The organism is Bacillus sp. AFS040349 (assembly GCF_002577655.1).
Taxonomy (GTDB): Bacteria; Bacillota; Bacilli; order Bacillales; family Bacillaceae; genus Metabacillus.
In genome coordinates this window covers 1-57671 of the sequence record NZ_NUMC01000010.1, presented here as the reverse complement: position 1 = coordinate 57671, position 57671 = coordinate 1, and the positions used below count along the sequence as shown (strand labels likewise).

Here is a 57671-nt window from a genome sequence, read left to right as displayed (position 1 = left end):
GATGAGGCAGGTCGTGGAAAATGACTATAATGCTGCGATACCACTTGCAGCAAAGGCCTTTATGATTTCTGGTGCAATTGCAATAGGATTGGTTTTATCAGAGGTGATGAATCAGATCATTCGAAAGGCAAAGCAGAAACGAAATCATGAATTTATGAAATCATAGAGTAAAAAAGTGATTTAAACCTTAATAATTTTGACGGACTAATGTATAATGTTTTAATCACTAATAGAGAGGTATATACAATGAATGCATTTATAAAAAATCAAATTGAACATTTTCAGGACAAAAACCAAAATCGTGGTCGTTTATTAGTTAGCTGTCCGGACCAACCTGGTATTGTTTCAGCTATTTCAAAATTTTTATTTGAACACAATGCTAATATTATTGAGTCAAGTCAGTATTCTACAAATCCAGAGGGCGGAACTTTTTTCATTCGCATTGAATTTGAATGTCCAAACTTAAAAGATAAAGCACAAAGGATGGAAGTAGAGTTCAATCAAATTGCAGAACAATTTTCAATGGACTGGAACTTCACACATGTATACAATTTGAAAAAAGTGGCGATTTTCGTCTCAAAAGAATTGCACTGCTTACTTGAACTTCTTTGGGAATGGCAAAGCGGCGACTTAATGGCAGATATCTCGCTTGTCGTTAGTAACCATGAAGAAGCAAGAGAAGTCGTTGAATCACTAAATATCCCGTTCTACTACATCCCTGCAAACAAAGATATTCGTGAGCAAGTAGAAGATCAACAGCTTCAGCTTTTAAAAGAACATGATATTGACTTAATTATTTTGGCGCGCTATATGCAAATTTTAACGCCGAAGTTTGTATCAGCAAATCCGAACAAAATTATTAACATCCACCATTCCTTCTTACCAGCTTTCGTTGGTGCAAGACCATATGAAAGAGCATACGGACGTGGTGTGAAGTTAATCGGAGCAACGTCTCATTATGTAACAAATGACCTTGATGAAGGCCCAATTATTGAACAAGATATTAGCCGTGTTGATCATCGTGATAATGTGGACAGCTTGAAAAAAATCGGTCGTAACGTTGAACGAAGTGTGTTAGCAAGAGCAGTAAAATGGCATCTTGAAGATCGTATTCTTGTGCATGAAAACAAAACAATTGTCTTTTAATAAATTCTAAAAGTGGCTCAAGGAAAATATCTTCCCTGAGTCACTTTTTTATTGTGCATTCAACTGCTGATGATACAATAATAGCAACTTATCTTTTTAGCGGAGGGATACGATGAAACGATTAACTGGCAAAACAATTGCTCTTGCAGGTCAGCGTAAATCAGAGGAGCTTAGTAAGCTAGTAGAGAACCTTGGTGGCGTTGCACTAAGTAGACCAGCACAGGGAACAGTTTTTTTAGATGATACAAATGTTGAAAAAGAAATAAAGGCCTTAATAGACGGGAATTTCAACTGGTTGATTTTTACAACGGGAATTGGAACGGATAAACTCTACCAAACTGCTGTAAACATGGGGTTAGGTGATCGATTTATTGAGGCACTTAATAGTGCGAAAATTGCGGCAAGAGGCTATAAAACAGTGAATGTTCTTAAAAAGCTTGGAATACAACCAGATGTAAGGGATGATGATGGAAGTACAGCTGGATTAGTGAGAGAGTTAAGAGCACATTCATTTTCAGGTTTAAGTGTTGCTCTTCAGCTACATGGTGATCCGGCACCGATATTAATTGACTTTCTAAAGGAACAAGGTGCAGAATATCGTGAAATTTTACCTTATCAGCATATCCCGCCAAAGCCTGAAGTGATGGAGCAGCTTGTAAGTGAAATACTTGATGGAAAAATAGATGCTGTTAACTTTACAAGTACTCCTCAAGCTAGGTTTTTAATGGCTCATGCAAAGGAAAAAGGTGTAGAAAAGGAAGTTTTACAAGCATTTTCTACGACTGTTATGGCAGTATCTGTTGGAAAAGTAACAGCTCAAGCATTACGTGAGGTTGGCATTACAAGAATGGTTGTTCCTGAGGAAGAAAGAATGGGAAGTGCAATCATTGCTCTTGTAAACTATTATAAGCAAGAGGAAGAGAATAAGTAAGAAAGAGCGAATCGGTTGATTCGCTCTTTTTCCGCCCTGGATTATGAGCGATTAATAAAGAATGGTAGCTCCTCTACTCCTACTAATCGAGCATATGTGAACAATTGACCTTTGTGATGAATTTCATGGTCTTTTCCACTTTCAAGCAAAGCGATTCCAGGCATTTGCATCCCAGCAAATTCAACGATCTGAGCAAGTTGATCATCTGTAAGAGACTCTAACTGAGACTTTGTTTCCTCAGTTTCCTTTAGAAGGGTCTCTTTTAATTCGCTAATCGTGTTAACCTCTGGTTGTGCAACTGGTGGTGTAAAAGTACCGTTCTTTACCGTTTGTGCAAACATGCCCATTGCACTTGTAATATGTAAAACAAGTTCAGAAAGTGACATAGCCCCTTCCCATGGTTTATAAGATACATGTTGATCTTCTAGTTTTTCCACGATTTCAAGCAGGACTTTTCGGTGACTCATCCAGCCGGTGATTAATGCACTTTTTTGTGTCATTTGACTCGCTCCTTTTTATGTTAAAATCGTCAATCCGTTGTTTATTATAAAGGATCCTAGGTGAAATGAGGAGTAATTAGATTGCAAGCCATATTCCTTTTGTTAGCGCTTTATCTATACTATAATAAAAATTGTGAAAAATTTTAACTAAACGATAACTCGCATAGGATGGTGGAAGGAATGAAATATCGTCAACTCGGAGATACAGATCTTAAAATTAGTGAACTAAGCTTTGGAACTTGGGCTATTGGTGGATCGTGGGGTAAATCAGATGATCAGGAAGCATTAAGAGGTCTAGAGCGTGCGATGGATGCCGGTGTTAACTTCTTTGACACAGCTGATGTATATGGTGATGGACATAGTGAGGAATTACTTGCAAAAGCAACAAAAGGAAAAGAAGATAAAATACATATTGCGACAAAGTTCTGCCGTGCGGGTGATATTTTTGATCCTGAAACATATTCAGAAAAAGCTGTTACTGAATACTGTGAGGCGAGCTTAAAGCGTCTTCAACGTGACACGATTGATCTTTACCAAATTCATTGTGCTCCTTTTGAAATCTTAAAAAGTGGACTGGTTTTTGAAGTATTAGATAAGCTTCAACAACAAGGGAAAATCCGTCACTACGGTGTGAGTGTTGAGACTGTAGAAGAAGGATTATTTTGTTTAGATCAAGCAAATGTGAAGGCACTACAAGTTATTTTTAATATTTTCCGTCAAAAAGCCATCCCTGAACTGCTTCCACAAGCAAAGGAAAAAGGTGTAGGCTTATTAGCTCGTGTACCTTTAGCAAGTGGCTTATTAACGGGTAAATTCACAAATGGAGCTAAATTTGAAGAAGATGATCACCGCAATTTCAATAAAGACGGCGAACACTTCAATGTTGGTGAAACGTTTGCCGGTGTAGAATTCTCTAAAGGTGTTGAGCTAAGTCAACAGCTGGAATGGATTTCAGAAGGCCGTGGCAATATGGCAAGAGCAGCACTTCGCTGGATTCTTGATCATGAAGAAATCACAACCGTTATCCCTGGTTTTAAAACAGTGAAGCAAGTTGAAGATAATTTACAAGCAACAGAAGTGCCTTCATTTAGTGAGGCTGAGCTGAAGAAGCTTTCTGAGTTTTATCAAAATAGCATTCATCCGAATGTTCGTGGGGTTTATTAATAGATAACTTTACGATGCTACAACTTTATTAGCAGAAGTTGCAAAATAACAACGATGAGTTGCAAAAATATAAGGGAAATCTGCAAGAACCTCACAATTTTAAATAGAAAAAAGCTGTTCACCTCAAAAAGTGAACAGCTGAAACCACAATTATAAGCTCGATTCCTTCCACTCTAGAGCAGTGGAAATGGCTTTCTTTCTACTTTGAACCAACTTATACATGAAAATAACGAGTATTAAAAACAAGCCAGTTAAAAGATACAATGTTTCATAGCCTAATTGAGCAACCACGATTCCTAAAACGAAAGAACCTGTTGCAATTCCGGTATCGAAAAGAGTGAAAAATGTTGCTGTTGCGTGACTGCTGCGGTGGTGATCCGTTGCTTGAACAGCCAGCGTTTGAAAGCAAGGAACAACAGTGCCGTAACCTAAGCCAACAAATGCCCCTGCAAAAAGCAACATAAAGGCATTATGTGCAATGCTTAATAATAATAAACCGATCATAAATAAAACTAAAGCAGGGTATATAACAACATTTGGCCCCTTCGTATCATACAAACGACCGCTGAATGGTCTTGCGATAATCATCGCTACGGCAAATACAAGGAAAAAGTAACTTGCGGCTTCTATCAAATCCAAATCTTTAGCATACATCGATATAAACGAAAGAACACTTGAATACGTAAATGCAACTAAGCTTCCTACAAGTGCAATTGGAAGGGCCTTTTGATCAATTAAATCGCTGAATTGTAGGCGTTTCTTTTCAACTGGTGATGATTTCTTCACTTCTGTCATTTTACTAAATGCCGTAAATAACACACCGATGGTAATTAATGAAGCTAGTACAAGAAAAAGAATTGAAAAAGATACATATTGTAATAGAGTAAGTGAAATGAACGGACCACAAACAACGGCAAGGTTCATTGACATGGCAAAATATCCAAGTCCTTCACCACGTCTTTTTAGGGGTACAATATCTGCAGCAATTGCACCAGTTGCTGTAGAAGCAATGCTGAACCAGATGCCATGAACGAATCGTAATACTAATAAAAGGGCATAATTTTCAACCCATAGATACATGAAAGAAAAAACTGTAAATAGAATCATGCTGATCATCAATGTTTTTTTCTTCCCGAAATCTTGAATCAGCTTCCCTGAAAAAGGCCGTACAATAATCGCAGATAACATAAATATTGTAATAATTAAACCGGCGTCAACGCTTGAGCGTCCGAGTTCATCAACCACATAGATTGGCAAAGATGTAAGCAGACCATAAAATGCAACAAATATGAAAAAATTACTTAAAAAGATACTAATAAAGCCTTGTGTCCAAATCGGCTGTTTTTCTTGATGATTCATAGGCTTATTCCTCCTTACTTTATTCTGTTTTTCCGAGTTTCTTTAATAAGATAAATAACTGATCTTGTTCATGGTCTGTAAGACTTAAGGTCATTTCTCCTTCAAACCTTTTTACATCTTCTTCAACAGCAGGAAATGATTCAAGCGCTTTTTCTGTAAGAGAAACAAGTCGTTCACGTTTGTCATTTCCAGAAGTACGATTTATCCAGCCGCCTTCTTCAAGCTTAACAAGTGTTCTTGTTACAGTAGGTGCTTCAACGTTTAAATAACGCCATATATCACTTTGGGTCATAGGACCGTTTGTTTTTAGGCAATAAAGAATAGACCATTGTGAGCTGTAAAGGTCATGCTTTTGTAAGTATTCATTAATCTCTTTTGTCATATGTCTTGTTTTTTGATACAACAAATGAAAAAGTTTATTTGTGTTATCCACTTCTTTCACCTCAAATTATTTACTTAGGTAAGTATTGTTGAATCTGAAAGATATTTACCTAGGTAAATATCCACTTATACTAAGATAACAGAAAAACAAATTTTGTAAAGTGACAGGGTTTCAGGTATGCGTTTACAACTATCTGCTTTTTTTAATTACATAATTACACCAATAGTTTCATAATCTATCAATCTCCTCTCAAGCTAACTAAAATATGGGCATACAAGAATTTAGACTTAAGGATTTTCTGTTTAAAATGCAAACGCTTCCTATATTTAAGAAAAAACTTACAAGGTTAAAAAGGAGAGCATATAATGTCAACTTTACGTGAAGAAGCAATAAAGATGCATAAGGATAATAAAGGTAAGCTAGGTGTGCACTCTAAGGTTCCTGTTCGAAATGCTAAAGATTTAAGCTTAGCTTATTCTCCAGGTGTTGCAGAGCCATGCTTGGACATTCATGAAGACGAAAGCAAGGCATATGAGTATACAATGAAGGGTAATTTAGTTGCGGTTGTTTCTAATGGTACAGCTGTACTTGGCCTTGGTAATATTGGACCAAAAGCAGCAATGCCTGTTATGGAAGGAAAAGCACTATTATTTAAATCATTTGCGGATGTGGATGCCTTTCCAATTTGTTTAAACACAACAGATTCAGATAAGATCGTTGAAACAGTTAAGCTATTAGAACCAACCTTTGGTGGAGTAAACCTAGAGGATATTGCCGCTCCACATTGCTTTGAGATTGAAGAAAGATTAAAGAAAGCATGCGATATTCCAATCTTCCATGATGATCAACATGGTACGGCGATTGTGACTGCTGCTGGACTTATTAATGCTCTAAAGCTAGCAGATAAAAAAATAGAAAACATCTCAGTGGTTGTAAATGGTGCAGGTGCTGCAGGTGTTGCGATTGTAAAGCTGCTGCTTCATATGGGTGTGAAAGATGTTGTTTTATGTGATACAAAAGGAATTATTTATGAAGGTCGTTCTGCAGGAATGAATTCATTTAAAGAAGAATTGGCAGCTATGACAAATAAAGACCAAAAGCAAGGGAACTTAGCCGATGCTCTTGAAGGAGCAGATGTGTTTGTTGGTGTATCTGTAGCAGGAGCTGTTACAAAGGAAATGGTTGCATCAATGAATCAAGATTCAATCATTTTTGCAATGGCGAACCCTGTACCTGAGATTATGCCGAATGAAGCGAAAGAAGCAGGAGCACTTGTTGTAGGAACAGGAAGATCTGATTTTCCTAACCAAGTAAATAATGTTCTTGCCTTCCCTGGAATTTTCCGTGGTGCACTAGATGTTCAAGCAAAAGAAATTAATGAAGAAATGAAGCTTGCAGCTGTTCATGCAATTGCTGAGTTAATTTCAGAACAAGATTTAACGAGTGATTACGTAATACCAGATCCATTTGATCAAAGAGTTGTTGCTCACGTGGCATCAGCTGTTGCAAAGGCAGCAATGGATTCAGGTGTTGCCCGAAAAGCAATTGATGTAGCAGAAATGAAGAAGCATTTATTATCAAAAGTAGCTGAACCACAATTAACATATTAATAACGAATGGACTGTTAAGGAGGCTCTCCAAACAGTCTTTTTTGAAATTAAATCTTTTTCATTTTCTTCTTCACTAACAATGTAAGAAACAATACAATCGGAATAATAAATTGAAATGGAAGATGTAAATATAAAGGCACAACCTTTAGGCCGATAAATAAATGCTCAGGAAGATTACGATCCATGATAACGGTTAGAAGAAAGGTAACAATCCCTACGATATAGACAATCAAATTTGCTTTTATTTTCTTAGGAAGGAGCAAGTGGAACCCCTTTGTTCCTGCTATGGAAAAAACAGCAACCTTTACAAAGCCTACAATAAAAAAGCTAATAACTGAAATGATCTCAATATGCTGTATAACATCAATAAATTCAATCATTTCAATTGCTTTCAATAGAGGGAAAGTAAAGATAGCCGCTACTTTTGCACCTAAGATGGCAATGATCGTTTCTGAGACGACTAATAAAATAAACCCTGCTAAAAGAACAGCTAACCAACCTCTTTTCATTAGTGTCTTTTTATCTTTAATATGATAAAAGATAAAAATAAAGACGATCATTTCACCATAAGGAAATGTAATCCGTGGAGGAATTGCTGATAATTTAAAGTCATCCTTATCAAAAAATGGACGAATATTTTCCCAAGAAATCACTTTAGAAATATCTGAAATAATCAATAACACGACAACAAGAACCATCGTGATAAAAAAGAGAATTTCTGAAGCTCTCGCAATAGCTTCCAATCCTTGATGACATGCGTAGCAAACTAACATAACAAACACAATGGATATAACCCAGTTTTTTATTTGATAAAACAATGTTTGACTGATGAAATAAGAAAAGTCTGTAATGACTCTGCTGGCAATATAAATAAAGTAAAGTGAGTAGAGAAGTAACACGAACTTACCTAGATACTTTCCAAAGCCCTTTTCAAGTAGAACGTGAAAATCAGTCCAATTGTTTTTCTTTAAGATATTGAGGTAAAGAAAAATAATACCGATCCCAACTGAAGTGGAGAAAATGTTGAGAATCCAGGCATTTTCCTCTACTTCAAGACCTAGTCCAACCACAATAGTACTTCCTAAAAGGAACAATGTAATCATGGAGAAAACTTGGAATGTGCTTATTTTCACCGTATTCATAAAATCATCCTATCAAACATATTTAATCAGGAATTTGTGTTGATTCTCCAGTGTCGGTAACCGTCACTTTTACGTTTACATCCACCTTCATAGTAGGATAGATAGAATCCCAATCATTTTCGAGCTCATGCCATTGTGAAGGCTTGGAAAGGTAAATATTCTTAGCAAAACCAATAAAATCAGTATTATATTTTTGACTTTTTGCTACTAGGTCATCGATGCTTTGCTTAATATCTTGTTCAAATTGCTTTTCATATTTCTCTTTATTAGGATGCTCAAAGTTCATATCACAGTTTGATTCGTATATTTCGCCATCTACTTTAACATCAATTGTAAATGCAGGAATGTTATTTTCTTGTTTAAAGTGAAATTTAGTTTTTGTATCTAATATATTCATCGCTGCGAATTTGTTTTTTTTATCTTTAGGACAACTAGCTTCCCAGATGGATCTTTGTAAAAGGCTTCCATCTAACATTAACAGTGTTTTTCCTTCTTCATCACCTAAAAAATCAACTAATTGATCACCTTTAAAGAATGCCATTCCACCGATCATTAAGTATGTTGGTGACAAATATGTGCTTATGTTCTCTTTTGTTATTCCTTTTGAAGGGTCACCCTTAACGACTAAATAGGGAATACTTGTATTAACAACGGTTTTATTCATTAAATAGTTTTTTATCTTATTAGGATAGAGAATCTTGGCTGAACCATAATTTGCTTCTACATTTTCAATTGTTTCTCTAATTCGAGAAGCTGAAAATTTATGAACAGGAGAAAATAACTGTAAAACAGTGGATGGTTTTACTTCTTTTGTTACAAAAAACTTAAGGTTTGCTGAAATATTTGGTTCAAGAATGAGAAAATTCAATACATCTGTAATCCCTTTTTTTGCAAGCTCTTCACTTACAACAATAATCTCAGTATTGTCTAAAAAAATAGTTCTTGAAATTCGTTTAGATAGTTTTCGGATGGCATCTGAAATAGTTCGTCCATGTTCTTCATACACAACAGCACCTAGCTGATCTCCTGATGCATTTCGTTGGAGAGCAGGAGGGTTTAAAAGCTGAATAGTAAGGTGATAGACATTCTCCTCGTCTATATCAATTCCTACAGCAGAAACCATGGAAAAATTATTTAGAGATGTATTTTGTACATTTCTTCCTATAAAAAAACTAATAATAATAAGAAATGTGTAAAAAAGCAGGATGTGCCAGTTTAATTTCTTCATACATACCTACCTAATCTCGTTTTTTCATTGGCTCTTCTTTTGTAAATAATTTTTTATTCGATGTTATATCTTGAATCGGTTTTCGGACAATGGCATCCTTTTGATCTTGGATGTTAAAAGGTGCCATTGGTGATAAATAGGGAACTCCGAATGACCGCAATGAACATAAATGAATTAACAATGCAATAAGGCCAACCATAATTCCGAACAATCCCAGAAATGCAGACAGAAAAATAAATCGGAAAGTAAGCATTCTAGAAACAGCATTTAGAGTGTAAATTGGTACAACACTTGACATAACATAAGTTGCACCTAAAACAACCAATGTTGTAGGTTGTACTAACTGTGCTTCTACAGCTTGTTGCCCAAGTGCAATGGATGCAAAGATCGTGACTGTTAACACCACACTCTGAGGAAGTCTTAACGAGCTCTCGGTGATAATTAAAATGAGCCAATAAAAAATTAATACCTCAATAACTGTAGGAAAAGGGACAAATTCCCTTTGAGCCAATATCCCAACTAATAACTGTGTTGGTACAAGTCCTGGATGATAAATTGTAAAGGCAATATAAAATGCTGGTAGTAAAGTTGAAAGAAAGAAAAAGAAAATTCTTGCTATTCTTCTCGTTTGCAATCCTTTATGCATAACAAAATAATCATCAGGTGATTGAAATAGTTGCACAAAAACAGTTGGAAGAGCGACAGCAAAAGCTGTTCCATCCACTAAGATGACGATTTTTCCCCCCATAAGTTCTGCTGCAATCACATCAGGTCGATCAGTTGCAAATGTTAAAGGAAATTGAGACTTTGATTCTGATGTAATGATTTCAACAATGTAATTCGTGTCCAAAATAAGATCAAGCTTCACCTCATTTAATCTTTCGTATATATAACTTAAAAGGTCTTTATCAACTTTTCCTTCGATGTATAGTAGTGATACTCTAGTTTTGGTTTGTCCTTCAAGTGGATTATTATCCACTCTTAACTCAGGATTTCTTAAATAGTACCGAATCAAAGAGATGTTGGATGTAAGCGACTCATTAAAGCTTATGTTTGGTCCTGATTGTGTTCTTTGATTACTAGGGGGTGTTAGACTTCTCCCGGGCATTTTTGTTGTATTGGCATAAAGGACTTCTCCAAGATCGTCAAATAAGATAATAGTGTTTCCGCCAACAAGGTTTGAAGCTAAGGTTTGAAAATCCTTGGTTTTATTGACTTGGTTTGTTTTGATAATCCTATTCAAAAATAACTCAATAAGCTGGGAAGAGGTATGATCGTAAGAAGGTAAAAATGTCGAAATAGGAGTCACAATCTGTTCGTCAACTCTCTCGTCATCAACAATTCCATCAATATATATAATGGCAACCCTCTTATAAAATTCTCTGATCATTAAATCAGAACTATTGCCAAATAGCTCTTTAATTGTAGAAATATTATCTTGTAAAGAAGCGTGAACACTTTTATTAATAAGATCCATATAAAACCCTCTTTTAATAGAATGGTTATATAGGATAGTTTGATCAAAGAATCTCTTTTTATCCAAAAAAAGGAGAGAATAAAAAACCCTGGTCGAATAACCAGGGTTTACGTTGTTGTTATATTAAATTTTTACTGCACTACCTTTCACATTCCACGTTTTCTTCCAAGAATAACTCGCGAATAATAAAACGGAAAATGCAACTAAGGCAATAATCGAGAAAGTGATAAACCCAGAAGCATAAGAACCTGTTACTTCCTTCAATGTTCCTAAAATATTAGGTAGGAAAAAGCCTCCAATTCCTCCGGCAGCTCCAACAATTCCTGTGATCATGCCAATTTCTTTTTGAAAGCGTTGTGGAACTAGTTGAAATACAGCGCCATTTCCCATTCCTAAGCACATCATTCCTACAAAAAGTAAGGCTGTGATGGCAAATAAAGGAGGTAATTGACTAACGCCCAGCATACAAACCGCAACACCGATGAAAAGGATGGATAGCACCTTTACTCCGCCGATTTTATCTGAAATAAATCCACCAACAGGACGGAAAAAGCTACCTGCAGCAACACATAAAGTAACGAAATCACCAGCTTGAACGGACGTTAATTTGTATTCATCAACGAAAAACATACTGAGAAAACTAGATAATCCTACAAACCCACCGAATGTGACGCTGTACAAAATGCAGAAAAACCATGTGTCTTTATGAGCAAATACTTTAAAGTAATTAGCCAAAGGCTGAGGAGCTGGTTGTGAAGGAGCATCCTTCGCTAAAATCATAAAAATGATGAAAGTAATAAAAAGCGGAATGAGTGCAAACCCCATCGTCACATGCCAACCAAAATTTTCTGCTAAACGAGGACCAAATAAAGTAGCGAATAATGTACCACTGTTACCGGCACCTGCAATTCCCATTGCCAACCCTTGCAGATGTGGTGGATACCATCTACTTGCCATTGGTAAGGCAACAGCAAAGCTGGCCCCTGCTACCCCCAACAATATCCCAATCATAAATAATTCTGGCAATGTATTTCCGGCAAGTAACCCCCAAAGCAATGGAATAGCTGTGATTGACATTCCTAAAGTGGCGGTCTTCTTTGGACCAAACCGATCTGTTAAAATTCCTAAAACAATTCGGAAAAATGAACCTGCAAGAATTGGAATTGCCACAATCAATCCTTTTTGAGATGGAGAAAGACCGAAATCTTGTGTAATAAACACCCCAAGTGCCCCAAGCATAACCCAAATCATAAAGCTAACATCAAAATACAAAAATGAGGAAAAAAGTGTTTTCGGGTGACCACTAGTTTTTAAATCCGATAATTTCATGTTAAATCTCCTTTCAAATTTCCTTGGTTTTTTGTGCTTGTTAAAATTTTCTGACTTATTGCATGGTGCTATTATATTTGGCAAAAAAGAAGTAGGAAAGATACTTGTAAACAAATGTGACATGAAAATATTTATTTAACATATTTCTTTTAACACCAAAAGTCCATATAGTAGAAACACAGAATTTATGTGAGGATATCTAACGTAAATAGTTAGATTTTAACTAATATATGAAATAATGATTTTATGTTAAAAGTCAGAGAATAAATGCTGGAGGGTGAACATGAAGCGGAATTTGGTGGTAATCGGTAACGGAATGGCGGGAGTTCGCTGTGTTGAAGAAATTTTAAAGCATAATCCAGAGCTATATAACATCTCCATTATTGGCAGTGAACCCCACCATAACTATAATCGAATTTTATTATCTTCTGTTCTACAGGGAGAAGTAGGATTTCAAGATATCACGATTAATGATGCTAAATGGTATGAAGAAAATGATATTACCTTGTTTTCCGGAGAAACAGCAACAGAAATTAATACGGAAAAAAAGGTAGTTGTTACGGATAAAAATCATGCCTTATCTTATGACAAATTAATAGTAGCCACCGGATCGTCACCTTTTGTACTTCCGATACCAGGGGTTGAAAAAGAGGGAGTCGTGACATTTCGTACGATTGAGGACTGCAAAAATATTCTAGAGACCGCAAGACACTATAAAAATGCAGTCGTAATTGGTGGAGGAGTATTAGGTCTAGAGGCGGCAAGAGGCTTGGTGAATCTAGGGCTTAATGTAAAGGTTGTTCACAATACAGAGTACCTCATGCAGCGTCAGCTTGATTCGGTTTCTTCAAAAATGCTTCAGCATCAGCTAGAGCGACAAGGAATTGAGTTTCTTTTAGGAAAAGTAACCGAACAAATAATAGGAGATAAACGAGTGAACGAATTAACATTTACCGATGGTACTTCTGTAGATGCTGATTTAGTTGTGATGTCTGTAGGTATTATCCCTAATACTGTTTTAGCGAAGAAAAGTGGGATCAGAACAAACCGGGGAATTGTTGTGAATGATTTGATGGAAACAAGTGTTAGTGATATTTACGCAGTTGGTGAATGTGTTGAGCATAAGGGGATTGTCTATGGTTTAGTAAAACCGCTTTATGAACAGGGGCAAGTTTTAGCAAAACACCTTTGTCAGTTAAATCCTCAAGGATATGAGGGATCTGTTTTATCAACAAGCTTAAAGGTGCCCGGGGTGGAGCTTTTTTCTGTGGGGGATTTTACGGAAGATTCCTCAACTAGATCGTTAACTATGTTAAATCAAATAGATTCTGTTTATAAAAAAATTATCCTTCGCGGTGATATTATCGTTGGAGCTGTATTATTTGGAGAAACAAAAAACCAGTCAAAGCTTCTCGATCTGATTGTAAAACGAAAGCATGTAAGTGATGAAGAGAAGAAACAGCTCCTGCAAGCAGCAGATAAAGATTCTTCTAGCATAAAATCCATGAAACAAAGTGAAATGATCTGTAACTGCAATGGAGTAACAAAAGGAACAATTATTGAAGCTGTTCAGCAAAATCAATTAACAACCGTTCAGGAAGTAAAACAATGTACAAAAGCATCCAGTTCATGTGGTGGCTGTAAACTACTCTTGTCTGATTTGCTAGATTACATTCAAAGTGACGAATGTGATGAACTGTTTGAAAGAAAATCGTTATGTACTTGTACAAAACTTACAGAAGATGAACTGGTTTTACAAATTCAACAAAAAAATCTCTCTTCATTACAAGATGTTTTTACCCAGCTAAATTGGCTGTCTTTAGAAGGGTGTGCGGGCTGTGTGCCGGCTATACAATATTATTTAGCGATGATTTACCCAGATCGTGCAGAAAAAAATCAATTCTTCTATTTAAATGATAACGTAAAAGCTCAGCATATGAGTGATGGAACTTATTCCATTATCCCACAAACGTATGGAGGAAAAGTATCAGCGAAGCAATTACGAAACATTGCAGCTGTTATGGAGAAATATCAAATAACAGACGTTGGTCTAACAACTGAACAACGATTCCAACTAAAAGGAATTATGCAAGAAGATATCGGAGCTGTATGTACAGACTTGGGAATACGTTTACGTCCAGTGAACATTCATACAATCCATCATGTGAACACCTACTACAGTGGGGGAAATTGTAAGTGCCATACAGAAGCATCTTTACAACTCTCCATTCAACTAGAAAAGGAAATGGAATTTATCTTAACACCACATGAGATTAAGTTAAGTGTGTCTCCATGCAAGCATCATGATTTGGAAATGAGAACAAATGATATTCACTTAGTTGGAGTTGAAAGAGGCTGGGAAATGTATGTTGGAGGAAGCTGTTCTCCACAACTACAGCAAGGTGAGTTATTTAGCATCGCAAGTGATCATGATGAAGCTAAAAGATTAATCTGTGGGTTTGTCCAATATTATCGGGAAACAGCCAATTATTTAGAAAACATAAGCGAGTGGATCAATCGTGTTGGAATCATTCATATAAGAGAAGTGTTATTTGAAGAAACTCTTTGTAATCAGCTAGTAGAGAGGCTTCAAGCTGAAATGATGATAAATGTAGAAAGAATTAACTAGTTTTAAAGATTAATTGAAAAAAGGATGGATGTGCCTTGACCGATTTATTATTAAAGTATTTCAGGACAAAGCAACAAGAGGTCCAAACGGAAAAAGTGTATGATACTCAATGTCCATTTTGCAGTATGCAATGTAAAATGCAGTTGATTGAGCAGTCGATCGTCTCAAGAAAAACGTATAAAACAATAGGGAAAGATAACCCAACCTCACAAGGAAGATTATGTATTAAAGGAATGAATGCCCACCAGCACCCGTTCCATCAAGATCGAATTTTGCATCCATTACTAAAAGTAGATGGAGAATTTGTTAGAATCACATGGGATGAAGCCCTTCAACATATAAAAAAACAGTTTGAGGAAATACAGGCTGTAGATGGACATGAGGCTTTATCAATCTATGGCAGTGCATCGATCACAAATGAAGAAGCCTATCTACTCGGGAAATTTGCAAGGGTAGCACTAAAAACTCCATATATTGATTACAATGGACGTCTTTGTATGTCAGCAGCAGCTACTGCAGCCAATCAAACATTTGGCTTAGATCGCGGTCTTACCAACTCATTAAAAGAAGTGCCGTTTACTCGAGTGATTATATTAGCGGGTACAAATATTGCAGAATGTCAGCCAACAATTATGCCTTATTTTGAAAAAGCAAAAGAAAATGGGGCTTATATTATTGCGATAGACCCAAGAGAAACACCAACAACACAACTTGCTGATTTGCATCTTAAGGTCAAACCGGGAATGGATGCGGCACTAGCTAATGGATTATTAAAGGTTATCATTGATGAAGGTCTGATCGATGAAGCATTTGTCAAAGAACGAGCAACAGGGTTTGAGGAAGTGCGAAGCTATGTGGATTCATTATCTCTAGACGAAATTGCTGAGATAACAGGAGTTCCGGTAGATCAAATAAAAACAGCTGCGATAAAGTTTGCTGAAGAAGAGTCTGGGATGCTTTTTACAGCTAGAGGAGTTGAACAGCAAATCGATGGAACAGCGGCCGTCCGCAATATATTGAATTTTTTACTTGCAACAGGAAAAATCGGAAAGCCATTCTCTGGATATGGAGCGATTACGGGTCAGGGAAATGGACAGGGTGCGCGTGAGCATGGACAAAAAGCAGATCAGCTTCCTGGTTATCGTTTAATTGAAAATGATGAGCATAGGGAACATGTAGCCAAAGTATGGGGAATCAATAAGGATGAACTGCCTGGCAAGGGAGTATCAGCATATGAAATGTTTCAAAAAATAGATCATGGTGATATCACAGGTATGCTACTCGTCTGTTCTAACCCTGTTGTTTCTAATCCAAATGCAAACTTTGTAAAAGCAGCATTAAAGAAGTTAAAGTTCTTAGTAGCTGTTGATATGTTTATATCAGAAACTGCCCAACTTGCGGATTTAATTCTCCCTGCCTCATCTTATCTAGAAGATGAGGGCACAATGACAAATCTTGAAGGACGTGTAACGTTAAGAGAAGCAAGCCGTCCATGTCCAGGTGAGGCAAAGAATGATTGGCAAATTATCTGCGAGATTGCAAAGGTGCTAGGAAAAGAGAAATATTTTCCGTTTCAAAAAGCAGAGGATATCTTTAATGAATTAAGAGAAGCAAGCCGAGGAGGAGCAGCCGACTATTACGGAATTACCTATGATAGAATTCGGAAAGAACAAGGCATCCTCTGGCCATGTCCGGATTTAGAGCACAGCGGAACTGACAGGCTATTTGAAGAAACATTTGCACATGCTGATGGTAAAGCAAGGATGGTTCCTGTGTCTAATATTTCAGCATTACCAAAAGAAAAGCCTTGTGAGGAATTTCCTCTCTACTTAACAACTGGCCGTATCATGTCACACTATTTAACAGGAGTCCAAACGAGGAAAAGTGCTGCACTTGCAGCAAGAAACTTTGAATCATACTTGGAGATCCATCCTGAAACAGCGAAGAAATACAACATTGAACAAAACACCCTTGTTTCCGTCTCATCTAGAAGGGGGACTATTAAAGTCAGAAGTAAAATCTCTGATACCATCCGACCAGACACCGTATTTGTCCCGTTTCACTGGGCAGAAGACCAAAACGTCAACATGCTAGTCGGGGAAGACCTTGACCCAACCTGTAAAATGCCTGGGTTCAAGGTTAGTGCAGTGAATATTAAGCCGATTAACTAATTGCCAAGAAACCGACAACAGTCGGTTTTTTTTATGATTAATACAAAATTATATTTACTGTTTTAAATTAAAAAAGTTCAAAATGTATATACCCTGAATCAATTTCATAATGTATCATTTGTTACCAAAAAACGTATGAGTTTTACCTTTATTAGTATTTTTATCCGTGTATTGTTTATTAACAAGTTCAGGATGAAGAAAAATGTTCGTTTTTTGATTTAAGAGTTATTATTATGAAATTAACTCACCCTATGAAAATAAATAAAGATAATTTTTGATTTAGGCTTAATAGTAACTTTATTCATGATACAGTAGTACAATGAGGTTTATACATAATCCTCTGCACAGTGATATCGTAGGGGGTGTAACATAGAGATGAGTGAAGATATTTCAAAAATAAATTATCAAGAAGTTTTAGAATATTTACATGATCCAATCATCATTCACTGCAATCATAAAATAATTTATATTAATCAGGCCGCTGCCACTTTTTTTAAATGTAGTCAGGAAGATGTGATAGGGGCCGATCCATTAGATATTTTTCAGGAATCTTCTAAACAAGCAATTAAAAAAAGAATCAGCTCTGCTTATGACAGGCCCGCAGAAGTAATTGAAGAGCTTGTCTATAGAATGGATGGCACAATAGTAGAAGTAGAATTGTATTGTCATCCTTTAAAAATCGGAGAAACAAAAGCGATTCAAAGCGTAATAAAAGATATTACTGAAAAAAGAGAAGTTGAGAAGAGAAATATAGAGACAATAAGAGAAATAAACGCATTAGCAACTACCCTTGTTCCTCTATTCAAAGGTGTTGTAGTTCTCCCTTTGGTTGGGTCATTTGATGAAAGTAGAGCAACCTATTTAATTGATCATGTCCCAATTAAAGTAAAGGAGAGCAATGTAGAGTGTATCATTATTGATTTCTCAGGAATCTATAAGTTAGATCATCTTGTTGCTGATATACTCTTTAAAATTACCAATGTGATGTCCATGTTAGGGGTGAAATGTATCATTTCAGGTATGCGTCCTGACTTAGCGGTCATTGCGATTGAATTAGATATCAATATAGCAGGAATAAGCTCATTTTCGACTGTTCAGGAAGCTATATGTTCACTAAATTAAATCCTCTAGGTCTTGTTACTAAAATGTTCGAACAATAAATATCGGCTAAAACATTTTCACTAATGTTGTTGAAGTTCACACGTTTTCTTTGATTGGGAAGCCATAGTGCTTAATGGTCTTAATCAATTGGAAAAGGTGTGTTTTTTTATTCTGGAGGTATGTTTCCTTGTTCTATGATTTTGTGAAATTATGAAGTCCTAATTTGAAACGATTGATTTTCTTTTCTTAATAATGGCTTTGTGCCTATTCTTAACAAAACAACGTTAGAAAACCTAACATGTATGTTAAATGTATCATTTAGCCGTGATATAGTTGAGGAAACTTTCCAAGGGGAGGAAAATCGAGTGAACAAAAAGAAGCTTGTACTAATAGGAAATGGAATGGCCGGAGTAAGAGCAATCGAGGAAATTCTAAAATTATCCCAAGATTCATTTGACATCACAATTTTTGGAACAGAACCACACCCAAACTATAATAGAATTCTATTATCAAAGGTTTTACAAGGAGATACAGAAGTAAAAGATATCACGCTAAATGACTGGGAATGGTATGAAGAAAACAATATCACTCTCTATACAGGTGAATCTGTTACAAAAATTGACTCAGAAATGAAAGTCGTCTACTCAGATAAAGAACGAGTTGTCCCATACGACGAACTTATTATTGCAACAGGATCTGTTCCGTTTATTCTACCTCTACCTGGAGCTGACAAAGAAGGTGTGACCGCCTTCCGTGATATTAAAGATACAGACATTATGCTTGAAGCATCTGAAAAATATAAAAAAGCAGCCGTTATCGGTGGAGGATTATTAGGTTTAGAAGCAGCTCGTGGTTTATTAAATCTTGGAATGGATGTAACTGTCATTCATATTTCTCCAACATTAATGGAGCGCCAACTAGATCAAACTGCCGGTAAGATGCTTCAGCAAGAATTAGAAAAACAAGGGATGAAATTTTTACTAGAAGCATCAACAGCTGAAATCTATGGAGATGAACGAGTAGAAGGCTTAAGGTTTAAAGATGGAAGTGAATTAGAAGCAGATTTAGTTGTTATGGCTGTTGGAATCAAACCAAATATTGCCCTCGCTGGTGAAAGTGGACTTGAAGTCAATCGAGGAATCGTTGTAAATGACTTTTTACAAACGAATCTTCCTAACGTATACGCCGTTGGTGAATGTGCTGAACATAATGGCATTCCATACGGTCTTGTCGCTCCTTTATATGAGCAAGGAAAAGTACTGGCAAAACATATTTGTGGTGAACAAACAGATGGATATAAAGGATCTGTTCTATCAACACAATTAAAGGTTTCTGGAGTCGAAGTGTTCTCGGCTGGTGACTTTATGGAAGGTGATGACAAAAAGTCATTAAAAGTTTTTGATGAACAAGATGGGATCTACAAAAAAATCGTGTTAAGAGGCAATAAAATCGTTGGTGCTGTACTATTTGGAGATAGTAAAGAAGGCAGTCGCCTGTTCTCGATGATTAAAAAAGGAGCAGACATTTCCGACACAGAAAAAATCAGTATTTTACAACCAATTGGTGAAGAAGCTGGAGAAAGCTTAGTTGCTTCTATGCCGGATGATGAAATCATTTGTGGTTGTAATGGAGTTTCAAAGGGTGCGATTGTTCAAGCAATCCAGGAAAAGGGTTGTACATCCGTTGATGCGATTAAAGGCTGTACGAGTGCATCTCGTTCATGTGGAGGCTGTAAACCATTGGTAGCGGATGTTTTACAATATACACTTGGCTCTGATTTTGATGCAGCTGCCCAAAAAGAAGCAATCTGTGGCTGTACAACATTATCAAGAGATGAAGTGGTAGAGGAAATTAAGGCAAAAGGCTTAACACATATTAAAGAAGTAATGAATGTTCTTGAATGGGAATCTGAAGGCTGTTCAAAATGCCGCCCAGCTCTTAACTACTATTTAGCAATGGTTAACCCAACCGGCTATGAGGATGAAAGAGAATCACGCTTTGTTAATGAACGGATGCATGCAAATATTCAAAAAGACGGCACATACTCTGTTGTTCCAAGAATGTACGGTGGTGTCACAAATGCAGGTGAGTTACGTCGTATAGCCGATGTTGTTGAAAAATATGAGATTCCATTAGTAAAAGTAACAGGTGGTCAACGTATTGACTTATTTGGAGTTAAAAAGGATGATCTTCCGAAAGTATGGCAAGACCTTGATATGAACTCTGGTTATGCTTACGGAAAATCACTACGTACCGTAAAAACATGTGTTGGAGAAACATTCTGCCGCTTTGGAACACAAGACTCGATGGGATTAGGCATTCGTTTAGAAAAGAAGTTTGAAGGTTTGCAAACACCTCATAAAGTGAAAATGGCTGTGTCTGCTTGCCCAAGGAGCTGTGCAGAATCAGGCTTTAAAGATATCGGCTTTATCGGAATTGATGGGGGCTGGGAAATTTATGTTGGTGGTAACGGTGGTACTCACGTACGAGGTGGAGATTTGCTTTATAAAGTAAAAACAGATGATGAAGCAATGGAGATTACAGGTGCTTATCTACAATATTACCGTGAAACAGCAAACTATTTAGAACGTACTTCTGCTTGGATCGAACGCGTTGGCTTAGATCATGTCCAATCTGTTTTAGATGATAAAAAGAAGCGTGCTGAGTTAAATGCTCGCATGGATGAAACTTTATCTGTTTATAAAGATCCTTGGAAAGAAATTATTGAAGATCAGAAAACAAAGAAAGAGTTATTTGAAACAGTCTCTTTATAAGGTGAAAATACAGAATATTTTGTCATGGAGGGCATGGACATGAAAGAACTAACCAAAACGAAGGTGTATGTAGGAGCATTTCTGGAACTACCAGAGCGAGTTGGTAAAACGGTCAAATTGGAGGAAGATAAAGAGGTTGCTGTTTTTAAGCTATCGAATGGAAAAATAAAGGCAATAGAAAATAAATGCCCACACAAAGGCGGCGTGTTAAGTGAAGGAATTGTCAGCGGAGAGCACGTATTTTGTCCAATGCATGACTGGAAAATTTGTCTTGAAGATGGTGTTGTGCAAGAACCAGATTTTGGTTGTGTGAAAACTTATGAAACAATCATTGATGATGGAGAAGTTTTTCTGTTAGTTTAATAAAGACGCTCTAGCTTATTGTGAAAATCTAAAGTATAGTAGTTGGATAAATTAACAATGGATTTTTCGTGAAACAAGTAAGGTTAAATGTGATAGAACCCTTACTTTAAAATTATAGAAAAGGTAGGGGGAGTAACGGTGGGGATGAGCATTGGAAAGGTGTATCTAGTCGGAGCGGGTCCTGGAGATCAGGAATTAATCACTGTAAAAGGAATGGAAGCGATCAAGAAGGCAGATGTTATTCTTTATGATCGACTTGTAAATCCAAGGCTGCTTGAATATGCACCACCTACCTGTGAACTAATCTATTGTGGGAAACTGCCTACTCGTCATTTTATGAGACAACACGAAATCAATGCAACTTTAGTGGAAAAAGCATTAGCTGGCTTTACTGTTGTTCGATTAAAAGGTGGAGACCCGAGTGTTTTTGGCAGAGTAGGTGAGGAGGCTCAAGCTTTGGCAGAGCAAAATGTGCCATATGAAATCGTTCCCGGCATTACTTCTGGTATTGCTGCTCCTCTATATGCTGGTATTCCGGTAACACATCGAGATTATGCAGGATCATTCGCTGTCGTTACTGCCCATGATAAATCAAAAGAAGGTAAACCAAATATTGACTGGGAAGGCTTAGCAAGAGGTGTTCAAACAATTGCCTTTTATATGGGTATTTCAAACCTGGAGCATATTTGCGAAAACCTTGTGCTTCACGGTAAATCACCTGATACACCAGTTATCATTATTAGGTGGGGAACATGGAGCAGACAGCAAAGTGTAGTAGGCACTCTTTCTACTATTGTTGAAAAAGTTAGAGAAGAAAACATTCAAAACCCAGCCATTACATTAGTTGGCGATATTGTAGAAACAAGAGATAAAGTTAAATGGTTTGAAAATCAGCCTTTATTTGGTCAACAAATTTTATATGTTCGAGGAAGTGCCGGAGAAGAAAGTAATGCTCAGCACTTAAGAAATCAGGGTGCAGATGTAATTGAATGTCCTAAATGGACGGTAAAGGAAAACGAAGTAGAGATTGAATTATTGGAGAAACTATCCTCATATAAGGCGATATTATTTTTATCTTCCCAAGCGGTTACTGCCTTTTTCAATCAGTTGAAAAGGCATAGAGTTGATATCCGCCAGATTTCAGCAGAACTTTGTTGTCAAAATGAAACAGCTTTAAAAGAGTTAGAATTAATGGGATTATACCCTAGCTTGGAGATGGCTGATCAAGAAAATCTTCTGATTGTTGGCCCTGAAATAACTGCTAAGAGAAAGCTGAATTTAGATTTAACCTATAAAAAATATGACTATCTAAGTATTTATCAATCCTATATTGATCGAAGATACGATTCAATTATAAAACGATCTGTTGAAGATGCTGACCTTACATCGATTGTGTTTACTTCAGGAGATGCGGTTGAAACATGGATAAATGGAGAATTTCATGAAAACATGTTCTCTCAAGAAGATGAACAATCCTTAGAAATTATTTGTGAAAATGATGAAGCATTAGACGCAGTCTTGTCTCATGAACTTCCAGCAAAATTAAATATGGAGTTTCTCTAATCTAAAACAAGGCTGAATGCATAAAGGAGAACGTTATGCATTCAGCCTTGTTAGTTTTTAATATTCAATTTCTTCATAATCCTTAGGTTGAGGAAGGGGTTGTTCAGGGAGGTTAATATTATACTCTGAAAAAGCTTCTGATTTTCTTTTGTATACTTTTCCCTTGTATGAATTTTCATTGTTTCTTTCATTATTTCTTTGATCCATGCTAATCATCTCCTTCATCATATTGTTATTTTTATCTTAACCATTATGAAAATTAACATGTTGAATGAAGGGTATTTTTTAATTGTTAAAAATATACACATTCATATAGAGAAAATTTCCAAATTTCACTCCTAAATCATCAAAAATTGTACAAACTATTAGTAGATATTACTGATTCTGGAGGGAGTAGGAAAATGGATAAGCTACATTCTTTTGCATGGTATGCAGCACGTATTGCACCAAAATTACCGAAAAAGGCCTTTAAGCCTGTGCCTGGACGCCTTTGGGGAGGTCTAGCATATTTATTAATTGTTATAGCGGGCTTTCTCACAATTGGCTTATTTCAATTACACCCGTTTCTCTATTTGGGGATTGCCCTTGTGCTTGGAGCAAGCTTTGCCGCAATGGGGTTTCTTGGACATGAAATTCTCCATGGAACTGTAGTAAGAAAGCCTTGGCTTCGTGACTTACTGGGGGCAATTGCCTTTTGGCCGCTAAGCACTGGACCAAAACTGTGGAGAAAGTGGCATAACCTAACACACCATGTTCATACCCAACATGAAGAACATGACCCTGATTCTTGGCCAACACTAGAGCGTTTATCAAAAACAAAATTTTTACGTTGGATATACCGCCTGCCACATGGTGTACGGGCTTTTGCCAGTTTTGCATCTTTAACGGTTATGTTTTCCCTTCATTCTGCAAAAATGTTTGTTGCCTACATAAAGGAATTTAAACCAAAGCAAAAGCGCTCCGTATGGATGCAGCTTATATTGCCATGGGTTTTCTGGTTTTCATTACTTTTTATTATGGGACCAGTTAAGTGGTTTTTTGCGTTTTTGTTGCCGTTACTAATTGCAAATGCCATTGTTATGGGCTATATCTCAACAAATCACCGTTTAAATCCAATAACAGAGGTAAACGATCCATTAGCAAATAGCTTAACAGTAACTGTCCCTAAATGGGTCGATGTGCTACATTTTAATTTTTCTTACCATACAGAGCATCATCTTTTTCCAGGCATGAGCTCTAAATATTATCCATTAGTAAAGGAACATATCAAAACTATGTGGCCTGACCGCTATCATGAAATGCCTTTTGGAAAAGCTTTAGTAGCTCTGTGGAAAACGCCACGAGTTTACTTTGAAGGCAATCAACTAATCGACCCAAAACAAGGTCATGTTTATGCAACACTGGGACATGGACTAGACATCTCAAACATCACCTATCGAAAGCTAAGTGCAAAGGATCCAGTTGTGAGGATTATGAAGAAAAAGAAAGTGGAATTGGGTAGAGTGATGAAGGGGGATAAGAGGGTTTGACTGATTCTGGCTGTAATGCAGGACAAAAGTGATCGTGTTAAATGGAGGAATGTCTTTCATAAGGCGTATGAACGACAAAAGCGGGCGGTTCGCCGAGAGGAATGTCTTTCATAAGGTGGATAAACGACAAAACAGACCGGTTCACCCGGAGAACTGTCCTTCATCGCTATGTCTATTTCCAAAGCAGTCAAATTCAACATCACTTAAAGTTGCCAATTTTATAAGATCTTAAATATCTTTGCAACTCATTCAAATGATTCTGCAAGTTCTGCGGTTATTCTTGCAACTCAAGCCAACAAACTTGCAACCATCACCAGATTTTTTGCAAGTTGGTCAATTGTTGCAGGGAAACCTCTGGCTGATTAACCAAAATGACAAACACATAACAAAAGGGCTGCCCACAGCAGCCCTTTTCAACGTTATTTTTAAAAACCCTCTACATATCAACCTTCTTCAACGGCTTCTTCGCTGGTCCCTCAACAACATCACCAGTAACCGAAAATCTCGAACCATGACAAGGGCAGTCCCAAGTACGGTCACCGCTGTTCCATTCTACTTCACAGCCCATATGCGTACAGGTTGTATCAACAAGATTCACATTTCCTTCGTTATCTTTATAGCAGCCAGCTCGTTTGCCGTTCACAACAACAACAGAGCCTTCATCGTTTCCGATATCTTGAATGCTTTTGTCGGCAATATCGATTTTTCCTTCAATTAAATGACCTGCAACATCAAGGTTTTGCTTAAGAAACTTTTTAATACTAGGATCAGCATAAAAACGAGAGGGACTATATAAATCTTGATATGGATTTTCTTTTTCTAAAACAAGGTCCGTAAGAATTTTTGATGCGGCAATTCCGTTTGTCATTCCCCATTTTCGGTAGCCAGTTGCCACTAAGATATTGGGTTTGCTTGATGTAATTGAACCAACATAAGGAACTTTATCTAAAGTATATAAATCTTGTGCAGACCAGCGATATTTAATCTCTTCAATTCCGAGTACTTCTTCCCCAAACTCCTCAAGCGCTTTATAGTGTTTGTAGGTGGACATGCCTTGCCCAGTTTTATGGCCATGCCCACTAACTAATATAAGTTTTTCTCCATTCATCGGTGTGTAGCGCAATGATCTTGTTGGAGAATCGGCGCTGTAGTACATTCCGCCAGGGAAATCCATTTTCGCACGAACCCCAAGAATATAAGAACGCTCTGCATGCAGACGTGAAAAGTAAAATCCTTTTCCATCAAAAAATGGAAAGTGTGAGCAGGCAATAGCATATTTACAGGCAACACGGCGACCTTCCCTTGTAATAATCGTTGGTTTAGGTGTTGTTTCGTCAATATCGATCGCAGTTGTTTGCTCGTAGATTTCTCCACCTGATTTCACGATTTCATCAACAAGTACTGTTAAAAATTTCAAAGGATGATATTGTCCCTGAGATTTCATCACAATAGAGCCTTTGATATCGATTGGAAAAGGAATGTTTTTAACATACTCACTATGTATACCAAGTCTTTGATAGGCTTCAAGTTCTTTGTTTATTTTCTTTTCATAATGGTCACTTATCGCATAGATATAGGCATCTTCTTCAGTTAAATCACAATCAATCCCAAGTTCATTTGTTGTTTGTCGAACAAATTCAAGGGCATCTATATTGGCTTGGTAATACAGCTTAGCATTTTCTTCACCCATATGCTGAATCAGTTCATCATATATGAGGCCGTGCTGAGCTGTTACTTTTGCCGTAGTATGACCGGTTGTTCCATTTAGAATTTCACTAGCTTCTAAAATAGCTACTTTCAATCCTTGCTTTGATAATAAGTAAGCAGTTGTAATCCCGGTAATCCCGCCTCCAACGATTGCTACATCAACTTCTGTATCAATTTTTAAAGGAGGAAACGATTTTAGTTGAGCTGATTCTCTCCAAAATGGCTCAGGTTCATAAGGCATCTTTCCTTGTGGGAATTCTTCTGTCATTCAAATACCTCCTATAGGCTAAACATCATTCTTATTAATTTTTTCCAATTAAGGTTAAAACATGTATTCACTTATGAAAAATCTATGAGACGTACCCTTACTAAGCCTCTAGCCGTAGATGAAAATAAAGCTGAGGCTCGTTTTGAGAACTCTGGAATGTAGGTAAGATAAAGACATAGAAACGAACACAAGTTAAACACAACATAACGAAGCCAAACAACTTGTGTTGGTTGGTAAAGAGAAAAGTCAACGAGCTTTTCTACTAAAAAAGGAGGAAACAAAAGATGAAAAAGTTTGGGCTTTTATTTTTAGGTGGGGTGGCTGTGGCAATACTGCTATCAAATTTAGCACCTATGATTGCTTTAGGGTTAAGTCTGCTAATTCTGTACTACTCGTACAAAGGCTTTATCAAGACGGAATCTAAATTTAACAAAGTGGTGTTAGCGATTGTTGGTGTGATTGCGTTATTCGCTTCAGCATCAAACCTGCCAGCGATTTTAGGATTTGTTGCTGCATATGTGATTTACGTTGTTTATAAAAACTGGAACAAATCATCTGAAAAATCCATTAAAGAAGATTCAGATCCATTTACAAATTTTGAAAAAGAATGGAACGATTTAAAAGGTAACTATTAATAAACGTTTTTCCCACCTTGACTGAGGAGGCTAGAGTAAAAACTCCTCACAAGTTTAATAAAAAAATGTAAAACATTAAAGGAGAGATTTATAATGGCAAATATTTTCACAAGATTAGCGGATACAATTTCAGCAGATTTACATGAGGCATTAGATCAAAAGGAACAAAAAAATCCAATCTCAATTTTAAACCACTACTTAAGACAATGTGAGCAGGAAACAGAAAAGGTTCGTAAGTTAGTTGAACGTCAGTATTTGTTAAAAGAAGAGTTTAACCGCGAGTACAATGAAGCAACACATCTAGCAGAAAAACGTAAGCATCAAGCTGAAATTGCCTCAAAGGCTGGAGAGGCTGAACTTTATGAATTTGCTTTAAAAGAGTATGCTCATTATGAAGAAAGAAGAGAGCGTTTAGATGCATCTCGTAAGCAAACAGCACAGCAGCTTGAAGAGCTTGAGCAAAAGTATGAGGAAATGAAACATAAATTAAAAGATATGCAGATTAAACGTATGGAGTTAATGGGAAGAGAAAATGTTGCCCGTGCTCACCACCGTATTAGCAAAGTATCTGATTCTGGCAGTTTTTCAACAAAAGCATTTGCAAGATTTGAAGAAATGGAAAGCTATCTAGATCGCCTCGAGCAGCAGGTAACAAAAGCTTATCACCGCAATACAATTGATGCTCGTATTGCACAATTAGAAAAACAATTAAAAACTGAACAAACAAATACAATCTCGTAAATCTTCATGGTATTCTTAAAAGGCGTAGGTCAAACTTGCGCCTTCTTTCATATGAAACGCGGCTGACATAAAAGTTTGTTACTATATTAATAGGGAGGAGGAAACCGCGTGTTAAGAAATATGAATTCTGATTATGTAAATTGGATTATTCTAATAGGAATTCTCCTCCTTCTTTTAGAAATATTATTTTTTAATGGTGGTTTAATCGTTACATTTTTGTTATCAATTGGATGCATTTTTTTAGGGCGTCGATGGCGACCGCGGTTTATAGGCAAGAGCCTCTATTGGATTGGTTGGATTTGGCTTGTTATTACCGTGCTGAATATGATGACATTTCGTTATTTTATTTGTGTGCTGCTCATTTATGTTGTTGTTCAATTTTTCCAAACACAGAAGGAGCCTAAACGAATAAAACCAAGTGTGAAGGAGCCTTCGGGCGAATCAGAAAAAAATGAACCGGCAAACGAACCAGTGACCCATCAGAAAAAAATCTTTGAAAATAAGTTCTTTACGAATCAAAAATCACCGGATATTGCATATGAATGGAATGATATCAATATTCAGGTGGGTGTTGGGAACACAGTCATTGATTTAAGTGATACGGTCTTACCAAATGAGGAAGCGATTATTTCGATACGCAGTTTAGTAGGAAATGTTCAAATTCTTGTTCCATATGAAGTGGAGGTTCATATTAACCATTCTGTTATGATTGGTGATGTGAGTGTTTTTCAAGATTTTAAGCAAAAGGTTGTGAATGAAACTCTTGTTTATGAAACACCGCAGTACAGACAAGGTGAACAAAGGGTGAAATTGATCACTTCAGCTATTTCAGGAAAGCTTGAGGTGAAAAGAATATGAATATGATACAGCGGCAAGTTTTGTTAGGTGCATTTTTTTCACTTATTCTATTCATTCTTCTTTCCCTCATGTTTTTTATGGCATTTCCCCTTCATAAATGGAGTGAACTATGGAATCAAAAAATCATGGATTTACCTTTTATTTATATTGTGCCAAGCATAAGTATAGTAGCAGGTGTACTCTTTGGTTTGTTTTCCGGTCTTTATTGGAAAAAACAGCTCAGTACAATTGAACAAACAATTCAGGAGCTTGATAAGGGACGGACGATCTCTACTGAACAACCTTGTTTGCCAGAAGTACAAGATATTCAAAAGAAGGTTGAAAAGATTCAGAAGCAAATTCAGGAACAAACAAAGCTCTCGCAAAAGCTAGCAACAGAAAAAGCAGAAGACCAAGAAAAGAGAATACAAGAATTAGTTTCACAGGAAAGAAATCGATTGGCTCGTGAGCTTCATGATTCTGTCAGTCAACAGCTTTTTGCAGCATCAATGATGATGTCAGCTATTACCGAGAGTAGAGAAGAATGGGATGATGGTGAGTCGAAACAGTTAAGGCTAATTGAGGCAACGATTCACCAATCACAGCTTGAAATGAGAGCGTTGCTATTACATTTACGACCAGCGGCATTAAAAGGTAAATCCCTTCAAGAAGGAATTCAAGAGCTTTTGGTAGAACTAATGCAAAAGGTGACAATGAATATAAAATGGAAAGTAGAACCGATCCCATTAGACAAAGGTGTAGAGGACCATTTATTTCGTATTCTTCAAGAGTCTGTTTCCAATACACTTCGTCATGCAAAGGCAACAAGTTTGGACGTGTTGTTGATAGAACGCGATTCCTTTGTGATCATGCGTGTGACAGATGATGGCATTGGGTTTGAGCTTGAAGAAGGTAAAACAGGTTCATACGGTTTACAAAACATGCATGAGCGTGCTGTTGAAATAGGTGGTTCAATGAAAATTGTCAGCCTGAAAAATAAAGGGACACGGTTAGAGGTTAAGGTTCCTGTCCTAGCAGGAGAGAGTGAAAACAATGATTAAAGTAGTATTTGTTGATGATCATGAAATGGTACGAATCGGTGTTTCATCCTATTTATCTGCCCAGCCTGACATTGAGGTAATTGGTGAAGCAGATAACGGAAAAAAAGGTGTAGAGCTATGTCTTGACCTTCGCCCGGATGTCATTTTAATGGATTTGGTTATGAAGGAAATGGACGGAATTGAGGCAACAAAGAGAATCGTCGATGCCTGGCCTGAGGCTAAAATTATCATTGTGACAAGCTTCCTAGATGATGAGAAGGTATATCCGGCACTGGAAGCGGGGGCAACAAGCTATTTGCTAAAAACGTCAAAAGCAAGTGAGATCGCCAATGCTGTCCGCGCCACGTTTCACGGTCAATCGATTTTAGAGCCTGAGGTCACAGGTAAAATGATGATGAAGATGAGACAACGAGAAACAACACACCTCCATGATCAACTCACTTCAAGGGAAATGGAAATTTTATTGCTGATGGCACAAGGAAAAACCAATCAAGAAATTGCAGATGAATTGTTTATTGCCTTAAAAACAGCCAAAACCCATGTTAGCAACATCTTAAGTAAGCTGGATGTTCAAGATCGAACACAGGCTGTTATTTATGCCTTTAAGCATTCACTTGTAAAATAAATCAGACAACAGATTAGGGAGAGACATAAGAAGATGCATAGAAATGAAGAATTATATCACTACCTAGTTAAGAACTCATGGCAAATGTCAGAAGACTGGTATAATATGGTTGACGACAATGACCCAAACTCAGTCTATTCAACGGAAGATCAAGCAATCATTCAAACATTAAAAGAACAAAATCAGGATTACCTTATCCACCTACATAGACTTTTCATAGAAGAAGAAGGAAAGTTTGTAAGTGAATTTAGAGCATGGTCAGAGGAACTAGCCCAGGATCAAAAGCATTTAGACACACCTGTTCATTATGTTGTAAGGGAATTTTTAAGAACACAGGATGTTTATCTTAAATATATCAAAAGCTTTTATAAAGAGAATATTGATACAGTTTCTGTTGATCAATTATTTTCATGGTTAGATGTAGTTAAAAAAGTCATCAATCTATCCGTTTATATTTACATTGATGCAGCCCATAAGAACACAATGAAACAAATTGCGGCACAAAAGGAAATGATTAATGAATTAAGTTCACCAGTCATTCTTCTGCAAAATAAAACAGCCCTTCTTCCACTTATTGGTGATATTGATACAGCCAGAGCAAAATTAATTTTAGAAAACACATTAACACAATGTGCAAATCTTGAAGTAGAACATTTATGTATTGACCTGTCTGGTGTTGCCATCATTGATACAATGGTTGCTCATGAAATTTTCCACTTAATCAAGGCATTAAAGCTTTTAGGTGTTAGATCAACATTATCAGGTATTCGCCCTGAAATTGCTCAAACAGCCATACAACTTGGCCTTGATTTTGAAGAAATTAACACAACCGCCTCATTAGCAAATGCATTAGGACAAATTTAAGATAAGTGTTTAAAAGCCCTATCTGTTTTGAGATAGGGCTTTTAAACTTACTATATGTTGTTATGAAGCTGTTCGGTGTCCGCCTCGCATTTTTCTCATTACAAAGCTTACAACGAACACAAGAATAATCGAACCAATTAAAGCTGGGACAATATAGAATCCACCCATTTCTGGCCCCCACTGACCAAATAGAAGAGAGCCTAACCAAGCTCCAATAAATCCTGCGATAATGTTACCAAAGATTCCTCCTGGAAGATCACGTCCTGCAATTAATCCAGCTAACCAGCCGATAACTCCGCCTATAATTAAAGCCCAAATAAAACCCATTCTTCTCTCCTCCTTTAGTTTTGTATCCCCCGTCTTGGAATTTATATTCCCCCTTGTCCATTATTATAAACGCATTAATTTCTTCCAGGAGGGACAGGCACCTCGTCCCAGTCTGGGACAAGGTGCCTGTCCCTCCGCCTCAGCAAACAAATTAGATTTACGAAACAATAACATCTATAATAGAAGCAGAATGTAAGTTGTGAAAGGATGTTTCTATGAGTAAAACAGTCGTTCTAGCTGAAAAGCCTTCTGTTGGAAGAGATTTAGCTAGAGTGTTAAATTGTCATAAAAAAGGTAATGGTTTTCTTGAGGGAGATCAATATATCGTTACTTGGGCATTGGGTCATCTTGTTACATTAGCTGATCCAGAAAGCTATGGTGATCAATATAAATCATGGCGCTTGGAAGATTTACCAATGCTTCCGGCTCCATTAAAGCTAGTTGTGATTAAAAAAACAGGCAAGCAATTTCAGTCTGTAAAAACCCAATTATTACGTAAAGATGTTCGTGACATCATCATTGCAACTGATGCTGGACGTGAGGGTGAGCTTGTTGCCCGCTGGATTTTAGAAAAAGCCCGCGTTAATAAGCCGATTAAAAGACTTTGGATTTCATCTGTGACTGATAAAGCAATAAAAGAAGGCTTTCGTAAGCTAAAGAATGGGAAAGAATATGAAAACTTATATGCTTCTGCCGTTGCTAGAGCAGAGGCAGACTGGATTGTTGGCTTAAACGCAACACGTGCTTTAACAACAAAATACAATGCTCAGCTATCTTCAGGGCGTGTGCAAACACCAACATTAGCGATGATTGCCGGGCGCGAGGAAGAAATTCGCAGCTTCAAGCCTAAAAAATACTACGGAATCAAAGCTGTAGCAGAAAATAGCTTAAGATTTGCTTGGCAGGACGAAAAAACAAAAGATACAAAAACGTTTAACGAAGCAGCAATTGATGGAAAGCTCGCTGGGTTAAAAGGAAAAGACGCGAAGGTAGTAAACGTCAAAACAACACCGAAAAAATCATACTCACCAGCTCTTTACGACTTAACTGAACTTCAACGTGATGCAAATAAACGCTTTGGCTACTCAGCAAAAGAAACTCTTTCGATTATGCAAAAGCTTTATGAGCAGCATAAAGTGCTAACATATCCACGAACAGATTCTCGCTATATAACTAGTGATATCGTTCCAACTTTAAAGGATCGACTAGAAGCTTGCAGAATGAAGCCATATGCTTCTATCATCGGCAAAATTTTAAGTAAACCAATCAAAGCGAATAAATCTTTTGTTGATGACCAAAAGGTATCAGATCACCATGCGATTATCCCAACAGAAGAATCAGTACCACTAAGTGCTTTATCCGATAAAGAACGCAAAATCTATGATTTAGTTATTCAACGATTTTTAGCCGTTTTACTTCCTGCTTATCAATATGAACAAACAGTTGTAACTGCCAAAATAGGTGAAGAGCTTTTTACTGCAAAAGGTAAACGTGTAGTATCTGCAGGCTGGAAGGAAGTTTATACAGATTTTGTTGATGAAGACAGTGAAGATGACCAAACATTACCGGCACTATCTGAAGGGGCCACACTAAAGATTCAGTCAGTATCAAAAACTACTGGCGAAACAAAGCCACCTGCTCGATTTAATGAGGCGACACTTCTTTCAGCTATGGAAAACCCTACGAAATATATGGCAGGAGAAAGCAAGGATCTTATTCAAACAATCGGTGAAACAGGTGGACTCGGTACAGTTGCAACGAGAGCGGATATTATTGAAAAACTATATAGCAGCTTTTTAATAGAGAAAAAAGGCAAAGATCTTTTCATAACGTCAAAAGGAAAGCAATTGCTGAACCTTGTTCCTGAAGATCTAAAATCACCTGTGTTAACAGCTGAATGGGAACAAAAGCTGACTAAAATTTCAAAAGGAAGCTTACCAAAACAGGCTTTCTTAGATGAGATGAAGAAATACGCAAAAGAGGTTGTAACTGAAATTAAAAACAGCAAACAAACCTTTAAGCATGATAACTTAACAGGAAGCAAATGTCCGGACTGTGGCAAGCTCATGCTAGAAGTGAACGGTAAAAAAGGTAAAATGCTTGTTTGTCAGGACCGCGAATGTGGCCACAAAAAAGGCATATCAAAAGTAACGAATGCACGCTGCCCAAACTGTCACAAAAAGCTTGAGCTACGTGGACAGGGAGAGGGACAAATGTTCACTTGCAAATGCGGTCATCGCGAAAAAATGTCCACATTCCAGGAAAGACGGAAAAAGAACCAAAACAGCAAAGTATCAAAACGCGAAGTGGCAAGCTATATGAAAAAGCAAGATGATAACTTTTCAAATAATGCTTTAGCAGATGCATTAGCAAAGCTTAATTTAAAGGAGTAGCCAGAATGAGCCGTAAAATTGGACATATCACAATCCTTGTCTCAGATTATGATGAAGCCATTGATTATTATGAATAAGCTCGGGTTTGTTTTGCTTACTGACAACTCATTTGGAGAAGGCATGCGCTGGGTAACAGTTGCTCCTTCTCGAGAATGCGGAACGGCAATTGTATTTGTAGAAGCCGATAATGATGAGAAAAAGGCACGTGTAGGTTCACAAGCTGCGGATCATGTATTTTTGGTGATTGAAACAGATGACTGTTTGCGTGAATATCATATAATGAAAGAAAAAGGGGTGCGCTTTTTAGGTGAACCCCAAGAAATGCCATGGGGAACAGAGGTTGTGTTTGAAGATCTCTATGGAAACCGTTTTGACCTGCTGCAGGTGAAAAGTTACTAAGATTTTAAGATAAGGAAGATATAACGTGCCAATCATAAAGACAGATATGTTTATTTATGCCCCTCGTGACATTTGCTTTGATGTTGCGCGAGATATTGATATTCATACCCAATCCACAAGTCAAACAAATGAACGTGCGATTGGTGGTGTAACAAGTGGCTTAATCGAGTTAAACGAAACGGTCACATGGGAAGCCGTCCACTTTGGAATCAAACAAAACCTAACTGTTCGGATTACGGAATTTGATTTCCCAAACCGATTCGTCGACGAAATGGAAAAAGGAGCCTTCAAACGCTTCTACCACGTCCACGAATTCATCGAAAAACCAAACGGCACACTCATGCTCGACACATTCGACTACACCTCTCCATTTGGATTCATAGGAAAAATCGCGGACCGACTGTTTTTGGAGCAGTACATGAGGGAGTTTTTGATAACGAGGAATCGGTATATAAAAAAAGTTGCTGAAGAGAGAGTTGGATGAGGTGCCTGTCACTTCCCGAAGTTTGTCGGAATTTGTAATAGGAATCCCAAAAAGAAGGGCCGCTGTTTGCGGCCTTTTTCTATGTTAGGAAGAGTCCTGTTGGGCGGGGCAAAAATTTGATGTGTCATCTACTGGATCAACCAGAGACAGAATCTATAACCAGGATATTAAAAACAATTCATTTCCCATCCCCCACCATTACAAGCACACCATCCCATGTAAGTAGAAATTTTTCCATAAAAGTGAACAATTTATGATCAATATATTACGAAAAAGTGACTAATAGTTGAACGATATATGACACATGAATTTACCAATAAACTTATCAGTGAACGTCTGATATGATGTGATTAACGATCTTGTGTGATCTTTCACACTGATCTTGTGCATGTTTTCACAAAGTGTTGTCGGGGTATCTAACCCTGATGATGTAGGTATAGAAAGAAGAAGCTTATGTGAAGGAAAGAAAGGAGTACTTATATGAAATTAAAATGGACTTTGTTCACAGTTATGGTTTCCATTGCCGCATTGTTATCAGGATGTGAGCCGTTACTGGTTTTAGATCCTAAAGGGCCACAGGCAGAAAGACTAGCAAGTGACATCTTATTATCTATGGGAATTATGTTGTTTATCGTTCTTGTTGTTCTTGGACTATTAGCTTATATGTTAGTGAAATATCGTGCTTCTAACATGCCTGATGATTATGAGCCGCCACACATTCATGGAAATGTATGGGTTGAAGCAATTTGTGTAGGGGTACCAATTATTATTGTTGCTTATCTTTCTTTTGTGTCAGTGCAAAGTAACTATATTGTTGAAGCACAGCCTGAAGGATATGAAGATAAAGAGCCTTTAGTTGTTTATGCGTCATCTTCTAACTGGAAATGGCATTTTAGTTATCCAGAAGAAAATATTGAAACGGTGAACTATTTATATGTACCAACAGATCGTCCGCTTGAATTTAAATTATATTCACATGGACCAATTACAAGTTTCTGGATTCCACAGCTTGGTGGACAAAAGTATGCAATGAATGATCACATTACAACACTTCATCTTGCAGCAGATCATGCTGGTGAATTTTTAGGAAGAAACTCAAACTTTAGTGGTGAAGGATTTGCTGATAACACGTTTAACGTAACAGCTATGTCTCAAACTGAATTTGATGAGTGGGTGGACGAAGTAAAAGAAACAGCTGAACCACTTACTGAAACAGAATTTGAAGAGTTATTAGAGCCAGGTCATCTTGGTCAATTAACATATACGGGAACTCATTTAGAGTTTGCTCCACCAAATCACGGTCATCACAGTGAAGAAGGTTCAGAGTCTGAACATGAAGGACATGAAGCAGAAACAACTAAAACTGACTCACACGAAGAGGACCATTCAGAACACAGTAATCATTAATCTTTAAAAGATATCGGATCTTTAAAATAAATTCACTTCCGAAAGGAGTCACAAACGTATGGATTTCTTTGATCGTTTTGCCGTACCTCATCCAAGCTTTGCAATCTATGCTTCGATGGTAGCCATTGGTTTAACTACGATTGCTATCATTGCTGGATTAACGTACTTTAAAAAATGGGGTTATTTATGGCGTGAATGGATAACAACAGTTGACCATAAACGTATCGGTATTATGTATTTAATTTCCGCGTTAGTTATGTTATTCCGTGGTGGTGTGGACGGAATTATGCTTCGTGCACAGCTAGCGGTTCCTGATAATACGTTACTCGATTCACAGCATTATAATGAGATCTTCACAACACACGGGGTTGTTATGATTCTATTCATGGCGATGCCATTTATCATGTTCTTCATGAACTTGGTTGTTCCACTGCAAATTGGAGCACGTGATGTTGCATTCCCACGTCTTAATGCTTTAAGCTTCTGGTTATTCTTTATGGGAGCTATGTTATTTAATATTTCATTCGTTGTTGGTGGATCACCTGACGCAGGGTGGACTTCATATTTCCCACTAGCAAGTGAAGAGTTTAGTAAATCTGTAGGTACGAACTATTATATGATCGCGATACAGATTGCAGGGATAGGAACCCTGATGACGGGTATTAACTTTATCACGACGATTATGAAAATGAGAGCACCTGGTATGACATTAATGAAAATGCCAATGTTCACATGGTCAGCTCTTATTGCAAACTTAATCATTGTTTTCGCATTCCCCGTGTTAACTGTAGCACTTGCAATGGGTACAATGGATCGTTTATTTGGAACACATTTCTTTACACTTGATAACGGTGGTATGGATATGCTTTGGGCCAACTTGTTCTGGGTTTGGGGACATCCTGAAGTGTATATCTTGATTTTACCGGCATTTGGTCTTTACAGTGAGATTATCTCTACATTCTCAGGACGTAACCTATATGGCTATAAATCAATGGTTTGGTCTATGGTATTAATTTCACTATTATCTTTCTTAGTATGGGCGCATCACTTCTTTACAATGGGTCAAGGTGCCTTTACAAACAGCATTTTCTCTATTACAACGATGATCATTGCTGTGCCAACTGGTGTTAAAATCTTTAACTGGCTGCTTACGCTCAGAAAAGGTAAAATTCGTATGACAACACCAATGCTTTATTCAATGCTTTTCATTCCACTATTCACATTAGGTGGAGTAACTGGGGTTATGCTTGCGATGTCTGCAGCTGACTATCAGTATCATAATACAATGTTCTTAGTTGCTCACTTCCACAATGTTATTATTCCAGGTGTAGTTTTTGCTATGCTTGCAGGATTAACTTACTATTGGCCAAAAATGTTTGGTTTTATGTTGAACGAAAGACTGGGGAAATGGACAGCATGGTTGCTTTCAATCGGATTTGTTCTAGCATTTATCCCAATGTATATTACAGGTTTAGATGGTCAAGTACGTCGTAGCTTCACGTATTCAGAATCTACTGGATTTGGACCACTTAACATGGTTTCATTTGTGGGTGCCGGGATTATGGCAATTGGTTTTGTGTTAATCGTTTATAACATTTACTACAGCATTCGTTATGCATCTAGAGATATTAGTGCAGATCCATGGGATGCACGCACACTAGAGTGGGCTACACACACTCCAGTTCCAGAATACAACTTCGCAATTGTTCCAGAAGTTACATCTAGCGAACCATTCTGGGATGCGAAAAAACATGATCACAAGCTATTTAAAGGTGAAATTGAAAAAATTCATATGCCGAATAACAGTGGAATGCCATTCCTAATGAGCTGTGTGTTCTTTGTATGGGGCTTCTCACTAATCTTTAGCCTATGGATTCCAGCAATTATTACTACAATCGGAATCTTTATCTTTATGACACTACGTTCTTTCGAAAAAGATCATGGTCGTTATATTCCTGTTAAAGAAATTGAAGAAACTGAATCAGAATTGCGAGGTGCTTAATGATGAAAATTGATAACTCGCTACCACTTGAATATGCTACAGAAGAAAATCGTTTAAAGATCTTTGGATTTTGGATTTTCCTAGGTGCGGAAATCATGCTTTTCGCAACACTTTTCGCTACCTATTTCACATTATATAATCGCACAGGAACAGGTCCTGATGGAGCCGAAATCTTCGTTATTACACCTGTTATCCTTGAAACATTCTTACTTTTAACAAGTAGTTTCACAATTGGTTTAGGTATTCATGCGATGCGTCTTGGTAGACAAAAAGCAATGATAAATTTCTTTGCTATTACACTTCTTCTTGGATTAGGATTCTTAGGTATCGAGATCTATGAATTTATCCACTATGCACATGAAGGAGCAGGCATTGGGGCAAGTGCCTTTACGTCGATCTTATTAACGACTTTAGGTACTCACGGAGCCCACGTAACGGTAGGTTTATTCTGGGGACTATTTATCATCATGCAAGTGAAAAAGCGTGGATTAACTCCAGAAACAGCTAACAAGTCATTTATTTTCAGTTTATACTGGCACTTCCTAGATGTTGTTTGGATCTTTATCTTCAGCTTCATCTATTTGAAAGGAATGATGTAAACAATGAGTGAATTATTCCCGATGAAACAAGTGATGGGTTTTGTCTTTTCACTAGTCCTTACTTTAGTAGCACTGGGTGTTTACTTCTTCGATATGTCATTTACAGTAGGGATGACAGTCCTGTTAGTAACAGCATTTATACAGGCTGGCCTTCAGTTAGTGGTATTTATGCACGCAGGTGAAACTGAGGACAAAGCAGCGATCTATACAAATGTATACTATGGAGTAATTATTGCATTAGTAACAATCTTTGGTACTTTGTTAGCAATGGTTTGGGATATGCATTAAAACGAAAAAGGTATGACTCATATTTGAGTCATACCTTTTTTGCGTATTAATGTGTATAGCCTTCGTCTGTTCTGCTTTGTAAAAACTCAGGCAGTTTAGAAGTATAAAGAACATAAAGAACTGTTAAGTGAGCAGCGATAATATTAATCACAAAAATCGATCCAAATATTAGATGTCCTGCTCCAAAATCAGCATACATATATAGAATTAACGTAGTCCACATTAAAACAATCAGTGGGATTTGTAAAAGAGCAATTTTTCTATTTTCAAGCCATAAAAAGATTGGTGTAGCTGTTCCAATTAATAAATAAGCGAAAAATACATCCATGTTCATACGCTCCTTTAGTGGTATCGCTTTCATATGTCGGTACCTTTTTAATTTTGTCTAAAACTAGGCTATTTTGTGTCAAAACTAAAACCAATTTGTGAATTTTTTGTTACATTTAATATAACATATCTTTAACTGTTTGACAAAGATAAAAATGTATGAGAATAAATTAATTTTGGTATGTTAAGCAATATAGATTGACGAGCTGTTTTTATTTAGAGTATAAGTGTTAGTGGAGAGCTGAGGAAAAAGTTGGTACATTTATACTGATACCACTTATGGTTAAAAATGAAAGGTGGTTTACATGGATACAACACAGAATATCTCAAGGAGAAAATTACTTGGTATTGCAGGCTTAGGCTGGATGTTTGATGCAATGGATGTTGGAATTCTTTCATTCATTATTGCAGCATTACAAAAGGATTGGGATTTAACATCAGAGCAAATGGGTTGGATTGGTAGTGTGAATTCAATCGGTATGGCTGTAGGGGCATTAGTTTTTGGTTTAATGGCAGACAAAGTTGGGCGTAAGCAAGTGTTTATTATTACACTTCTTTTATTTTCAATCGGAAGTGGAATATCTGCATTTGTGACGTCACTAACATTATTCCTTATTTTAAGATTTTTTATTGGAGCTGGTTTAGGAGGAGAACTTCCTGTTGCTTCAACTTTAGTATCAGAAAGTGTCCCGGCAAATGAGCGAGGCAGGGTTGTTGTTTTGTTGGAAAGCTTCTGGGCAGGTGGTTGGTTAATCGCTGCACTTATTTCATATTTTGTTATTCCTTCTTACGGTTGGCAGGCTGCGCTATTATTAAGTGCATTGCCAGCATTTTATGCCTTATATTTAAGGTTGAAACTTCCGGACTCTCCAAGGTTTCAAGCTATTACAGTCTCAAAGCAAAAGGAATCGTCTTTTACAAAGATTGCAAAAGTATGGGCAAGACCATATACAAAGCAAACAACCATGCTATGGATTCTATGGTTTTGTGTTGTTTTTTCATATTATGGAATGTTCCTATGGTTACCAAGTGTAATGGTCATGAAAGGTTTCAGTTTAATTAAAAGCTTTCAATATGTACTAATTATGACACTTGCTCAGCTGCCAGGTTATTTCTTAGCGGCGTATCTGATCGAGAAGGCAGGAAGAAAGTTTGTTCTTGTTACATTCTTAATTGGAACGGCTCTTAGTGCCTATTTCTTCGGAAATGCAGATACACTTCCATTGCTGCTAACTTCAGGTATATTTCTTTCTTTCTTTAACCTGGGTGCATGGGGTGGGCTTTATGCTTATACACCAGAGCACTACCCAACAGAGGTTCGTGGAACAGGTGCTGGCTTAGCTGCTTCATTTGGAAGAATTGGTGGTATTTTAGGACCATTAACAGTTGGTTATTTAGTTGCTGCGGAATATTCGATTAACTCGATTTTCCTTATCTTTGCCGTTGCAATAGTTGTCGGTGCACTAGCTGTACTTGTACTAGGTGAGGAAACAAAGCAAAAGGAATTAGCATAGAAGGTGTAGAGATTAGTCTTTCGGGGCTAATCTTTTTTTTACTGAGCATCCTAAATGCATAAAGAAACAAAACAAGGTATCCTTTCAGGTAAGAAGGTTATAGGAGGGAAAAACATGAACGAAATAATTAACACAATCCAAAACCATCGATCCATTCGTAAATTTGAAGATAAGCTATTATCAGATGAGCAAATTAAAACAATTGTCGAGAGTGCTCAAGCAGCTTCAACTTCTAGTTATGTACAGGCCTATTCAATTATTGGGGTTAAGGATCCTGACAAAAAGAAAAAGTTAGCTGAACTTGCAGGTGGGCAAGATTATGTTGTAGAAAACGGACATTTCTTCGTGTTTTGTGCAGATTTATACAGACATCAATTACTATCCGAAAAGCATGAACAAGATACAAGTCAAGTGTTAGAAAGTACAGAGAAATTCATGGTGGCGGTCATTGACGCAACTCTTGCTGCGCAAAATGCTGTGCTAGCAGCGGAATCAATGGGACTTGGTGCTGTTTATATTGGTGGACTTAGAAATAACTTAGAAGAAGTTTGTAAGCTTTTAAAAACCCCACCACTAGTCTTACCTCTTTTCGGTGTTGCTGTAGGTTACCCAGCTCAAATGCCCGATCAAAAGCAGAGGCTACCATTCCAGCATATTTACCATGAAGATGAATATGAGCAAAATAAAGACAATTACATGGACCAGCTGAAAAAATATGATGAGGAAATATCTCAATATTACGAGCAACGAACCAATGGCAAAAGAAAAGATACATGGACAGGACAAATGGCAGGCTTACTAGCTAGACCTTCAAGGATGTATATGAAAGAATTTGTAGAAGGTAAGGGATTTAATAAAAGATAACGAGCTGAATACTGAATTATGTTTTTGTGGTGGTCCAGCTATATAAGCTGGACTATTTTTGTGTTTAGGAAAGTTAATTCTGCAACTTAATTAAGGGGAAAAATATAGAAAGCATACGGAAACCAGAAATATGAATGCTTTTTCAAAGAGAAGCGGTAAAAACGCATACATAAAATCTATAAAATGGTAAAAATGCTATAAAAAGCAGCAGGGAATGTATATATTATCCATTTCCGTATCGTTTATTATCAAAAAAGGAAAGAAAGCATACGCAAATTAGGTATGTGAATGCTTTTCAAAGAGAAGCGGTAAAAATGCATACGTAAAATCCATAAAAAGGAAAAAAAGATAAGGAAAGCGGTAATAATTGCAAAAATTACCCATTTTCGCATCTTATTTTATCAAAAAAGGAAAGAAAGCATACGCAAACCAGGATGTGAATGCTTTTCCAAAGCTAGGCAGTATAAAATCGTACGTTAAACCCAATAAAAGGAAAAAATGAACATCCGATAGTGTGTCATTTGAAGGTTATTTAAAATTACATGATTAATAGTTGCGATAGGTAGCAGGAACTCGTTAGCAGAAACCAGGTCCTATTTCTATGTAACATATTTTCCTTATATAACGTCTAATAATTACCATTTATAGTATAATTGTGGGAAAAGTAGCTAAAAGGAGTGGGAGGGTGAAGAAGCTAGGAGGAATTAGTTTGCAGTTTATTGCTGCATGTGTGGGGATTATTATTTTTGGAGCACTGCCTTCATTGTTTATAGCTCAGGGTACAGGGGGAAGTCATATTGGGCTGTTTATAGACACACTTACTAGTATTATCAACAGCCTCATTCATTTTAACGAGATAACCTTTGAGATTAAAGGGGTGGAGTATCAGGTTTACAAATACATATTTGAGGGGGCTTTTTATTCGTTAACGCTCATTATATGTGCGCTCTTATTGGCTTATATCGTCGCTATTCTACTAACATTTTTAACGATGCAGTTTCCAAAATGGCTTCGAGAAAAAATAAAGCTTGCTATTTTCATTTTTGAATCATTACCAGATATATTAGTAATTTTGGTGCTGCAGCTTTTGATTATTACATTCTATAAAAAAACGGATCTCTTACTAATGAAGGTTGTCACAGTTGGAGACAGTCAAGCTTATTTACTCCCAATCATTTGCTTGGCAATTCTTCCAACCATTCAGTTATATCGAATGACCATCCATCTTTATGAAGAAGAATTATTAAAGGATTATGTTCTTTTAACTAGGGCAAAGGGAATTCGTCATACAATCATTTTGTGGAAGCACATTTTACGAAATACAGTTGTTTCTCTTTTCTTTCATTTGAAGCAAACAATATGGTTTATGCTTTCAACATTAGTTGTTGTTGAGCTCCTATTTAATGTGTTTGGAATTACCTATTATTTAAGAACGTATATGATACCGGAAGTGTTTACGTTTATTCTTCTCTTTTTATTTGTCCCAATCTTCATCTTTTATCATCTAGTGAAAATCATCATTGAAAAAACGGTAAAGGGAGGGGAAGCTTTGACATGATGCTTTTTAAAAATCCTCTCTTTTTAATTGGATTTATCTTTGTTGCAGGATTGTTACTTACTAGCTTTATTTATACAGCAGCTGTAGATAACGAGGTTTATCAAATCTATCACATCTATGATGAAAATAAGGAGTTGATTGACTCTGCTCCTATTGCACCTCGTAAGGAATCGTGGCTGGGGACGGACAAGCTTGGTTATGACATGTTAAGTAAAGGTATTAATTGGGGCAAAGTTTACGGTTATAGCGGCTCTTCTTATTGCCTTGTTACGAATGGCTTTATCGATTCCACTAGGATTGATGCTTGGAGCCTATTTTTCAAGAGGGCAAAAATATATAAATAGTGTAGTAGATGCTTTTCACTTTATTCCACTAACGATTATTGCTCTCTATTTATTAACTCCTGTACTTAGACAGCAGCCTGAAGGCTTTGTTTATTCATTTATGGAAAGAATGACAATTGAAGTAGTAGTCCTAACTATTCTAACTGTCCCGATTTTAGCTGTTTTAATAGGAAATGAAACAAGGGAGTTATTTAAAGCAGAATACGTGATAAGCTCCAAAACATTGGGGGGATCAAGACGGCATATTCTAATAAAGCATATTATTCCAAGCTTGAAGGATCGTTTTTTTATCCTGTTTGGACAGCAATTGGTACAAACGCTAATTGTGATGGCTCATTTAGGTATCTTTAATCTCTATTTTGGTGGAACAATTCTTTCTAACGATCAGCTTGCAAGTGACCCTCCCCGATCATTTACAAATGAATGGTCTGGTTTAATCGGGGGGTCGAAACAATTTATTCAATGGGCACCATGGATTCCTCTAACACCGATTATGTGCTTTGCTTTAACGATCTTAGCAGTCACATTTATGGTCGAAGGCTTTTCTAGAGTGACTACTGGTCGCCCTGTTTATTTTAAAAAGAAAAAGAAGAAAACAATGCCTACTATAAAAAAACAGCATCCAATTGAAAAAAGCCAATTTGATTTTTTGGATAAGTTCATGTAGTAAACGTGAAATTTCGCATATGATAATAGTAGAAGTTTAGAACGTAAAAAGAAGGAGCGGATGAAAATGAGAGAAAAATGGATTTTAATCGTTTTCACTATTATAAGTTTGCTTCTTTTAGTTGGCTCTATCTTGTTTCAATTTTTAAACGAAGAAGATCCTTATCAATTTTATACCGGGCTAGGAAAAGATATTGACATTTCACCAGATGACGGGACTGTTGCATTTTCTTATTATTTAGATGGAGATGAAGCCATTTATACAGCAAAGCTTGATGGTTCGGAGCTTACGAAAGTTAGTAGCAAAGAAGAAGGGAGATTCCGGAACCCCAAGTTTTCTCAAGGTACAGAACAGCTTTTATTTCTTTCTGAGGGAATAGATGGCGTGCAAAGCTTAATGGTGATGAATAAGGATGGAAGTCATCAAAAACGGGTAACGGACGATTCTTTACATGTAAAAGATGCTGTATTTTCTCCTTCAGGTGAGACCTTGTATTTTACGGCTAAGCTTTCATCTGAAATCAATAAGATGGAAGGTGAAACAAAGGAAGGATATGATCTTTACAAAATTAATCGTGATGAAACAGATTTAGAACAATTAACAGATCAAGATCATTTTACGATGAATGAACTTTCAATCTCTGTCGATGGAGAAGAATTGTATTATAGCTTATATGAAGTAAATGAACAGCTCACTGCTTTTTCACTAAAAGATCAAACAGAAACACGTGTTGCTGATGTGAACAAAGATATGTATTCTTCAATCCTATCAAAGGATAAGAAATTACTAGCTTACACGGCAGTGACGAAAGCATCATTGAATAGCAGTTTATTTAAATATGAACTATATCTTCAAGATCTAGATACAACTGAAACAAAACGATTAACAAATTTAAACAAAAATATACAATCGCCTGTCTTTTTCCATCATGAAAACAAGTTAGCATTTCTTGAGTATACAAATTGGCCTAGTGATCCAGAGAACTATCGACTTATGACTGTCTCATTTGAAGGTGGAGATGAACAAGAAATTAACGTAAACCTACCTTCATCAACCAATCGCCATCTAGCAATGAAAACCGTGTACTTTTTATTATCAAACGAAGTAGCAACAGCGATTTATTATGTCCTGTTTTTCGTAGGGTTGATTTTATTGACTCAAAGAAGGTCAGGTAAAGTATTTCAACCCTCATTTATTAGTCTTGGTCTTTCTTTACTCTTTTTTATTGGAAGCTTTGCAATTGGTGCTATAACAAACCCATGGTATGGCATCTGGTTGGCAATGGTGGCTGTTGCTATGTTTATATGTTCACTGGTGCTCGTTTTATTCTCTTATATTGTGAGTAAGATGAGAAAAAAATAATAAAAACAGGACTTGGGAGTATCCCTAAGTCCTGTTTTTTTTTGTCATCTATCCAAGCTGTAGAAGAATAGGCTTTATCATAGCCAAGATAACTACAGGGAGGACTAACTCATGAAACCGTATCCTGTCTATCCATATTATTCTAAAAAGCAAAAGGTGAAGGAGCAGCCGATTGCTTTTCCGCCTCAGCACCAAGACCGTCATCCTGGTTTTGAATATGAAATGAGCCCAAATCCTATCTCTGAATGGGAGGGGTATAAGGGAAGCGGAAAGCTAAAAAATAAGGTTGCCATCATTACAGGTGGAGATAGTGGCATAGGAAGAGCTGTTGCCTATGCATTTGTAAAAGAAGGGGCAGCCGTTGTAATTCCGTACTTAAATGAACACCGTGATGCTCAAATAACAAAACAAAGAATTGAGCAACTTGGTGGAAGATGTCTGCTTTATGCTGGAGATTTAGGTCAGGAACGAACAGCATATGAAGTTGTAAGGCAAACAATCCAGACATTTGGAAGACTAGACATTGTAGTAAATAACCATGGTATTCAAATTGTTCAGGACAGCATTTTAAATATTTCGGCTCAACAGCTAGAAGCAACGTTCCGAACGAATATATTTGCTTTCTTCTATATGGTGAAAGCGAGCTTACCATACTTAAACAATGGAAGTTCGATTATTAATACTACGTCAATTACAGCTTATCAAGGACATAAAACATTAATTGATTACTCAGCAACTAAGGGGGCCATAACAACATTTACTAGATCACTTTCATTATCACTTGTGGATAAAGGAATACGGGTAAATGGCGTAGCACCAGGACCAATCTGGACTCCACTTATTCCTTCGAGCTTTTCTGCTGAAAATGTCGCAACGTTTGGAACAGATACAAAAATGAAGCGAGCAGGTCAACCGTTTGAGCTTGCTCCAACTTATGTGTATCTGGCTTCTGACGATTCAAGATATGTGACAGGGCAAGTTCTACATGTTAATGGTGGAGATTTTAGAACATCATAAGTCAGATCAAAAGAACTAGAAATGTCCTGTGTATAACTTTTAAACAATGGAAAAAAGTCCTGTATATATTGTGGCGAACGCACGTACCCACACAAAATGTGGATAGATAATGTGGATATGTTGATAACTTTTGTGGATAACTTGTTGTTAACAGTATAATAACTTGTTAATATCTAAATTTTTGACGAATTATTGTGTATATATTGTAAATACATGTCGTTTAATTCTTTTTATCCACAATTTGAGGAAAAACCTGTGGGAACTGGACAAAATGTTCAGTTCCTTTGTTTAGGAAAAATTATAAACTGCATCAATTGTGGATCACACTTCGACATCCAGCTCCAGCAGTCTGACTTTTTGCTAAAAAAGTCAGATGCCTAGCCCCTCGAGGCGCTTGCTCTTTTGTTCTATGTGGATAATCTTTTTCTTTTTAACAAATTCTAATTTATACGAAATGAAAAAGGGCGTGTGGATATGAAAGCAACCTCATATGAATGTATTATTGTTGGCGGTGGAATCGCAGGGCTACAAGCAGCTCTTCAGCTTGGACGATACATGCACAATGTGCTTGTTTTAGATAATCAAGATGGCCGGTCCAATTTGTGCCGTGCTTATCATAATATACTTGGCTGGCCTGATGGGGTTAGTGGGGAAACGCTGAGAAGCTTAGGAAGAAAGCAAGCGAAAAGCTATGGAGTAGAGTTTGAAAAAGCCTTTGTTCATAAAACTGAGAAAAATAAAGAAAACATCCTCCTATACACAGAAGATGGAACAGTGTTTGAAGCAAAAACTTTATTATTATCCACAGGAATTAAGGATCGAATTCCAAATATTAAAAACATCGAGCCGTGCTTAGGAATCTCTATCTATGTTTGTCCAGATTGTGATGGGTATGAAGTGCGAGATCAACATGTATTGCTATTAGGTTCAGGAAAAACAGGAGGAAATTTAGCTCTAACGCTAACTTATTGGACAGACAAAATAACGTTTATCAATCATGATGAGGAACAACTTGAATCAGCACTTCTTACTAAGCTTAACCAAAAAAACATTCGTGTGATAGACGAACATATCGAGGAAATTATCACCGAAAATGAATTTGAATTTAAAGGAGTAAAGCTAAAAAGTGGACAAATAGTAGCAGGAGATAAAGGATTTATAGGCTTCGGTGGTAACTCAGTTCACTCAGATCTTGCTGAGCAGCTTGGTGTGGAAAGGCTAGAAAATAAGCATGTTCTAGTAGATCCGCGAACAAAGGAAACAAATATCACAAACGTTTGGGCAGCTGGAGATGTTGTCGCGCATTCTGAGCAAGTCACAATTGCAATGGCTGATGGATGTCAGGCAGCTATTTGGATTCATAAGCGTTTATTGAAAAATCAATCGTAAATCCCTGTTTACTTAAGCTCCCAGTTTTGTATGATAGAAGAAGGAGTTAAAAAGGGAGGAGCTGGACATGAAGAAAGAAATCGAAGAACTATATGATGAAGTTTATGAAAAACTAGCCCAATTTCATCAAACATCATTGACCTATACACAAAAAATGTCAGACATTCCACTCAACCAGCGGGAGGAAGAATCAGAAAAGCTAGAACGAATCGAATTTGCCCTACAAGCAGCCAAAGACATCCTAGAAAACATCATGGCCCCAGGCACAAAAATGACCATCATGCACCAAAAAGGAACTATACAAATTGATTTGGATGAATGATTTTAAAAAAGCAATTATAGTTAATAGGCATTAATTACTTTGTAATATAGGAAGTTTTTCGGCAAAGATTGTTGCAATATAAAATTTTCATAACCACAGTGGAATGGAGCGGAAGACACTTGACTCCTGCGGGAGGTAGAGGAAAGGCTGAGACCCCGCAGGCAAAGCCGAGGAGGCTCAGCTTCCTCCCCGCGGAAAGCAAGTGTCTGCAGCGCAATGAAACAGCCTATTTTTTAGCTGAATTTGTATTTATAAATACAAAGTATCTATATTACTACTCCCCCTGCCTAATCTGCCCAGGAGATTTTCCCGTTAACTTACGAGTAATCTTATTCAAATAATTCGCATTCTTATATCCTACTAACTGAGCAATTTCGTCAACAGAATACTTTGTATGCTGCAAAAGCTCAATGGCTTTTTGCAAGCGGATATTCGTTAAATACTGAATCGGGGTCACACCAGTTTCTTGCTTAAACAATCTTGTAAAATGATACTTTGATAACTTTGACGCTTCCGCCATTTCTTCAGCACCAATTTCATCCTGATAGTAATTTCTCGCAAATAAAGCGGCACTAATCACCCCTTCTGACCAATCCTCCATTAATTTATCCACATTTGATAAAGCCAAGTATAACTCCATAATAAACTGATAGGAAATACTTGAGCCCTGATAGGCATTCGTGATTTTCCGTTCACGAGCATCATCATACATTTGTTTAACAAGCTTAACAGGAGCAGCCTCAGGGTGAAAACGAACAACTTGGTTGCCCTTCCTTTTAACATGCTCCCAGCATTTCTTCGCTTCGTTTCCATATAGAGTTAAATATAAAAACTCCCATTTCGTTGAATACTCGGGCAAATAGTAATGATAATGACCGGGGCTACTAACAATAAAGGCATGACCAGCCTTCAACTGATGAACCTTACCGTCTATATCTATTTCTCCTTGTCCTGACAAGGTATATTGAAAAATATATTTCTCTTGGTCTTTCCTCTCAATGCCACTCCAATTGTAAATCGTAGACTCTTGTTCTTCCCAGCCAACTGACCATATTTGTGCCACCTGATTCACATTAGGATCATTAAAACGAAAAGCAACTGCACCCGTTTTCTTATTCATAGCAAAAAAATCCCCTTTTCTTACCCTTTTTAGATGCTATTAGCAAAAAAAGACTGATATGTATTGAGTAAACAGTAATAATCATTGTTAGTTCCAATAAGTTTAAAGCGAAAACCTTAGCAAATAAGTGCTATCTCTTCATTTAATTTTACCATTGTTTGCAGCAAAATCGGAACTTACAATGAAGATAGAAAAACAAACTAATGACGACAAAGTGAAGGGTGATTTTCATGATCGAACAATTAAAAAATCAATTTAACGAGATTTTTCAACAGAATCAGCCTACAAGATCTTTTTTTGCACCAGGGCGTGTGAATTTGATCGGTGAACATACAGATTACAATGGCGGACACGTTTTTCCTTGTGCGTTAACATTTGGTACATACGCGGTTGTAGCACTCAGAAATGATCAAAAGATTCGTATGTATTCTAGCAACTTTCCTGATATCGGAATTGTAACTCTATCAACGGAAGATCCATTGCAACTTCAAAAAGAACATGATTGGGCGAACTATCCTAAAGGAGTTATGAAGGAATTTATTGATAGAGGTATAGAAATAAATAAAGGCTTTGATATCCTATTTTATGGTAATATTCCAAATGGAGCAGGTTTATCTTCTTCTGCATCAATCGAACTCGTAACCGCAGTCACTATTCAAGCCTTGTTTGAGACGAATTTTAATCGTTTTGAATTGGTGCAGATGAGTCAGCATGCTGAGAATGAATTTATTGGTGTGAGCTGTGGAATTATGGATCAGTTTGCGATTGGAATGGGAAAAGAAGATCATGCGATTTTGCTAAACTGTCAAACTCTTGATTATCAATATAGTCCAGTTGTATTAGAAAATGCGTCTTTAGTTATTGCAAACACGAACAAACGCAGAGCTCTTGCAGATTCAAAGTATAATGAAAGACGCTCTGAATGTGAACGTGCTCTTAGTCAATTGCAAAAAGAGCTTTCTATTCAATCTCTGGGAGATCTTACACCAGAACAATTTGAGAGTTACCGTCATTTAATCCAAAATAACATGGATCAAAAACGCGCCAAGCATGCAGTCTATGAAAATGCTCGAACAATTCAAGCGGTAGAAAAGCTGAAGCAAGGTGATATTGAGAGCTTCGGACAGTTAATGTGTGATTCTCATACATCATTGCGAGATGATTATGAAGTAACAGGCTTTGAATTAGATACATTAGTAGAAGCTGCTATGGATCAAGATGGTGTTATAGGATCAAGAATGACTGGAGCCGGCTTTGGCGGTTGTACAGTTTCAATCGTTCAAAATGATAAAATTAAAGAATTTATAAAAGAAGTAGGGAAGAGCTACGCAGAAAAAACAGGATTAACAGCTGATTTCTATGTAGCCAATGTAGGAGACGGAGCAAAGGAAATTATATAATCCGAAACGGAGGAAAAAAGCATGGCAATCTTAGTATGTGGTGGAGCAGGCTATATTGGAAGTCACGCAGTATCAGAGCTTTTAGATCGAAAAGAAGAGGTTGTTATTATTGATAATCTTCAAAAGGGACATCTTCCGGCTGTTTTAGAAGGCGCAACTTTTTATAATGGTGATTTAAAAGATGAAGAGTTTTTAAAAAATGTATTCAAAGAAAATGAAATTGAAGCTGTTATTCATTTCGCTGCTGACTCACTAGTAGGTGAAAGTGTTGAGAAACCTCTTCAATACTATGAAAACAATGTGTACGGAACAATGTGTCTACTGAAAGTGATGACAGAATTTAACGTAAAGAAAATCGTTTTTTCTTCAACAGCTGCAACATATGGCGAAGCAGAGAATATCCCGATTGTCGAGAATGACCCAACCGTTCCGACAAACCCTTATGGAGAAACGAAGCTTGCCGTTGAAAAAATGCTGAAATGGAGTGAGCAGGCTTACGGATTAAAATATGTCGTTCTTCGTTATTTCAACGTAGCGGGTGCTCATATGGAAGGAAAGCTTGGCGAAGATCATGATCCGGAAACACATTTAATTCCGATTATTTTACAAGTGGCTTTAGGCAACCGTGAGAAAATGATGATCTTTGGTGATGATTATCAAACAGAGGACGGAACATGTATCCGCGACTATATCCATGTAACAGATCTAGCTGATGCACATATTTTAGCGATTGAAAAGCTGCGTAAGGACAACACAAGTGCAACGTATAACCTTGGGAATGGCAATGGATTTTCGGTAAAACAGGTAATCGAGACAGCAAGAACTGTTACAGGTCATCCTATTCCTGCGGAGGTAGCGTCTCGCCGAGCAGGTGATCCGGCTGTTTTAATCGCTTCATCTGAAAAAGCCATTAATGAATTAGGCTGGAAGCCGAAATATGCAGATCTTCACACGATGATTGAAAGTGCGTGGAATTGGTTTCAAAAACATCCAGAGGGCTATCAAAAATAATCTTACCTAATCGTTACGATCCTAAGATGAGAGGATGAAAACAATGATAATCCACATCGATTTAGAAATAGAAAGATTGCTTCAGTTTGCTCTTCAGAAGCAGCTGATTACAAAATGGGACGTTGATTTATCTCGTAACAAAATTTTGGAGGTGCTGAAGCTTTCTGATATCAAGCCTGTCGAGGTACCAGAAGAACAGCTGAATTCTCCAGTTTCAATACTAGAAAACATTCTAAATTGGGCTGCTGACCAAGGACTTCTTCAGGAAAACACAGTCACATACCGAGATCTCTTAGATACAAAAATTATGGGCTGCTTAGTACCGTCTCAAGGTGAAATGATCCGAAGATTTGATGAAAAAGTAAAACAGCATGGCCCGCAAAGAGCTACAGAGTTTTTTTATCAATTCTCCCAGGATGTTCACTATATCCGTACAGATAGAATTGCTAAGAACGAGAAATGGCTTGTGAACACAGAGTATGGTGATTTGCAAATGACCATCAACTTATCTAAGCCTGAAAAAGATCCGGTCGCGATCGCTGCTGCACGTCATATGCAAAAAAGCGAATATCCCTCATGCTTGCTTTGTAAAGAAAACGTTGGCTATGCAGGAAGACTGGATCACCCAGCCCGACAAAACCACAGGATTATTCCTGTTACATTAAGCGATGAGCAATGGTTTCTTCAGTTTTCACCATATGTTTATTACAATGAGCATGCAATTGTCTTATCTGGTGAACATAAGCCAATGAAAATTTCCAAGGAAACATTTAAAAAGCTTCTTCACTTTGTTGACCAATATCCACATTATTTCCTTGGTTCGAACGCTGATTTACCGATTGTTGGTGGTTCAATTTTAAGTCATGATCACTTCCAGGGAGGTCATCATACATTTCCGATGGAGGTAGCGGAAACGCTCCATTCATTTAGGCTGAGTAAATATCCTTCCATTGAATTAGGGATCGTAAAATGGCCAATGTCTGTTTTAAGATTACAAGGAAGAAATCAAGAAGAGCTAGTAGAGGCGGCAGACGATATTTTACAGCAATGGAAAAGCTACAGTGATGAAACAGTTGATGTTCTAGCGTTTACTGAAGAAACACCACATAACACGATTACCCCCATTGCACGAAGAAGAGGCGACCTTTTTGAGCTTGATTTAGTGCTTAGAAACAACAGAACAAATGAAGAGCATCCTTTCGGCATTTTCCATCCTCATCAAGAGGTTCATCATATTAAAAAGGAAAACATCGGTCTTATTGAAGTAATGGGATTAGCTGTTTTACCTGGAAGATTGTTAGATGAGTTAAAAAAGCTTGCTGATTGGTTGCCGGAGGAAGAGGGGCTCGTTAAAATTGAGCAAGATGAAGAAATCAATAAACATTATGAGTGGGCTAAAAAGGTAAAAACGAACTTTTCAGATATCAGCCAAGACAATGCCTATCAACTTCTACTTAAAGAAGTTGGCCATGTTTTTGCAACGATTTTAGAGCATGCAGGTGTATTTAAGAGAGATGAGTGTGGACAACAAGCGTTTCAGCGATTTGTTCAGCATTTACAAACCCAATTAACATAATTATTGGATTTACTAGTATAAGAATCATCAAAAGTGTCAATGATGCTATTAATCCCCCCTAATTTTATATATGTATGTTGCCTCCTTACTTTGTAAGGGGGTGTTTTTTTGATGTTGAAATGAAGAAAGAGTCTAACCACCAATCGGTTAGACTCTTTCTATTTCTATCACTGTGCTACAATAACGACTTTTCCTTCATCCAACTCTTCCTCTAGCTCCATTGCTTTATGTTGTGAAAGACCTAGGGAGGTCATGCGGGTGCGAATCTGCTCTCCACGGGATACAAAAATATTTGCCATTTTATCAAAGATACCTTCTTCTTTTAATCCAATACCTTTAGTATTTGTATGTTCAGTTAAATGCTTGGAGCGATTTTCATCATGTGCAAATAAATAGATATGCTCCTTGTCATAGCCTTCTGCTTGTAAAGTCAGGATCTTCTCGGAAGCTTGTACACCATTTTCAACGATATATGTTTTCATCATCATCAACTCCTTTGATATTTACTTGGTAATTACCCCGAATTTACTTGGACAAACATGCATGGTAAAAAATAGCCTATTGGTCATAGAAGGTTTTTTCTATAAAAGGACTAACAGAGTTTGTTAAAATAAAAGGATAATGAAGAAAAGGTGATCGTGATGAAAATATCAATTGTGATTGTGACATATAATCGACTGGCAGAACTTTCAGAGCTTCTTGAATCAATTGCTCGACAAACTGTACTTCCACATGAGGTTATTATTGTGAATGATGCGGGTGAAAGCATTGAACCACTAGTTTCTTTATATAGTGAATTACCAATTAAGGCTGTTGAGTTAACGGAAAATGTTAAGCATGTTCGTGCAAGAAATATCGCAATAGAGCATGTAACCGGTGATGCTATCATGCTTTGTGATGATGATGATTTTATAACGGAGACTCATTTGGAGCAGGCATTAATAGGGCTACAAAATGCTGATTTCGTCTATTTTGATGCAGAGATTGTTTCATTTAAAAAAAGAGGAAACACCCGTTATCCGTTTAAAAGGCAGCTCTTTGCTTACGAGTACGATCTTGCAGAAATGAAGAAGTTTTCAACATATGTGCCTTCAGGAAGTATGTATAAAAAGGAGCTTCATGATAAAATTGGCTTATTTGATCCGGACGTTCATAATTACTGGGATTGGGACTTTTTCTTAAGAGTGGCAGAGGTTTGCTCAGTGAAAAGAATCCCAATGGCTAGTGTTATCTATGCATTTTCTGAAGATGGGACAAATCAGTCCGCAGATTTAGGCTTAAAACGCAAAATGTATTTAGATCGTTTATGTGAGAAGCATCAATTAGGAGATTTGCCAACGAAAAACTTCTTTGTGCTTCTAGAGGAACCAGAAATGAAAGACCGTGAAGCAGAAACAAAACGGGTATGGGATGGACAACCAGTTTTCACACGCTATAGTCAACAGGAGGAGAGCAATGAAATTACAAATAGATAAGAGCTGGGATAGCGTGTTAAGAGAGCAGTTTCAGTGTGATTATTTTGAGGAGTTGTTAGAATTTTTACATGAGGAATATGAACAACAAACCATATTCCCTGAACGTGAAAACATATTTCGTGCCTTGAACGAAACTCCTTATGATAAGGTAAAAGCCGTGATTCTTGGACAAGACCCGTATCATGGAGAAGGACAGGCGCAAGGCTTAAGTTTTTCAGTCCAGCCAGGTGTCAAGCTGCCTCCTTCTTTAAGAAATATCTACATGGAGCTTCAAGATGACATAAATTGTCCGTTACCGGAAAACGGCTCATTAGTAAAATGGGCGAAGGAAGGTGTCCTCCTTTTAAACACAGTATTAACTGTAAGAAAAGGAGAACCAGCTTCACATGCAAAAAAAGGATGGGAAATGTTCACTGATGAAATCATCAAAAAACTAGATCAAAAACATCAACCAATTGTCTTTATTCTGTGGGGAAAGCATGCCCAGCAAAAAAAGCAGCTCATCAATTCATCCAAGCACTTCGTTATTGAAGGCGCCCATCCTAGCCCATTTTCTGCTCGAAAAGGCTTTTTTGGAAGTAAACCATTTTCTAAAACAAATGAATATCTTCGTAGTCAAAATATAGAAGAAATTGATTGGTCTTTATAGAATTTTGTTTTTAATAATTTTTAAAACAGATAGTGGAATGGAGCGGACCGTATTAAAAACAAGAAAAAGGAGTATAAAACATGAAGGAAACAGCAATAAACTGTATAAAGTGTAAGCATTTTTATGTTACTTGGGATACGCGGTTTCCGAACGGCTGTCGAGCTTACGGATTTAAATCAGCAGCCAGGCCTGCCATCACGGTTAAAAAATCATCTGGCATGGCATGTTTAAAATATGAACAAAAAGCAATTAAGGCTTAGTTGGAGGAATAAAAAGTGAACATACCTGTATCAAAACTATTAAGTAAAATGGAAGCTGAGTTAACTAAGGCAAAAAACAGCTCATCTACTAAAGAAGTACGTGAAAAAGTAGCCGTCATTCAATCACTGTGTGAAATCATTCTTGATGAAAAATCAGAAGTATCAGTTCAACCTTTATTATCACCATCATCAAGTGAAATCAGCCAACTAGAACTTCAAAAAATGATGGGGAATATGTCAACGGTTGTTAAAAATCCTACAAGTGAAAGAACAGTTAAAGAAGAAGATGCTAACGGTGATTCGCTTTTCGACTTTTAGGTGATCTTTAAATTTTCCCATCTTCCATAAAATGAAGCAATCTCTCCAGTGAAATCCATCATATTCTCATCTAATCAGGACACAATGATAATAACATTGTACAGGAGGTTAGAAACATGGCATATGATGATTTATTTAACATGGGAAGAGGACGCTTTGATATGGGACTTTTAAATGACCCAGCTCCAACAAAAATTGGCCAAGACCGCTATGATGTTTATGTAAACCAAGATTATATCGGTCAAAAATATTTATTAACAGCACAGGAGTCTGTTTCAGATATAGATGAGTTTTTAAAAAATGAAGGAGTTAACAACTTCGAATCCTATCTTGATGGCGACCATTACTATATTAAAGCTGTCGAAAACGAACAGCGAGTATCTGATGTGTTAAAAGTATATTTGCAAAATCGTTAAGAGCCCATATGTGGCTCTTTTTTTTCACATAACAAGATTGTCACACTTTTTCCGTTGAAAATAACCTATTCTAGGGTAAGATGAAAGAGTAATCAATTGGAGGTGGAGCCTAATATGAAGCTTTTTCTTCTTTTAGGAGCAATTAACGGATTTTTAGCGGTAGCATTAGGTGCCTTTGGAGCACATGGTCTAGAAGGGAAAATTCCTGAAAAATACATAAAAACATGGCAAACTGGTGTGCAATATCAAATGTTCCATGCCGGGGGATTGTTTGTCATTGCTTTTCTAGTGGATAAGTTCACCAATATTGGTGTATTCACAACGGCCGGATGGTTATTTTTAATTGGTATTATTCTTTTCTCAGGAAGCTTGTATGTATTAAGTGTGACACAAATTAGCATATTAGGAGCAATCACTCCATTAGGAGGCTTAGCTTTCTTAGCAGGCTGGCTGCTTTTAGGATATGCGGCAATCAGATATTTATAAAAGATGAAGGCTGACAAACATTTTGTCAGCCTTCATTCATATTATCTTGGTTGAACAGATGCTAATGCATATTGTGGATCATAAGTAAGCTCTTCATCAAATGTTACATAATCTAAGTAAACCATAAGAAGTAAATAACGCATACCTGTTTGCGGGTCACTTAAAATCAGGTGGTCACGACCTGCTGCTTCAATGATACCTTTAAAAATTTTCGCATTCCACTCACGATTGTTTTCAAAAGTCATATAAACGGTTGCGACTTTACCGCGATTTAAACGTAAAATATTTTCAATATAGGATTGCTCTAAAGGAAGCATGCCAGGGATATATTGTGCCACACCCGGTTGCTGCTGCTGTGGAAATTGTGGTACTTGCCCAAATTGACCTGGAAAATATGTAGCGGCAGGTGGGTAACCTGTTTGCTGCATTTGCATTTGCATCGGCATTTGTTGTCCTGGTTGAACACCAGTTGCTGCGTCATATCCGTAAGGCTGTTGAGGTTGTTGAAATCTTTTAGTCATATAATAACCCTCCTAAAAATTAACGTATTGTCAAAACTTC

General features: G+C 37.0%; 58 protein-coding genes (1 of these 58 running past the window's edge). 44 read left to right on the top strand and 14 right to left on the bottom strand.

Annotation, left to right across the window (positions count from 1 at the left end):
* From COD11_RS02625 to COD11_RS02615, 3 genes are all read left to right on the top strand, one after another.
* A protein-coding gene (locus COD11_RS02625) for a threonine/serine exporter family protein (RefSeq protein WP_098795203.1) crosses the window boundary here: on the top strand, nucleotides 1-166 show its 3' portion. It extends 287 nt beyond the left edge of the window; the window shows 166 of its 453 coding nt (coding positions 288-453); its start codon lies beyond the left edge, outside the window; its stop codon occupies nucleotides 164-166.
* An 80-nt stretch (nucleotides 167-246) separates the two neighbouring features.
* On the top strand, nucleotides 247-1146 hold the full coding sequence (gene purU, locus COD11_RS02620; RefSeq protein ID WP_098795202.1) for a formyltetrahydrofolate deformylase: 900 nt from the start codon (nucleotides 247-249) through the stop codon (nucleotides 1144-1146).
* Nucleotides 1147-1258: 112 nt separating this feature from the next.
* Nucleotides 1259-2077 carry a uroporphyrinogen-III synthase gene (locus COD11_RS02615; protein ID WP_098795201.1) on the top strand — a complete coding sequence of 273 codons (819 nt, stop codon included), beginning with the start codon at nucleotides 1259-1261 and terminating at the stop codon, nucleotides 2075-2077.
* Nucleotides 2078-2118: 41 nt separating this feature from the next.
* Here COD11_RS02615 and COD11_RS02610 read toward each other — a convergent pair whose 3' ends face one another.
* The gene (locus COD11_RS02610; protein ID WP_098795200.1) at nucleotides 2119-2577 is read right to left on the bottom strand and encodes a DinB family protein; all 459 of its coding nucleotides are present in this window, start codon (nucleotides 2575-2577) and stop codon (nucleotides 2119-2121) included.
* A gap of 180 nt (nucleotides 2578-2757) precedes the next feature.
* Between COD11_RS02610 and COD11_RS02605 the strand changes: the two genes are divergently transcribed.
* Nucleotides 2758-3741: an aldo/keto reductase gene (locus tag COD11_RS02605; RefSeq protein ID WP_098795199.1), complete on the top strand. Its 984-nt coding sequence runs from the start codon at nucleotides 2758-2760 to the stop codon at nucleotides 3739-3741.
* A gap of 150 nt (nucleotides 3742-3891) precedes the next feature.
* Here the strand turns inward: COD11_RS02605 and COD11_RS02600 are convergent, their stop codons facing one another.
* Nucleotides 3892-5100, bottom strand: coding sequence for an MFS transporter (locus tag COD11_RS02600; protein WP_098795198.1), 1209 nt, complete (start codon nucleotides 5098-5100; stop codon nucleotides 3892-3894).
* Between the two features lie 19 nt (nucleotides 5101-5119).
* Entirely contained in the window at nucleotides 5120-5482 is a 363-nt protein-coding gene (locus tag COD11_RS02595) for a MarR family winged helix-turn-helix transcriptional regulator (RefSeq protein ID WP_098795237.1), read from the bottom strand.
* A 365-nt stretch (nucleotides 5483-5847) separates the two neighbouring features.
* On the opposite strand from COD11_RS02595, the gene ystJ reads away from it, so the two are divergent.
* Entirely contained in the window at nucleotides 5848-7092 is a 1245-nt protein-coding gene (gene ystJ, locus COD11_RS02590; protein ID WP_098795197.1) for an NADP-dependent malic enzyme, read from the top strand.
* 47 nt (nucleotides 7093-7139) lie between these two features.
* Here ystJ and COD11_RS02585 read toward each other — a convergent pair whose 3' ends face one another.
* From COD11_RS02585 to COD11_RS02570, 4 genes are all read right to left on the bottom strand, one after another.
* Nucleotides 7140-8234: a GerAB/ArcD/ProY family transporter gene (locus COD11_RS02585; RefSeq protein ID WP_098795196.1), complete on the bottom strand. Its 1095-nt coding sequence runs from the start codon at nucleotides 8232-8234 to the stop codon at nucleotides 7140-7142.
* Nucleotides 8235-8256: 22 nt separating this feature from the next.
* Nucleotides 8257-9462 (bottom strand): Ger(x)C family spore germination protein, encoded by a 1206-nt coding sequence (locus tag COD11_RS02580; protein ID WP_098795195.1) that lies wholly within the window; start codon nucleotides 9460-9462, stop codon nucleotides 8257-8259.
* 10 nt (nucleotides 9463-9472) lie between these two features.
* Entirely contained in the window at nucleotides 9473-10939 is a 1467-nt protein-coding gene (locus COD11_RS02575; RefSeq protein ID WP_098795194.1) for a spore germination protein, read from the bottom strand.
* A 123-nt stretch (nucleotides 10940-11062) separates the two neighbouring features.
* On the bottom strand, nucleotides 11063-12268 hold the full coding sequence (locus tag COD11_RS02570; RefSeq protein ID WP_098795193.1) for a NarK family nitrate/nitrite MFS transporter: 1206 nt from the start codon (nucleotides 12266-12268) through the stop codon (nucleotides 11063-11065).
* A gap of 283 nt (nucleotides 12269-12551) precedes the next feature.
* Here COD11_RS02570 and nirB (COD11_RS02565) point away from each other — a divergent pair, with 283 nt between their 5' ends.
* The 6 genes from nirB (COD11_RS02565) to cobA all read left to right on the top strand — a co-directional run bounded on the left by nirB (COD11_RS02565) (nucleotide 12552) and on the right by cobA (nucleotide 22869).
* A complete protein-coding gene (gene nirB / locus COD11_RS02565) occupies nucleotides 12552-14897 on the top strand; it encodes a nitrite reductase large subunit NirB (protein ID WP_098795192.1) in 2346 nt (781 codons plus the stop codon).
* A gap of 35 nt (nucleotides 14898-14932) precedes the next feature.
* Nucleotides 14933-17068: an assimilatory nitrate reductase catalytic subunit NasC gene (gene nasC, locus COD11_RS02560; RefSeq protein ID WP_098795191.1), complete on the top strand. Its 2136-nt coding sequence runs from the start codon at nucleotides 14933-14935 to the stop codon at nucleotides 17066-17068.
* A 375-nt stretch (nucleotides 17069-17443) separates the two neighbouring features.
* Nucleotides 17444-18190 carry a PAS domain S-box protein gene (locus COD11_RS02555; protein WP_098795190.1) on the top strand — a complete coding sequence of 249 codons (747 nt, stop codon included), beginning with the start codon at nucleotides 17444-17446 and terminating at the stop codon, nucleotides 18188-18190.
* A 344-nt stretch (nucleotides 18191-18534) separates the two neighbouring features.
* Nucleotides 18535-20943, top strand: a complete 2409-nt coding sequence (nirB, locus tag COD11_RS02550) for a nitrite reductase large subunit NirB (RefSeq protein ID WP_098795189.1) — start codon at nucleotides 18535-18537, stop codon at nucleotides 20941-20943.
* A gap of 33 nt (nucleotides 20944-20976) precedes the next feature.
* On the top strand, nucleotides 20977-21306 hold the full coding sequence (gene nirD, locus COD11_RS02545) for a nitrite reductase small subunit NirD (protein ID WP_098795188.1): 330 nt from the start codon (nucleotides 20977-20979) through the stop codon (nucleotides 21304-21306).
* 144 nt (nucleotides 21307-21450) lie between these two features.
* Nucleotides 21451-22869: a uroporphyrinogen-III C-methyltransferase gene (gene cobA / locus COD11_RS02540; RefSeq protein ID WP_255301521.1), complete on the top strand. Its 1419-nt coding sequence runs from the start codon at nucleotides 21451-21453 to the stop codon at nucleotides 22867-22869.
* Nucleotides 22870-22926: 57 nt separating this feature from the next.
* Here the strand turns inward: cobA and COD11_RS26640 are convergent, their stop codons facing one another.
* Nucleotides 22927-23076 carry a hypothetical protein gene (locus COD11_RS26640; RefSeq protein ID WP_176550950.1) on the bottom strand — a complete coding sequence of 50 codons (150 nt, stop codon included), beginning with the start codon at nucleotides 23074-23076 and terminating at the stop codon, nucleotides 22927-22929.
* 194 nt (nucleotides 23077-23270) lie between these two features.
* On the opposite strand from COD11_RS26640, the gene desB reads away from it, so the two are divergent.
* Complete coding sequence (gene desB, locus COD11_RS02535) at nucleotides 23271-24398, top strand: Delta(10) desaturase DesB (RefSeq protein WP_098795186.1); 1128 nt, start codon at nucleotides 23271-23273, stop codon at nucleotides 24396-24398.
* Nucleotides 24399-24834: 436 nt separating this feature from the next.
* Here the strand turns inward: desB and COD11_RS02530 are convergent, their stop codons facing one another.
* On the bottom strand, nucleotides 24835-26373 hold the full coding sequence (locus tag COD11_RS02530) for an FAD-dependent oxidoreductase (RefSeq protein ID WP_176550949.1): 1539 nt from the start codon (nucleotides 26371-26373) through the stop codon (nucleotides 24835-24837).
* A 284-nt stretch (nucleotides 26374-26657) separates the two neighbouring features.
* Between COD11_RS02530 and COD11_RS02525 the strand changes: the two genes are divergently transcribed.
* The 6 genes from COD11_RS02525 to COD11_RS02500 all read left to right on the top strand — a co-directional run bounded on the left by COD11_RS02525 (nucleotide 26658) and on the right by COD11_RS02500 (nucleotide 31136).
* Nucleotides 26658-27008: a lmo0954 family membrane protein gene (locus COD11_RS02525; RefSeq protein WP_098795185.1), complete on the top strand. Its 351-nt coding sequence runs from the start codon at nucleotides 26658-26660 to the stop codon at nucleotides 27006-27008.
* Nucleotides 27009-27101: 93 nt separating this feature from the next.
* Complete coding sequence (locus tag COD11_RS02520; RefSeq protein ID WP_098795184.1) at nucleotides 27102-27749, top strand: PspA/IM30 family protein; 648 nt, start codon at nucleotides 27102-27104, stop codon at nucleotides 27747-27749.
* A 108-nt stretch (nucleotides 27750-27857) separates the two neighbouring features.
* On the top strand, nucleotides 27858-28607 hold the full coding sequence (liaF, locus tag COD11_RS02515) for a cell wall-active antibiotics response protein LiaF (protein ID WP_098795183.1): 750 nt from the start codon (nucleotides 27858-27860) through the stop codon (nucleotides 28605-28607).
* A complete protein-coding gene (locus COD11_RS02510) occupies nucleotides 28604-29647 on the top strand; it encodes a sensor histidine kinase (protein ID WP_098795182.1) in 1044 nt (347 codons plus the stop codon). The genes liaF and COD11_RS02510 overlap by 4 nt, the downstream gene beginning before the upstream one ends.
* Nucleotides 29640-30272, top strand: coding sequence for a response regulator transcription factor (locus COD11_RS02505; RefSeq protein ID WP_098795181.1), 633 nt, complete (start codon nucleotides 29640-29642; stop codon nucleotides 30270-30272). Before COD11_RS02510 ends, COD11_RS02505 begins: the two co-directional genes overlap by 8 nt.
* Nucleotides 30273-30305: 33 nt before the next feature.
* Complete coding sequence (locus tag COD11_RS02500) at nucleotides 30306-31136, top strand: STAS domain-containing protein (protein ID WP_098795180.1); 831 nt, start codon at nucleotides 30306-30308, stop codon at nucleotides 31134-31136.
* 60 nt (nucleotides 31137-31196) lie between these two features.
* Here the strand turns inward: COD11_RS02500 and COD11_RS02495 are convergent, their stop codons facing one another.
* Complete coding sequence (locus tag COD11_RS02495) at nucleotides 31197-31463, bottom strand: GlsB/YeaQ/YmgE family stress response membrane protein (protein WP_098795179.1); 267 nt, start codon at nucleotides 31461-31463, stop codon at nucleotides 31197-31199.
* 215 nt (nucleotides 31464-31678) lie between these two features.
* Between COD11_RS02495 and COD11_RS02490 the strand changes: the two genes are divergently transcribed.
* The 8 genes from COD11_RS02490 to qoxD all read left to right on the top strand — a co-directional run bounded on the left by COD11_RS02490 (nucleotide 31679) and on the right by qoxD (nucleotide 39035).
* Nucleotides 31679-33856: a DNA topoisomerase III gene (locus COD11_RS02490; RefSeq protein ID WP_098795178.1), complete on the top strand. Its 2178-nt coding sequence runs from the start codon at nucleotides 31679-31681 to the stop codon at nucleotides 33854-33856.
* Between the two features lie 5 nt (nucleotides 33857-33861).
* The gene (locus tag COD11_RS27935; RefSeq protein ID WP_369689261.1) at nucleotides 33862-33933 is read left to right on the top strand and encodes a VOC family protein; all 72 of its coding nucleotides are present in this window, start codon (nucleotides 33862-33864) and stop codon (nucleotides 33931-33933) included.
* On the top strand, nucleotides 33905-34255 hold the full coding sequence (locus tag COD11_RS02485; protein WP_369689260.1) for a VOC family protein: 351 nt from the start codon (nucleotides 33905-33907) through the stop codon (nucleotides 34253-34255). The genes COD11_RS27935 and COD11_RS02485 overlap by 29 nt, the downstream gene beginning before the upstream one ends.
* Before the next feature lie 25 nt (nucleotides 34256-34280).
* Nucleotides 34281-34739, top strand: a complete 459-nt coding sequence (locus COD11_RS02480; protein ID WP_098795177.1) for an SRPBCC family protein — start codon at nucleotides 34281-34283, stop codon at nucleotides 34737-34739.
* A gap of 480 nt (nucleotides 34740-35219) precedes the next feature.
* Nucleotides 35220-36146 (top strand): cytochrome aa3 quinol oxidase subunit II, encoded by a 927-nt coding sequence (gene qoxA, locus COD11_RS02475; RefSeq protein ID WP_098795176.1) that lies wholly within the window; start codon nucleotides 35220-35222, stop codon nucleotides 36144-36146.
* Nucleotides 36147-36204: 58 nt separating this feature from the next.
* A complete protein-coding gene (qoxB, locus tag COD11_RS02470) occupies nucleotides 36205-38148 on the top strand; it encodes a cytochrome aa3 quinol oxidase subunit I (RefSeq protein ID WP_098795175.1) in 1944 nt (647 codons plus the stop codon).
* A 2-nt stretch (nucleotides 38149-38150) separates the two neighbouring features.
* Nucleotides 38151-38747 (top strand): cytochrome aa3 quinol oxidase subunit III, encoded by a 597-nt coding sequence (gene qoxC / locus COD11_RS02465; protein ID WP_098795174.1) that lies wholly within the window; start codon nucleotides 38151-38153, stop codon nucleotides 38745-38747.
* Nucleotides 38748-38750: 3 nt separating this feature from the next.
* Nucleotides 38751-39035, top strand: a complete 285-nt coding sequence (gene qoxD, locus COD11_RS02460) for a cytochrome aa3 quinol oxidase subunit IV (RefSeq protein ID WP_098795173.1) — start codon at nucleotides 38751-38753, stop codon at nucleotides 39033-39035.
* Between the two features lie 46 nt (nucleotides 39036-39081).
* Here the strand turns inward: qoxD and COD11_RS02455 are convergent, their stop codons facing one another.
* Complete coding sequence (locus tag COD11_RS02455; protein ID WP_098795172.1) at nucleotides 39082-39363, bottom strand: spore morphogenesis/germination protein YwcE; 282 nt, start codon at nucleotides 39361-39363, stop codon at nucleotides 39082-39084.
* Nucleotides 39364-39667: 304 nt separating this feature from the next.
* Between COD11_RS02455 and COD11_RS02450 the strand changes: the two genes are divergently transcribed.
* The 9 genes from COD11_RS02450 to COD11_RS02410 all read left to right on the top strand — a co-directional run bounded on the left by COD11_RS02450 (nucleotide 39668) and on the right by COD11_RS02410 (nucleotide 48399).
* Nucleotides 39668-40876: an MFS transporter gene (locus COD11_RS02450; RefSeq protein ID WP_098795171.1), complete on the top strand. Its 1209-nt coding sequence runs from the start codon at nucleotides 39668-39670 to the stop codon at nucleotides 40874-40876.
* A 114-nt stretch (nucleotides 40877-40990) separates the two neighbouring features.
* Nucleotides 40991-41740 carry an oxygen-insensitive NADPH nitroreductase gene (gene nfsA / locus COD11_RS02445; protein ID WP_098795170.1) on the top strand — a complete coding sequence of 250 codons (750 nt, stop codon included), beginning with the start codon at nucleotides 40991-40993 and terminating at the stop codon, nucleotides 41738-41740.
* A 685-nt stretch (nucleotides 41741-42425) separates the two neighbouring features.
* A complete protein-coding gene (locus COD11_RS02440; protein WP_141549639.1) occupies nucleotides 42426-43298 on the top strand; it encodes an ABC transporter permease subunit in 873 nt (290 codons plus the stop codon).
* The gene (locus COD11_RS02435; protein WP_098795168.1) at nucleotides 43295-43642 is read left to right on the top strand and encodes an ABC transporter permease family protein; all 348 of its coding nucleotides are present in this window, start codon (nucleotides 43295-43297) and stop codon (nucleotides 43640-43642) included. Before COD11_RS02440 ends, COD11_RS02435 begins: the two co-directional genes overlap by 4 nt.
* Nucleotides 43599-44309: an ABC transporter permease subunit gene (locus COD11_RS02430; protein WP_176550948.1), complete on the top strand. Its 711-nt coding sequence runs from the start codon at nucleotides 43599-43601 to the stop codon at nucleotides 44307-44309. Before COD11_RS02435 ends, COD11_RS02430 begins: the two co-directional genes overlap by 44 nt.
* 66 nt (nucleotides 44310-44375) lie before the next feature.
* Complete coding sequence (locus COD11_RS02425; protein ID WP_176550947.1) at nucleotides 44376-45671, top strand: TolB family protein; 1296 nt, start codon at nucleotides 44376-44378, stop codon at nucleotides 45669-45671.
* A 111-nt stretch (nucleotides 45672-45782) separates the two neighbouring features.
* On the top strand, nucleotides 45783-46688 hold the full coding sequence (locus COD11_RS02420; protein ID WP_098795165.1) for an SDR family oxidoreductase: 906 nt from the start codon (nucleotides 45783-45785) through the stop codon (nucleotides 46686-46688).
* Nucleotides 46689-47162: 474 nt separating this feature from the next.
* A complete protein-coding gene (locus COD11_RS02415) occupies nucleotides 47163-48077 on the top strand; it encodes an NAD(P)/FAD-dependent oxidoreductase (protein ID WP_098795164.1) in 915 nt (304 codons plus the stop codon).
* A gap of 67 nt (nucleotides 48078-48144) precedes the next feature.
* Nucleotides 48145-48399 carry a hypothetical protein gene (locus COD11_RS02410; protein WP_098795163.1) on the top strand — a complete coding sequence of 85 codons (255 nt, stop codon included), beginning with the start codon at nucleotides 48145-48147 and terminating at the stop codon, nucleotides 48397-48399.
* Between the two features lie 274 nt (nucleotides 48400-48673).
* Here COD11_RS02410 and COD11_RS02405 read toward each other — a convergent pair whose 3' ends face one another.
* Nucleotides 48674-49519: an AraC family transcriptional regulator gene (locus tag COD11_RS02405; RefSeq protein WP_098795162.1), complete on the bottom strand. Its 846-nt coding sequence runs from the start codon at nucleotides 49517-49519 to the stop codon at nucleotides 48674-48676.
* Nucleotides 49520-49749: 230 nt separating this feature from the next.
* On the opposite strand from COD11_RS02405, the gene COD11_RS02400 reads away from it, so the two are divergent.
* Genes COD11_RS02400 through galT form a run of 3 tightly spaced genes read left to right on the top strand, consistent with a single transcriptional unit; the run spans nucleotide 49750 to nucleotide 53506 of the window.
* Complete coding sequence (locus COD11_RS02400; protein WP_098795161.1) at nucleotides 49750-50919, top strand: galactokinase; 1170 nt, start codon at nucleotides 49750-49752, stop codon at nucleotides 50917-50919.
* 21 nt (nucleotides 50920-50940) lie between these two features.
* Nucleotides 50941-51930 (top strand): UDP-glucose 4-epimerase GalE, encoded by a 990-nt coding sequence (gene galE / locus COD11_RS02395; protein WP_098795160.1) that lies wholly within the window; start codon nucleotides 50941-50943, stop codon nucleotides 51928-51930.
* 43 nt (nucleotides 51931-51973) lie between these two features.
* Complete coding sequence (gene galT, locus COD11_RS02390) at nucleotides 51974-53506, top strand: UDP-glucose--hexose-1-phosphate uridylyltransferase (protein WP_098795159.1); 1533 nt, start codon at nucleotides 51974-51976, stop codon at nucleotides 53504-53506.
* A 167-nt stretch (nucleotides 53507-53673) separates the two neighbouring features.
* Here the strand turns inward: galT and COD11_RS02385 are convergent, their stop codons facing one another.
* Nucleotides 53674-53988 (bottom strand): YflT domain-containing protein, encoded by a 315-nt coding sequence (locus tag COD11_RS02385; RefSeq protein WP_285849131.1) that lies wholly within the window; start codon nucleotides 53986-53988, stop codon nucleotides 53674-53676.
* 159 nt (nucleotides 53989-54147) lie between these two features.
* Here COD11_RS02385 and COD11_RS02380 point away from each other — a divergent pair, with 159 nt between their 5' ends.
* The 6 genes from COD11_RS02380 to COD11_RS02355 all read left to right on the top strand — a co-directional run bounded on the left by COD11_RS02380 (nucleotide 54148) and on the right by COD11_RS02355 (nucleotide 57110).
* Nucleotides 54148-54981 (top strand): glycosyltransferase family 2 protein, encoded by an 834-nt coding sequence (locus COD11_RS02380; protein WP_098795157.1) that lies wholly within the window; start codon nucleotides 54148-54150, stop codon nucleotides 54979-54981.
* On the top strand, nucleotides 54962-55630 hold the full coding sequence (locus tag COD11_RS02375; RefSeq protein WP_098795156.1) for a uracil-DNA glycosylase: 669 nt from the start codon (nucleotides 54962-54964) through the stop codon (nucleotides 55628-55630). The genes COD11_RS02380 and COD11_RS02375 overlap by 20 nt, the downstream gene beginning before the upstream one ends.
* 80 nt (nucleotides 55631-55710) lie before the next feature.
* Nucleotides 55711-55890, top strand: a complete 180-nt coding sequence (locus tag COD11_RS02370; protein WP_098795155.1) for a uracil-DNA glycosylase — start codon at nucleotides 55711-55713, stop codon at nucleotides 55888-55890.
* A gap of 15 nt (nucleotides 55891-55905) precedes the next feature.
* Entirely contained in the window at nucleotides 55906-56208 is a 303-nt protein-coding gene (locus tag COD11_RS02365) for a YwdI family protein (RefSeq protein ID WP_098795154.1), read from the top strand.
* Nucleotides 56209-56324: 116 nt separating this feature from the next.
* On the top strand, nucleotides 56325-56624 hold the full coding sequence (locus COD11_RS02360) for a hypothetical protein (RefSeq protein WP_098795153.1): 300 nt from the start codon (nucleotides 56325-56327) through the stop codon (nucleotides 56622-56624).
* 114 nt (nucleotides 56625-56738) lie between these two features.
* Nucleotides 56739-57110: a DUF423 domain-containing protein gene (locus COD11_RS02355; protein WP_098795152.1), complete on the top strand. Its 372-nt coding sequence runs from the start codon at nucleotides 56739-56741 to the stop codon at nucleotides 57108-57110.
* A gap of 41 nt (nucleotides 57111-57151) precedes the next feature.
* On the opposite strand, the gene gerQ is transcribed toward COD11_RS02355, so the two are convergent.
* The gene (gerQ, locus tag COD11_RS27330) at nucleotides 57152-57631 is read right to left on the bottom strand and encodes a spore coat protein GerQ (protein WP_231308665.1); all 480 of its coding nucleotides are present in this window, start codon (nucleotides 57629-57631) and stop codon (nucleotides 57152-57154) included.
* Between the last annotated feature and the right edge of the window lie 40 nt (nucleotides 57632-57671).

Coding starts and splice junctions, on each gene's coding strand:
- purU (WP_098795202.1), top strand. CDS start 247: ATGAATGCATTTATAAAAAATCAAATTGAACATTTTCAGGACAAAAAC.
- COD11_RS02615 (WP_098795201.1), top strand. CDS start 1,259: ATGAAACGATTAACTGGCAAAACAATTGCTCTTGCAGGTCAGCGTAAA.
- COD11_RS02610 (WP_098795200.1), bottom strand. CDS start 2,577: ATGACACAAAAAAGTGCATTAATCACCGGCTGGATGAGTCACCGAAAA.
- COD11_RS02605 (WP_098795199.1), top strand. CDS start 2,758: ATGAAATATCGTCAACTCGGAGATACAGATCTTAAAATTAGTGAACTA.
- COD11_RS02600 (WP_098795198.1), bottom strand. CDS start 5,100: ATGAATCATCAAGAAAAACAGCCGATTTGGACACAAGGCTTTATTAGT.
- COD11_RS02595 (WP_098795237.1), bottom strand. CDS start 5,482: ATGACAAAAGAGATTAATGAATACTTACAAAAGCATGACCTTTACAGC.
- ystJ (WP_098795197.1), top strand. CDS start 5,848: ATGTCAACTTTACGTGAAGAAGCAATAAAGATGCATAAGGATAATAAA.
- COD11_RS02585 (WP_098795196.1), bottom strand. CDS start 8,234: ATGAATACGGTGAAAATAAGCACATTCCAAGTTTTCTCCATGATTACA.
- COD11_RS02580 (WP_098795195.1), bottom strand. CDS start 9,462: ATGAAGAAATTAAACTGGCACATCCTGCTTTTTTACACATTTCTTATT.
- COD11_RS02575 (WP_098795194.1), bottom strand. CDS start 10,939: ATGGATCTTATTAATAAAAGTGTTCACGCTTCTTTACAAGATAATATT.
- COD11_RS02570 (WP_098795193.1), bottom strand. CDS start 12,268: ATGAAATTATCGGATTTAAAAACTAGTGGTCACCCGAAAACACTTTTT.
- nirB (WP_098795192.1), top strand. CDS start 12,552: ATGAAGCGGAATTTGGTGGTAATCGGTAACGGAATGGCGGGAGTTCGC.
- COD11_RS02555 (WP_098795190.1), top strand. CDS start 17,444: ATGAGTGAAGATATTTCAAAAATAAATTATCAAGAAGTTTTAGAATAT.
- nirD (WP_098795188.1), top strand. CDS start 20,977: ATGGACATGAAAGAACTAACCAAAACGAAGGTGTATGTAGGAGCATTT.
- cobA (WP_255301521.1), top strand. CDS start 21,451: ATGAGCATTGGAAAGGTGTATCTAGTCGGAGCGGGTCCTGGAGATCAG.
- COD11_RS26640 (WP_176550950.1), bottom strand. CDS start 23,076: ATGGATCAAAGAAATAATGAAAGAAACAATGAAAATTCATACAAGGGA.
- desB (WP_098795186.1), top strand. CDS start 23,271: ATGGATAAGCTACATTCTTTTGCATGGTATGCAGCACGTATTGCACCA.
- COD11_RS02530 (WP_176550949.1), bottom strand. CDS start 26,373: ATGACAGAAGAATTCCCACAAGGAAAGATGCCTTATGAACCTGAGCCA.
- COD11_RS02525 (WP_098795185.1), top strand. CDS start 26,658: ATGAAAAAGTTTGGGCTTTTATTTTTAGGTGGGGTGGCTGTGGCAATA.
- COD11_RS02520 (WP_098795184.1), top strand. CDS start 27,102: ATGGCAAATATTTTCACAAGATTAGCGGATACAATTTCAGCAGATTTA.
- COD11_RS02510 (WP_098795182.1), top strand. CDS start 28,604: ATGAATATGATACAGCGGCAAGTTTTGTTAGGTGCATTTTTTTCACTT.
- COD11_RS02505 (WP_098795181.1), top strand. CDS start 29,640: ATGATTAAAGTAGTATTTGTTGATGATCATGAAATGGTACGAATCGGT.
- COD11_RS02500 (WP_098795180.1), top strand. CDS start 30,306: ATGCATAGAAATGAAGAATTATATCACTACCTAGTTAAGAACTCATGG.
- COD11_RS02495 (WP_098795179.1), bottom strand. CDS start 31,463: ATGGGTTTTATTTGGGCTTTAATTATAGGCGGAGTTATCGGCTGGTTA.
- COD11_RS02490 (WP_098795178.1), top strand. CDS start 31,679: ATGAGTAAAACAGTCGTTCTAGCTGAAAAGCCTTCTGTTGGAAGAGAT.
- COD11_RS02485 (WP_369689260.1), top strand. CDS start 33,905: ATGATGAAGCCATTGATTATTATGAATAAGCTCGGGTTTGTTTTGCTT.
- qoxA (WP_098795176.1), top strand. CDS start 35,220: ATGAAATTAAAATGGACTTTGTTCACAGTTATGGTTTCCATTGCCGCA.
- qoxB (WP_098795175.1), top strand. CDS start 36,205: ATGGATTTCTTTGATCGTTTTGCCGTACCTCATCCAAGCTTTGCAATC.
- qoxC (WP_098795174.1), top strand. CDS start 38,151: ATGAAAATTGATAACTCGCTACCACTTGAATATGCTACAGAAGAAAAT.
- qoxD (WP_098795173.1), top strand. CDS start 38,751: ATGAGTGAATTATTCCCGATGAAACAAGTGATGGGTTTTGTCTTTTCA.
- COD11_RS02455 (WP_098795172.1), bottom strand. CDS start 39,363: ATGGATGTATTTTTCGCTTATTTATTAATTGGAACAGCTACACCAATC.
- COD11_RS02450 (WP_098795171.1), top strand. CDS start 39,668: ATGGATACAACACAGAATATCTCAAGGAGAAAATTACTTGGTATTGCA.
- nfsA (WP_098795170.1), top strand. CDS start 40,991: ATGAACGAAATAATTAACACAATCCAAAACCATCGATCCATTCGTAAA.
- COD11_RS02435 (WP_098795168.1), top strand. CDS start 43,295: ATGATGCTTTTTAAAAATCCTCTCTTTTTAATTGGATTTATCTTTGTT.
- COD11_RS02430 (WP_176550948.1), top strand. CDS start 43,599: ATGCTTGGAGCCTATTTTTCAAGAGGGCAAAAATATATAAATAGTGTA.
- COD11_RS02425 (WP_176550947.1), top strand. CDS start 44,376: ATGAGAGAAAAATGGATTTTAATCGTTTTCACTATTATAAGTTTGCTT.
- COD11_RS02420 (WP_098795165.1), top strand. CDS start 45,783: ATGAAACCGTATCCTGTCTATCCATATTATTCTAAAAAGCAAAAGGTG.
- COD11_RS02415 (WP_098795164.1), top strand. CDS start 47,163: ATGAAAGCAACCTCATATGAATGTATTATTGTTGGCGGTGGAATCGCA.
- COD11_RS02410 (WP_098795163.1), top strand. CDS start 48,145: ATGAAGAAAGAAATCGAAGAACTATATGATGAAGTTTATGAAAAACTA.
- COD11_RS02405 (WP_098795162.1), bottom strand. CDS start 49,519: ATGAATAAGAAAACGGGTGCAGTTGCTTTTCGTTTTAATGATCCTAAT.
- COD11_RS02400 (WP_098795161.1), top strand. CDS start 49,750: ATGATCGAACAATTAAAAAATCAATTTAACGAGATTTTTCAACAGAAT.
- galE (WP_098795160.1), top strand. CDS start 50,941: ATGGCAATCTTAGTATGTGGTGGAGCAGGCTATATTGGAAGTCACGCA.
- galT (WP_098795159.1), top strand. CDS start 51,974: ATGATAATCCACATCGATTTAGAAATAGAAAGATTGCTTCAGTTTGCT.
- COD11_RS02385 (WP_285849131.1), bottom strand. CDS start 53,988: ATGAAAACATATATCGTTGAAAATGGTGTACAAGCTTCCGAGAAGATC.
- COD11_RS02380 (WP_098795157.1), top strand. CDS start 54,148: ATGAAAATATCAATTGTGATTGTGACATATAATCGACTGGCAGAACTT.
- COD11_RS02375 (WP_098795156.1), top strand. CDS start 54,962: ATGAAATTACAAATAGATAAGAGCTGGGATAGCGTGTTAAGAGAGCAG.
- COD11_RS02370 (WP_098795155.1), top strand. CDS start 55,711: ATGAAGGAAACAGCAATAAACTGTATAAAGTGTAAGCATTTTTATGTT.
- COD11_RS02360 (WP_098795153.1), top strand. CDS start 56,325: ATGGCATATGATGATTTATTTAACATGGGAAGAGGACGCTTTGATATG.
- COD11_RS02355 (WP_098795152.1), top strand. CDS start 56,739: ATGAAGCTTTTTCTTCTTTTAGGAGCAATTAACGGATTTTTAGCGGTA.
- gerQ (WP_231308665.1), bottom strand. CDS start 57,631: ATGACTAAAAGATTTCAACAACCTCAACAGCCTTACGGATATGACGCA.